Consider the following 57,671-nt stretch of genomic DNA (forward strand, 5'->3'; position numbering starts at 1 on the left):
ATAGCGGAGGGGAAACGCCCGGTCCCATTCCGAACCCGGAAGCTAAGCCCTCCAGCGCCGATGGTACTGCACTCGACAGGGTGTGGGAGAGTAGGACACCGCCGAACACCCGTTGTAAGAAGGGGACCCACTTGGTGGGTCCCCTTTTTGCGTTTGTATCGAAATTCCGAAAGGACGCCCGTGTCGGAAGACAACAACGATCGTCGACCCTCCCGAGGGGACGGCGGCAACCGCCCGAGCGAGTCCCGAGACCGCAACCCCCGCGCTCAGGACCGCCGCGGAGACCCGCGTCGTTCCGACGGTCCTCCCCGCAGACGTGGCGGTGAAGGTGGGTTCTCCGGAGACCGGCGCGGAAACAGTGCATCGTCCGACCGTCGACCGCCGCGTCCCGATGAGCCGGATCTGCCCGACGAGGTCGAAGCCGGACAGCTCGAACCAGCGGTGCGTCGAGACCTGTTGAGCTTGGACAAGAACAACGCAACCGCCGTTGCCCGTCACCTCGTGATGACCAGCAAGCTGCTCGACGACGATCCGCAGTTGGCGCTGCTGCATGCGCGCGCTGCTCGTCAGCGAGCCGGCCGCATCGCCGTAGTGCGTGAGACCGCAGGCATCGCGGCGTACCACGCCGGTGAGTGGGCAGAAGCATTGTCCGAGCTTCGCGCCGCCCGACGCATGGCAGGCGGGCCGGGTCTGATCGCGGTGATGGCCGACTGCGAGCGCGGACTCGGACGTCCCGAGCGCGCCATCGAACTCGGTCGTAGCGACGAGGCTCGTGAGTTGACCGGCGAGGAAGCGTCGGAGCTTCGGATCGTCGTGGCAGGTGCCCGGATGGATCTGAACCAGTACGACCAGGCCGTCGTCACGCTGCAGACCCCGGATCTCGACGCATCGCGATCCGGAACCGCTGCCGCTCGCCTGTTCTACGTCTACGCCGATGCGTTGGTTGCGGCAGGTCGCGTCGACGAAGGTGTGAAGTGGTTCCTGAATGCTGCGGCGGCAGATGTCGAGGGTGAGACCGACGCAGAAGAGCGGGTCGAGGAGTTGTCCGGAGGCAGTCAGTGACGCTGCTGCGCGACGCCCACGACGTACTGCTGCTCGACCTCGACGGCACCGTCTATGCAGGCAAGGACCCCATTCCCGGTGCAGTCGAAGCACTGTCGGGTGGTTCGGAGAAGCAGTACTTCGTCACGAACAATGCCAGTCGCGCCCCCGAGGACGTTGCCGAGCATCTGCGCAGTCTCGGCTTCGATACCTCTGCAGAGTTCGTCGTCACCAGTTCCGAGGCCGGTGCCCGTGTGCTCGCGGGCAGGCTGGACCCGGGTTCCCGGGTGCTCGTCGTCGGCACCGACGCATTGGCGAACGAGATCACCAAGGTCGGTCTGGTGCCGGTCAGGTCTGCCGACGACGATCCGGTCGCGGTAGTGCAGGGTCACTCGGTCGATACAGGCTGGAAGATGCTTGCCGAGGCCGTCCTCGCCATCCGTGCGGGTGCGCTGTGGGTGGCAACGAACATCGATGCCACCTTGCCGACGGAGCGAGGACTCGTTCTGGGTAACGGCTCGATGGTCGCCGCGGTTCGCAACGCCACCGAGATCGAGCCGATCGTGGCCGGCAAGCCGGCCGCCCCGATCATGCACGACGCCATCGAGCGCAGCGGGGCACGTTCGGCACTGGTCGTCGGAGACCGGCTCGACACCGACATCGCTGGGGCGAACGAAATCGAGCTGCCGTCGCTGTTGGTGTTGACCGGCGTCAGTACCGCTGCCGAGCTGTTGCGTGCTCCTCGGCATCTGCGGCCCACGCACATCGGCCCCGATCTCGGAGTCCTGAACAGGGACGAGATCGCGTCGAGCGTCGGTAGCAAGACCGGTTGGACGGTCGGCATCGAGAACGAGGTGCTGTCGGTGCGGTACAGCGGGGACGGTACGCCGGATGCGTTCGAGGGTGCGCTCGCCACACTGCACGTCGCCTGGTCCGGTTCGGCCTTCTCGGACGTCCGCTTCGAGGGGGATCGACTCGGCGATCTGCGTTCGTTGCTCGGGTGCTGACACAGCATTCGACAGCAGCGTTCGGAGGGCGGCGGCGATCGGGCGTTCGTCGGACCCATCCGATAGCGTGAGAGGCGATGAGCGCGTCTATTCCACTACCAGGACAGCACCGGCCGAGCGGTGCCGGCGATGAGTCGTCGGCAGATCCGGACACTGTTCGCGCCGAAGTTTCCTCGCTGCTGAATCAGCTCACCATCGAGTCGACGGACGACGACGGTTCCGATGCTGTGGACTCCGACGCCCTCGCGCGCGACGCGAGTTTGCTCGACCGCGCGCACGAGGTTCTTGTGCGCGCCCTGACCACAGTCGACAAGACCTGACGTGGCTCGTCGCGCACGTGTCGACGCCGAGCTGGTGCGTCGTGGACTCGCTCGATCACGGGAGCACGCTTCGGAGTTGATCGAAGCAGGCCGGGTGAAGATTGCCGGGACCGTTGCTACGAAGCCCGCGACCGCGGTGGAGCCGGGCACCCCGCTGCTGGTGGCAGAAGAAGACAACGAGGTCTCGTGGGCATCCCGCGGCGCCCACAAGTTGCTCGGCGCTCTCGACGCTTTCGAGCCGCTCGGCTTGACCGTCGAGCACGCTCGTTGCCTGGACGCCGGTGCGTCCACCGGTGGGTTCACCGACGTTCTTCTCAGTCGCGGCGTACGTGAGGTGGTTGCCGTGGACGTGGGGTACGGGCAGCTGGTGTGGCGCCTGCAATCCGACGACCGCGTCCACGTAGTCGACCGCACCAACGTTCGGTCGATCGACGCCGAGACGATCGGTGGACCGGTGGACGTGATCGTCGCAGATCTGTCGTTCATCTCGTTGAAGCTCGTTCTTTCCGCATTCGTTGCCTGCTCGAAGCCGGGCACCAACATGGTGTTGATGGTCAAGCCACAGTTCGAGGTCGGCAAGGATCGCGTGGGTGCCGGTGGTGTGGTGCGGGATCCTGCGCTGCGAGCCGAGGCCGTCGAAGATGTGGCCAACGCGGCCGTCAGCTTGAATCTCACTGTCCAGGCCGTTGCAGCAAGCCCACTGCCGGGGCCGTCGGGCAATGTCGAGTACTTTTTGTGGCTGAGGGCAGGTGCAGGCGAGGACTCGCCGAGCGCCGACATCACGGAACTCGTCCGGCTCGCGATCGAGGAAGGACCACAGTGACTCCGTCCCACGCAGCACCGGAACGGGAGTCGACTCGAGAGATTCTTCTCGTCGCCCATCCTGGTCGACCGGACATCGCCGAAACTGCGCGTCGTGTGGGCAAGGTGTTCGACGAAGCGGGCATCTGCCTTCGCGTGCTCGTGGACGAGGTCGAGCCATCGAAGATCGAGGCGTCCGAAACAGAGGAACACGACCACGTGTTCGTCGCCGACATGAAGCTCAACGTCGTCGAGTTCGGACCGGACGCGGCCGCAGGCTGCGAGATGGTTCTCGTTCTCGGCGGTGACGGGACCTTCCTGCGCGCAGCCGAACTCGCGCAAGCAGCGTCCATACCGGTGCTCGGCATCAACCTCGGCCACGTCGGCTTCCTGGCGGAGGCCGAAGCCGACCATCTCGAAGATGCCCTCGCCCGCGTCATCGCCGGGGATTACCGCATCGAGCAACGCATGACGTTGGACATCGCGATTCGCGTCGGCGACCAGGTGGTCGATCGTGGATGGGCACTGAACGAAGCCAGCATCGAGAACGGGTCCCGGCTCGGAGTACTCGAGGTGGTCCTCGAAGTCGACGGTCGACCGGTGTCGGCATTCGGGTGCGACGGCGTGCTGGTCTCCACACCGACGGGTTCGACGGCATACGCGTTCTCGGCCGGCGGGCCGGTGGTGTGGCCGGAACTCGAAGCGATACTGGTGATTCCGAGCAACGCACATGCTCTGTTCGCGCGGCCGCTCGTCACCAGTCCCGAGTCGATCGTCGCGGTCGAGATCGATGCAGGCGGACACGCGGGATTCGTATTCTGCGATGGCAGGCGCACCTTGAGCCTGCCGGCCGGCGCTCGCGTCGAGGTGGTTCGGGGAGCGTCACCGATCAAATGGGTACGACTCGATTCGGCACCGTTCGCCGATCGCATGGTCAAGAAATTCGAACTGCCCGTGACCGGGTGGCGGGGGAGAGCGAGGTAGGGATGCTCGAAGAGATTCGGATCGACAGCCTCGGAGTCATTTCCGGTGCCAGCGCACAGTTTCACGAGGGGCTGACCGTACTCACCGGCGAGACCGGTGCCGGTAAGACCATGGTGGTCACCAGTCTGCACCTGTTGTCGGGTGCCCGCGCGGACGCAGGCCGGGTTCGACTCGGCGCGCAGCGTGCTGTGGTCGAGGGGCGATTCAGTACCGACACCGCGTCGGAGCAGGTGATCGACGACGTCGACAAGGTACTCGAGTCCTCGGGAGGCCAACGCGACGAGGACAATTCGATCATCGCCGTGCGTACCGTCAACTCGGACGGCCGCTCTCGTGCGCACCTCGGTGGGCGCAGCGTGCCCGCGTCGGTGCTGTCGAACTTCACCGACTCGTTGCTGACGGTGCACGGTCAGAACGACCAGTTGCGTCTGCTGCGTCCCGATCAGCAACTCGCCGCCCTGGACAGATTCGCCGGGGATGCGGTGGCGTCCCTGGTCTCGAAGTACCGCACCGCGCGCAAGACGTGGCTCGATGCTCGCAACGAGTTGATCGACCGCACCGAACGCAGCCGCGAACTGGCGCAGGAGGCCGACCGGCTGCAGTTCGGCCTACAGGAGATCGACTCCCTGGCACCGGAGCCGGGCGAGGATCGCTCGGTGGCCGAGGACGTGCGTCGGCTGGGGGACCTCGATTCGCTGCGTGAGACCGCGGAAGGTGCCTCGGCGGCACTCGTCGGGAGTACCGAGGAGGCGTCGGACACGACGTCCGCGCTGTATCTGCTGGGCGAGGCTCGCTCTCGCCTCGAACATGCCGAGGACGCGGCTCTGACCGAGCTGCTGCCGCGACTGAACGACGCGATGGCGATCGTGGGGGACATCGGCGCAGACCTCACCTCGTATCTGGCGGACCTGCCGTCCGATCCGGGTGCGCTCGACGCGATCCTGAATCGGCAGGCCGAGCTGAAGTCGTTGACGCGCAAGTACGCCGCCGATGTCGACGGCGTCATCGCGTGGGCGGAGGACGCCCGTGAGCGGCTCTCGCACATCGACACCTCGGCCGATGCGCTCGCCGAGCTGAGCGCCAAGGTCGACGCGGCTGCGGTCGACGTCGCGGCAGCTGCGTCGAAGCTCAGTGCGGCTCGTGCGAAGGCTGCTGTAAAGCTCTCGAAGGCGGTGAGCGTCGAGTTGGCGGGCTTGGCGATGGGAAAAGCCAAGCTGCAGATCGATGTTCGGGCACTTGCTGCCGGGCCGTCCGACACGGCTCCGATCGTTGTCGACGGGGCCGAGCTGCATGCGGGCAGCAATGGCGTCGACGAGGTCGAGTTTCGTCTGTCCGCGCACGACGGTGCCCAGGCTCTTCCGATCAGCAAGAGTGCGTCGGGCGGTGAGCTCTCGCGGGTGATGTTGGCACTCGAAGTGGTGCTGGCGGGCTCGGACAAGGGCGCGACGATGGTCTTCGACGAGGTCGACGCCGGAGTGGGTGGCCGTGCGGCCGTGGAGGTCGGGCGTCGGCTCGGCCGGTTGGCTCGCACGCACCAGGTCATCGTGGTCACCCACTTACCGCAGGTCGCAGCGTTTGCCGATACGCACCTGGTGGTCGACAAGACCGATGCGAAAAAGGGTGCGGCGAACAGTGGGGTTCGGACACTGTCGTCGTCGGAGCGCGTCGTCGAGCTGGCGAGAATGCTCGCGGGTCTGGACGACACGGAGACCGGTCGCGCGCATGCCGAGGAGCTGCTGGCCACCGCAAACGCCGATCGAGCCGCGCTGTAACTTTTGGTGCTGATGTGATCAGTGTGGTAGTTGTTTCGGCGCGCCTCCATCGCCGGGCGTGTCGATCGGGTCATCATGGATCTCATGAAGATGCCGGCTCTGCTGTCACGTAGTCAGGATTCGCTGCCCGGAATCACCGGTATCGCGCGAGTCGATCGCAACACGGCCAAGCTCCTCAAACGGGTCGGCCCCGGTGACATCGTCGTGCTCGACGAGCTCGACCTGGACCGCCTGACCGCCGATGCACTCGTCGAGGCTGGGGTGCTCGCGGTCGTCAACGCGTCGCCCTCGATCTCCGGGCGCTACCCGAATCTGGGTCCCGAGGCGATCGTTGCCAACGGGATCACCTTGATCGACTCGGCCGGCACCGAGATCTTCAAGAAGATCAAGGACGGCACCAAGATTCGTCTCAACGACGGCGGTGTCTACACCGGCGACCGGCGCCTCGCCAAGGGCGACGAGCAGAGCGAAGCAGAGATCTCGGACAAGATGATCGAGGCCAAGACGGGTCTGGTCGACCATCTCGAAGCGTTCTCGGGCAACACGATCGAGTTCATCCGAACCGAGAGCCCGTTGCTCATCGACGGCGTCGGTGTGCCGGACATCGACATCGACCTCCAGGGTCGCCATGTGGTGATCGTGGCCGACGGTCCCGGTCACGCCGAGGATTTGAAGAACCTCAAGCCGTTCATCAAGGAATACTCGCCCGTCATCATCGGCGTCGGCGCGGGTGCCGACACTGCGATGAAGGCCGGTCATCGCCCCGACCTGATCGTCGGCGATCCCGAGGACGTCACTGCGCAGACGCTCAAATGCGGTGCAGAGGTGGTCCTTCCGGCGGATTCCGACGGACATGCGCAGGGTCTCGAACGCATTCAGGATCTCGGCATCGGTGCCATGACGTTCCCGGCCACCGGCGCCGCTGCTGATCTCGCGCTGTTGTTGGCCGATCATCACGGGGCCTCACTGATCGTGTCGGTCGGTAGCCCGGCCAGCCTGGACGAGTTCTTCGATCGCGGTCGGCGAAACACCAACCCGGCCGCATTCATGACGCGCCTGAAGGTCGGTGCCAAGCTGGTCGACGCCAAAGCTGTTGCGACGCTGTATCGCAGCCGCGTGTCCGGCGGTGCGATCGCTCTGTTGATTCTGGCTGCGCTTGTTGCTGTGATCGTGGCGTTGGCTGTGTCCAACATCGGCGGTGAAGCGTTGGATTGGGCAATCGATCTGTGGAACCGGTTCGCTCTGTGGTTCCAGGGGTTGCTTTCGTGATTTCGCTTCGCCAACATGCCATTTCGCTGGCAGCGGTCTTCGTGGCACTGGCCATCGGCATCGTGCTCGGTTCGGGTCTGCTCTCGAGCGGACTGGTATCGGGTCTTCGAGACGACAAGACCGGTCTCGAAACTCAGGTGGACGATCTGCAGGCGACCAACAATCAGCTCGGTGAGCAGCTCAACTCGGCCGACGGCTTCGACGCTGCGGTATCGGGCCGGGTATTGCGTGACGCGTTGATCGATCGCAGCGTCGTGGTGATCACCACCCCGGATGCCGATCCCGGTGACGTGGACGGAGTCACGCGGTCTATCGGAGCGTCGGGTGCCACCGTCACCGGCCGGGTGTCGCTGACCGATTCGTTCGTCTCCGCCGCGAACGGTGACGATCTTCGTACGCGTCTGACCAACGTCATTCCGGCCGGCGTGCAGTTGCGCACCGGCGCGGTGGACCAGGGCAGCCTCGCCGGAGATCTGCTGGGTTCGGTGCTGCTGCTCAATGCAGAGACAGCCCAGCCGCAGTCGACTCCCGAGGAGCTCTCGCTGGCGCTGGAGACGTTGCGCAGCGGCGGGTTCATCGCCTACGACAACGGTGCCGTCGCGCCCGCTCAACTGGCCGTGGTCGTCACCGGTTCCGGTACCTCGGACGTGGAGGACGGCAATCGCGGTGCCATCGTCGCGCGGTTCGCGGGCGCGCTCGACTCACGCGGTGCAGGCGCGGTACTGGCGGGCCGATCCGGCGCGGCAGAGGGCAACGGCTCGATCGCTGTCGTGCGAGCCGATTCGGCGCTGTCGTCCGCTCTCAGCACGGTCGACAACGTCGACCGTGAAGCAGGACGGATCACCACGGTTCTCGCCTTGGCGGAGCAGCTGGACGGGGCGTCGGGCCGGTACGGCACCGGAGCCAATGCGAACGCCGTGACCGTCGGAGCGCCGGCGAGCTGATCGTCGTCGGAACGAGCGTGTCGTTGGCGGTGAGGTAGGTACTGGTGTTACCGTGAAGTCCCGTGGGTAGCAGGCCCAATTTCCACGCTTCACCTCTCTTATCAGCCCCCTGATAGGAGCAAGCCCTGCAGACTCGTCACGGGAGCCTCATTGTCACGCCTTCAGTCGCGTTCCGACACCAAGCACATTTTCGTCAGTGGGGGCGTCGCGTCCTCGCTCGGAAAAGGCCTGACGGCATCCAGCCTCGGCCAGCTACTGACCGCACGCGGACTGCGCGTGACCATGCAGAAGCTCGATCCCTACCTCAATGTCGATCCCGGCACGATGAACCCGTTCCAGCACGGTGAGGTCTTCGTCACCGAGGACGGCTCCGAGACCGACCTCGACGTCGGACACTACGAGCGATTCCTCGACCGCGATCTGTCCGGTTTCGCCAATGTCACCACCGGCCAGGTGTACTCGACGGTCATCGCCAAGGAACGCCGCGGTGAGTACCTGGGCGACACCGTTCAGGTCATTCCGCACATCACCGACGAGATCAAGCGTCGCATTCTCGCGATGAACGGCCCGGACCTGCAGGGTCACCAGCCGGACGTCGTGATCACCGAAATCGGCGGCACCGTCGGCGATATCGAGTCGCAGCCGTTCCTCGAAGCTGCGCGTCAGGTGCGCCACGACGTCGGCCGCAACAACGTGTTCTTCCTGCACGTGTCGTTGGTTCCGTTCCTGGCTCCGTCCGGTGAACTCAAGACCAAGCCCACCCAGCACTCCGTCGCGGCACTGCGCAGCATCGGCATCCAGCCCGACGCGTTGATCCTGCGTTGCGATCGCGATGTGCCGCCGGGACTGAAGAACAAGATCGCGCTCATGTGCGACGTCGACGTCGACGGCTGCATCTCCACGCCCGACGCGCCGTCGATCTACGACATTCCCAAGGTGCTGCACAAGGAAGGCCTGGACGCGTATGTCGTCCGTCAGCTCGGTCTCCCGTTCCGCGATGTCGACTGGACCATCTGGGGTGGACTGCTCGAGCGCGTCCACCAGCCGCGTGAAACCGTGCGCGTCGGCCTGGTCGGCAAGTACGTGGACCTGCCCGACGCCTACCTCTCGGTCACCGAGGCGCTGCGTGCCGGTGGATTCGCTCACCGGGCCAAGGTCGAGATCAAGTGGGTTCCATCCGACGAGTGCGCGACGCCTGCGGGGGCGCAGGCCGCGTTGGGCGATGTCGATGCCGTGCTCATTCCCGGCGGCTTCGGTATCCGCGGTATCGAGGGCAAGCTCGGTGCCATCGAGTTCGCACGTACGCGCAAGATCCCGTTGCTGGGGCTGTGCCTCGGGTTGCAGTGTGTCGTCATCGAGGCGGCCCGATCGGTCGGTCTGACCGACGCCAATTCCGCCGAGTTCGACCCGGACACCAAGGATCCGGTGATCTCCACGATGGCCGATCAGGAAGACGCCGTCGCCGGTGACGCCGATCTCGGTGGCACGATGCGCCTCGGTGCCTACCCGGCGACCCTGCAGAAGGGTTCGGTTGTCGCAGCGTCGTACGGCACCGAAAGCGTCTCGGAGCGTCACCGTCATCGTTACGAGGTCAACAACGACTACCGGGATCGAATTGCCAAGAGCGGCTTGGTCTTCAGCGGTACTTCTCCGGACGGCCACCTGGTCGAGTTCGTCGAGCTGCCTGCGTCGGTGCACCCGTTCTTCGTGGCCACTCAGGCGCATCCAGAGCTCAAGAGCCGGCCCACCCGTCCGCATCCGCTGTTCGCGTCGCTGATCAATGCCGCGCTCAAGTACAAGGCCGCGGAGCGTCTGCCGGTCGACGTGCACGGAGATACGGTTCAGACGGAGGAATCGGACGCCGCCGAGACCGTCGGATGAGCGAGCCTCGGCACGAGTTCACCACCCTCGACTCGACGGCGGCGTACTCCGGCGCGATTCTTGCGCTCCGACTCGATCAGGTCGCGATGCCGAACGGTCGTCAGGCCGAGCGTGAGGTGATCGAGCATCACGGCGCGGTCGGGATTCTGGCCGTCGACGATCAGGATCGTGTGGTGATGATCGAGCAGTACCGTCATCCCGTCGGTCGTCGTCTGTGGGAGTTGCCTGCCGGTCTGTTGGACGAGCCGGGGGAGCAGCCGGTGCTGGCGGCTCAGCGTGAGCTCGCCGAGGAAACCGGGCTCGCCGCTCAGTCGTGGTCGGTTCTGGTCGATGTGCTCGCCTCGCCCGGGTTCACCGACGAGGCCGTGCGGATCTTCCTGGCTCGAGGCCTGACCGAGGTCGATCGGCCCGAGGCGCACGACGAGGAAGCCGACATCGAGCTCTCCTACGTGCCGATGGATGAGGCTGTCCGGCGCGCGCTGTCGGGCGAGATTGTCAACGCATCCGCCGTCGCGGGCGTTCTCGCGTTCGCCGCGGCGCGCGCTGCCGGTACCGAACTGCGCCCGGCGGATGCGCCGTGGACGGATCTGCCGACGGCATTCGAGAAGCGGAAGAGTTCACGAAAGTAGCGACCGTGATCGGCCAGCAGATTCAGACGTACCTCGACCATTTGGTGGTCGAGCGCGGGTCGGCACCGAACACGGTGTCGTCCTACCGTCGCGATCTGGTGCGGTACGAACGGTTCCTCAGCGGCTATGGCATCACCGATCTGGTGAAGGTCGCCGAGAACGACATCACCGAGTTCGTGCTCTACCTGCGGCGCGGGGATGACGAATTTCCGGCTCTCGCAGCGAGTTCGGCTGCCCGGACGTTGATTGCAGTGCGCGGTCTGCACAGGTTCGCGCTCGCGGAGGGAATGGTCGAGCGCAACGTCGCGAGCGAGGTCAAGCCGCCCCAGCCGGCGAAGCGTTTGCCGAAGTCGCTACCCGTCGATCAGGTGGTGGCATTGCTGGAATCGGCGTCTGTCGCGGGTCCCGATGCCCCGCGCGGACTGCGGGATCGGGCGCTGCTGGAACTGCTGTATTCCACCGGAGCTCGCATTTCCGAGGCAGTCGGGCTCGACGTCGACGACATCGATACCGAGGCCCGCTCGGTGCTGCTGCGGGGCAAAGGCGGCAAGCATCGCATCGTCCCGGTCGGGCGGCCCGCGATCGAGGCCGTCGACGCGTACCTGGTGCGCGGACGGCCGGGGCTGGTCTCGCGCTCGAATCCTGCGCTGTTCCTCAACGTCCGGGGCGGCAGGTTGTCTCGGCAGAGTGCGTGGCAGGTGTTGCAGGACTCCGCACAAAGGGCCGGGATCACCGCGGGAGTGTCACCGCACGTCCTTCGGCATTCGTTCGCTACTCATCTGCTCGACGGTGGTGCCGACGTCCGCGTCGTGCAGGAGCTGTTGGGGCATGCATCGGTGACGACGACGCAGATCTACACTCTCGTCACTGTCAACACGCTGCGTGAAGTGTGGGCGGGAGCGCATCCACGGGCTCGGTAGCACGAGGCCGGCGACCGTGTGTCAGCGTGTCCGATGACGTTGCACGAGCGTCAAGCGGTAGCGTTTGCGTGAACTACTCGAAGACGAACGGGACAGGGGAGCGCTGGAACGTGTCGACACCGCAGCCGCCAGCGGCGGAGTCAGGCTTGGATCATCCGCATCTCGAGGGCGCTCTGTTCCAGACGCGTCAACCGGAATCCAGTCGGGAGACACGCGACATCATTCCCGCGCCGAACGAGCTCGGGCCCACCGGTCGCAAGACCCGGGCCGTTCCCGATCCGCAGCCGTTGGCCAGTCACGGCCCGGCCAAGATCATCGCGATGTGCAACCAGAAGGGTGGCGTCGGCAAGACGACGTCGACCATCAACCTCGGGGCCTCGTTGGCCGGCTACGGCCGTCGGGTGCTGCTCGTGGATCTCGACCCGCAGGGCGCACTGTCCGCGGGATTGGGCGTCGCACATCACGAGCTCGATCTGACGGTCTACAACCTCCTCGTCGAAGCGAAGGTCTCTGCCGACGACATCATCATGCGCACTCGCGTCGAGAACCTCGATCTGATGCCCAGTAACATCGATCTCTCCGCAGCCGAGATTCAGCTGGTCACCGAGGTCGGCCGGGAGCAGACACTCGGGCGAGTGTTGCACCCGATTCTGGATCGCTACGACTACGTTCTCATCGATTGCCAGCCGTCTCTCGGTCTGTTGACGGTCAACGCGCTCACGTGTGCCGACGAAGTGCTGATCCCGATGGAGTGCGAGTACTTCAGCCTCCGCGGACTGGCATTGCTCAACGACACCGTCGAGAAGGTGCGCGATCGACTCAACCCGCGGCTGAAGTTGGCCGGCATCGTGGTGACGATGTTCGACGCGCGCACTCTGCATTCGCGTGAGGTGATGACGCGAGTGGTCGAGGTGTTCGGCGATGTCGTCTACGACACGGTGATCACCCGTACCGTCCGATTCCCGGAAACCAGTGTGGCCGGTGAGCCGATCACCACGTGGGCTCCGAAATCCGGCGGCGCACAGGCGTACCGCGCCCTCGCGCGCGAGGTGATCTACCGGTCGGGTCCGTGACCGTCGACGCCGCAGACGAGGCCCCGATCGAGGTTCCGGCCGACGCGGATCCGTCGAAATTCCGGGTGCGGTTGCTCAACTTCGAGGGCCCGTTCGATCTGTTGCTGTCGCTGATCAGTCAGCACCGCATGGACGTCACCGAAGTGGCGTTGCACACCGTCACCGACGATTTCATCTCGTTCACCAAGTCGCTCGGTGCCGATGTCGGCCTCGATCAGACAACGGAGTTCCTCGTCGTTGCCGCGACATTGCTCGATCTCAAGGCAGCACGGTTGCTGCCCTCGGGTGATGTGGAGGACGCCGAGGATCTGGCGCTGCTCGAAGTTCGAGATCTACTGTTCGCCCGGCTACTCCAGTACCGCGCCTACAAGCAGGTCGCCCTGCTGTTCGGTGAGCTGGAAGCTGCTGCGCTACGGCGGTATCCGCGATCGGTATCGGTGGAGGACAGATACGCCGATCTGATTCCCGAGGTGCTGCTCGGCGTCGACCCGGCCACGTTCGCCGACATCGCCGCAGCGGCCTTCAGGCCCAAGCCGATTCCCCAGGTGGGGCTCGATCACATCCATCAGCACGCAGTGTCGATTCCCGAGCAGGCGGCGTGGCTGCTCGAGAATCTGCAGGGCCGAGGGCTGAACGAGTGGGCGTCGTTCTCGGAGTTGGTGCAGGACTGCGAGGTGCAGGTCGAAATAATCGCGCGATTCCTGGCGTTGCTGGAGCTGTTCCGGCAACAGGTGATCGCCTTCGAGCAGCCCGAGCCGCTCGGCGATCTTCGAGTGAGCTGGACCGGTAAGGACGAAGGACCCATCGTGGTCACGGAAGAGGACTACGCATGAGTGTCGACCCAGAACTCGAGCTCGAGGATGCCGAAAATTCCGAGGAGCTCGACGACGCGACCCTCGCCTCGGCTCTCGAAGCCGTGTTGCTGATCGTCGACACACCGGCCTCGGACGAGCAGCTCGCCTCGGCCGTGGGTGCGTCGGTGGCCCGCGTGCGCGCAGCATTGACGGCGATGGCCGCTGCACTGACCGAACGAACCAGCGGAATCGACCTCCGCTACGCCGGTGACGGATGGCGCTTCTACACCCGAACCGCCTATGCGCCGTACGTCGAACGGCTTCTTCTGGACGGCGCTCGGTCCAAGCTCACACGCGCGGCATTGGAAACCCTGGCCGTGATCGCATATCGTCAACCGTTGACCCGCGCGCGAGTCAGCGCCGTGCGAGGAGTCAATGTCGATGGAGTGATGCGTACGTTGCTCGCCCGTGGACTGATCTCCGAAGCAGGAACGGACCCGGAGACGAACGGCACGATGTACTGCACCACCGAGTTGTTCCTCGAACGGCTCGGGCTCGCATCGCTCGGTGATCTACCCGAACTGGCACCGCTGTTGCCGGGTGTGGACCTGATCGACGAGATCAGTGACAGCATGGACACCGACCCGAGAACGACCCGCTCCACCAAGAACCGCGGATCGAAACCCGATCCGGCAGCCGAGCTCGACTCGGACGACTGATAGGTAAGACAAGTGAACAAGCCCGCTCGCCGTGATGGCACACCGGACCGTAACAAGAGACAAGACCCACGCAGGAAGCCGACCGCAGGTAGGTCGGACACTCCGCGTGACGCGCGCCGCGGAGATCGCACCCGCGACGATGCGCCCCGTGACGGCGCTCCCCGCACCGGGGGACCTCGCACTGGAGCCCCGCGCACCGGGGGACCCCGCGCAGGCGCACCACGCACCGGAGCCCCTCGTACGGGAGCCCGACCTGCCCCGCGCCGTGGCGTCGAGCAGAACGAATCGACCGGCTACACGCCTGTCGAGACCGGTGTCAACGACCGTAGTAACGACGCCGTTCCTCGCAAGAAGCCGTCGCGTCCCAAGCCGCCGAAGCCGCAGAAGAAGCAGGTTCCGTCGACCACGATCAGCAACGCCAAGCCGGCGAAGCATCAGCACACCGATTCCTCACCGCGCAAGCATGTGCCCGTCGGTGAAGGCGTGCGGTTGCAGAAAGTGCTCGCACAGGCCGGCGTCGCATCGCGTCGCGCCGCCGAGGAACTGATCGCTGACGGCCGCGTCGAGGTCGACGGACGCATCGTCACCGAACAGGGCATCCGCATCGATCCGAACATCGCTGTGGTCCGGGTCGATGGCACTCGCGTGGTCGTGAAGGAAGAACTGGTTCATCTCGCGATGAACAAGCCGCGTGGATGGCAGTGCACCATGTCCGACGATCTGGGACGCCCGTGCGTCGGAGACATCGTCTCCGAGCGGGTCCAGGCGGGTCAGCGACTGTTCCACGTCGGCCGCCTCGATGCCGACACCGAGGGCCTGTTGCTCTTCACCAACGACGGTGATCTTGCTCACCGCTTGATGCACCCGTCGTTCGAGGTGTCGAAGACCTACCTCGCGACGTTGTCGGGCACCATTCCCCGCACGCTCGGCAAGCAGCTGCGTGAAGGCGTCACCCTCGACGACGGCCCGGTGAAGGTCGACGGCTTCCAGCTGCTCGACATCTCGGACGGCAAGTCGCTCGTCAAGGTGACCCTGCACGAGGGCCGCAAGCACATCGTGCGCCGGTTGTTCGACAAGGTCGGCTTCCCGGTCGGACGCCTCGTGCGTACCGATGTCGGCAACATCGTGCTCGGCGATCAGCGTCCGGGAACATTGCGTGTTCTCGGTCGCGGCGAGATCGGCAAGCTCTACGAATCCGTGGGCCTGTGATGAGTGCGCTCGTCGTGGCGATGGACGGTCCCTCGGGCACCGGTAAGTCGTCGGTATCGCGCAGGCTCGCGTCGGCACTGGAAGCGAGCTACCTCGACACCGGTGCGATGTACCGCGTCGCGACGGTGTGGGTGCTGCGCTCGGGCGTCGAGCCCACCGATGCAGACGCTGTTGCGAAAGCTGTTGCGGCGCTTCCCCTCGAGATCGGCAAGGACCCACTGGCCGAGACCGTTCTGCTCGACGGTGAAGACGTCAGCGGCGAAATCCGCGGCGACGCAGTCACCAAGGCCGTCTCGGCCGTGTCCGCAGTGCCTGCGGTGCGCGAGCTGTTGGTGCAGATGCAGCGCGACCTCGCGAGCTCGTCGACGCGAATCGTGGTGGAGGGCCGCGACATCGGCACCGTCGTCCTTCCCGACGCCGACGTGAAGGTGTTCCTGACTGCCTCACCGGAAGCGCGGGCAGAGCGTCGCAACAAGCAGAACATCGAACAGGGTCGCGTAGACGACTACGAATCCGTGCTCGCGGACGTGCAACGACGCGATCACGCAGATTCGACAAGAGCAGTGTCACCGCTTCGTCCCGCCGAGGATTCGGTGATCGTCGATACCAGCGAGCTGGATCTCGACGGCGTGATCGAGCGTTTGCTGCTCGTGGTGAACGACAGAAGTGGAGCAGTGCAGTGAGTGAAGAATTCTTCTCCGGCGCAGCGGAAACCGCGGGCGACGGAACATGGAGCGACGAGGGCGAGTGGGAGTACGTCGACCTCAACGAGGGCGAAGACGGCGAAGATGCCGTAGCCGTGCCGACTCTCGCCGTGGTGGGCCGACCGAACGTCGGCAAGTCGACGCTCGTCAACCGCATCATCGGACGACGCGAAGCAGTGGTCGAGGACGTTCCCGGCGTCACGCGCGACCGGGTGTCGTACGAGGCGAACTGGAGTGGTCGACGCTTCTTGGTGCAGGACACCGGCGGTTGGGAACCCGACGCCAAGGGTCTGCAGGCATCCGTTGCGCGCCAGGCCGAATTGGCCATGCACACCGCCGACGCGATCCTGTTGGTCGTCGACGCGCGTGTCGGTTCGACGACGACGGACGAGGCAGTGGCGCGAGTGCTGCGCCGGTCGAAGACTCCGGTTCTGTTGGTGGCCAACAAGGTCGACGACGGACGCACCGAGTCCGAGGTCGCCGCACTGTGGTCGCTGGGTCTGGGGGAGCCGTTGTCGGTTTCCGCGACTCACGGCCGCGGTACCGGTGATTTGCTGGACCGTGTGCTCGAGGCCTTGCCCGAGACCCCGCGTGAGGGCATCCCCGGTGGGGGACCCAGGCGTGTCGCTCTGGTCGGCAAGCCGAACGTGGGCAAGTCGTCGCTGATCAACAAGCTCTCGGGTGACGAGCGCTCGGTGGTGCACGATGTTGCCGGAACCACCGTCGACCCGGTCGACTCGTTGGTCGAATTGGGCGGCAAGACATGGCGATTCGTCGATACCGCCGGACTGCGCAAGCGCGTCAGCCATGCCAGTGGTGCCGAGTTCTACGCGTCACTGCGGACGAAGTCTGCTATCGAGGCCGCCGAGGTCGCGATTCTGCTTCTCGATGCCTCCGAGGTGATCTCGGAGCAGGACATGCGCGTGCTCAGCATGGTCGCCGATGCCGGTCGAGCGTTGGTGTTGGCGTTCAACAAGTGGGATCTGGTGGACGACGATCGTCGTCAGCAGCTCGAGAAGGAGATCGATCGTGATCTCGCTCGGGTGCCGTGGGCGCAACGCGTGAACATCTCGGCGCAGACGGGCCGCGCGGTGCAGAAGCTCGTGCCTGCGCTCGAGACGGCTCTGGAGTCGTGGGACAAGCGTGTGCCGACCGGACGCCTCAACACGTGGCTCAAAGAGGTCGTGGCGGCCACTCCGCCGCCGATGCGTGGTGGACGTCTTCCGCGCATCATGTTCGCGACGCAGGCCAGCACGCGGCCGCCGACGTTCGTGCTGTTCACCACCGGCTTCCTCGAGGCCGGCTACCGCCGATTCATCGAGCGGCGTCTGCGTGAGGAGTTCAACTTCGACGGCAGCCCCGTGCGCGTCTCGGTGCGTATCCGCGAGAAGCGGGAACGGCCGGGCAAGGGCAACAACCGCTGATACAGTCCGACCCCGCCCCTGAGCAGGCGATTTCCTCTCAGGGGTAGGGCTGGGGTAATCTCAGCAAGCGCCTTTCGAGGCGCGGCGGGCTGTGGCGCAGCTTGGTAGCGCACTTGACTGGGGGTCAAGTGGTCGCAGGTTCAAATCCTGTCAGCCCGACACATTGCAGTTCAAAGGCGGTTCCGAAGAATTCGGAGCCGCTTTTTTGTTTGTGCGCTGCGAGCACGCCACAACCCCATCCTGCTGCGTCGAAATCGCTGGATTAGTGGGTCCGGCGAGGTCCGGACGCGGCCAACTGCTGCCACGAGTTGGCACGGCACCGCCCATCGAACCGAGGGACTGGTGAGGTCCAACTCTGGCCTTCCAAGGTGCCTGCGGGAGCGAAAGCAGCGGTGCCGAACTCGAAGTTGTGGACGGATATCGTCTGAATACCGTCCACAACTTCGAGTTCGGCGTCGGTTCGCGTGCGTCTCGCGACTTCGTTTCTCACACCGCGGAAATGTCCGACGGATGCTGGGCCAGTGGGCTCACGTCGATACTCATGTACGGGAACAGCGGCAGATTCCACAGAATCTCGTGCAGTCGCTCGTTGTCCCGCACATCGAAGATACTGAGGTTCGAGTACTGACCTACGAGTCGCCAGATGCTCACCCACTCGCCGTCGCGCTGCAGCTGCTGCGAGTACGCCTTCTCTCGGGCGAGAGTGTCGGTTCGTACATCCGCATCGAGATCCTGCGGCAGCGCGACGTCCATCTTCACAGCAAACAGCATGTGTCTCAGTCCTTGTCGAGTACGAAGTCGTACGTCACTTCTTGGCCACCGTCGACGTCCTGCGGGTCCAGGATCAGTTCCGGCTTGACGGCGTTGGCGACATCGTCGTCGTTGTGCGCGTCACCGGGGAAGTAGAGCTGAGTGGTGATCTGCTGGTAGCCGTCGGCAGCGACCTTGAGGTGCAGGTGTGCCGGACGCCACGGGTGCCATCCTGCGGCAGAGATGAGATTGCCGCATGCCCCGTCGGTCGGGATCTGGTACGGCGCAGGCTTCATGGTGTGAATCCAGAACTGGCCCTGATCGTCGGTGGTCACGGTGCCGCGCAGATTCCATTCGGGGATTCCCGGTGCGAACTGCGAGTAGAAGCCGTCTGCATCGGCGTGCCAGATTTCGATGACGGCATGCGGCAGCGGCGTTCCGTCCACGGCTTTGACCTGGCCTTGGAACAGCAACGGGGTGCCCTTCTCGCCGTCGCGGGTGGGCAGGATTGCGGCCGAACCCAACTCGGGTGCGTCCGGAACGTAGTACGGGCCCTCGATGGTGCCCTTGCTGCCCTCGCGGGATTCACCGGCCACTTCTTCGACCACGTGCTCGACCCAGACGTCGAGGAACAGCGGCCATTCACCGGTCTGACCGACGTTGATGAGCCATGCCTTGAGTGCGTTGTACTCGTCGTAGGTCACCTTGTGCTCGCGGACCGTGTCGTGGACGGCCGAGAGCACCTGGCGGGCAAGCAGGCTGACGCGCTCGGGCGGGGTGTTCGCGGCTGCCTGCTTGTCGGAGGTGAAACGCTCGGTGGCGTTCGCGCCGGACGCGGCCGCAGTCGCCACCTCGCCGGTCAGGTTGTTCGTTTCTGCGTGATCGACACTCATGTCTACTCCTTGTGTAAATGTGTTGTTCGGGGGCTGAAGATCAGTGGTCGGTTCGGTATTTCGCGAGTTTGTCCGGGTCGATGCGCACACCGATTCCCGAGCCCGGCAGGACACTGAGAGTGCCGTCCCGAATCTCGAGGCTCTCGGTGAGCAGGTCGTCGCTCATGTCGAGGAAGTTGGACAGCTCGCCTGCTCGACGCGACGTCAGGTCGAAAGCGGCACCGAAGGCAACGGTGCAGGCCGTGCCGAGTTGGCCGTCGATCTGGTTGCCCATCACCACGTCGATGCCGAGGCCCTCACACAGGTGGTGGGTCCGCTGTGACGTGGTGAAGCCGGTACGAGCGGTCTTGATGCTCACCGCGGTCGCGGATCCACCGAGAATTTCCCTGGTGACCTCGGCCGGGGTGGTCGCCGATTCGTCGGCCACGAAGGGGACATCGAGTTGTTGGACGAGCCATCGTCGGCCGAGGACGTCGTCGGCCGGGCACAGTTCCTCGGCGAGGGTCAGTCCGAGGTCGGACATCTCTTTCATGGCGCGCGCAGATTCAGCGGCGGTCCAGCCACGATTGCCGTCGACATACAGTTCGGTGTCGGGACCGAGGCCCTCGCGGAGTGCGCGGACGACTGCGATGTCGAGGCCTATCGGTCGGCGGCCGACTTTTACCTTGAAGACGTCGATTCCGTACGTCTCTCGCATCCTGTTGGCTTCGTCGACCATTGCTGCGGGCGAATCGAATCCGAGCATGTGGCTCACCCTCATGCGGTCGGTGTAGCCGCCGAGAAGTTCGGTGACCGGTAGGTCCAGAGTCTGCCCGAGGGCATCCCAGATTGCCATGTCCACGGCGGACTTGGCAACCGGATTACCAACTGTACGAGCAAGTTTCGCGTTGACCATCTCACGGTCCGTGAGCGGAAGGCCGATGACGGCCGGCGCGAACAGGGTCTCGATCACCGCAGTCACACCGCGCTGGGTCTCGCCGTAGGTGAACGGCCTGGGCGGAGCGTCTGCGATACCGACAACGCCGTCGTCGGTGTGCACCCGAACCAACACGTGATCGGCCGCAGCGACCTCACCGCTGGCGAACTTCAGCGGTTTTCGGTACGGGATCGAATACGGGATCGCGTCGACGGCGACGATCTTCATGACATGTCCTTCGGCTTGGACGAAACGGATGATTCGAGGCGCGGCAGAACGCCCGCGTCCTCGAGGGCACCGACGAGCGCATCGACGAGTGCAGAAGGCCGGTCGCGGCGCCAGGCCAACGCCAGATCGATGGTGCTCGCGCCGGCGATGTCGCGGAACACGACGCCGTTCAACTGCAGGGCGCGAACGGATTCCGGAACCAACGCAACACCCAATCCCGCAGCGACGAGTGCCAGCAGGACCGAAGTATCCGGGGCCTCGTGTTCACGGCGGGGGTTGAAACCTGCTGCGCGACAACTTGTCACCACTGCTTCGTTGACGACCGAATGAGTGTCGGAGTACATGACGAAGTCCTCGTAGGCCAGATCGGCGACGTCGAGCGCCGGTTCGGTGGAGAACCGATGATCGACGGGCAGCGCGAGCACCAACGATTCCGTGGTGATGGTGCGCAACACCAGATCGTCGCCCGCAACAGGTGGTCGCAGCACAGCGACGTCGAGATGTTCCGCACGCAGACCGTCGACCTGCGCTGAGGTGAGCAGGTCGCCGTGAATTTCCAAGGCAATGCCAGGCAGTCTCTGTTTGATCGCTCGCGCAATCGGCGGTAGCTGGTCGAAGGCGGCGGTACCGGTGAAGCCGATGCGTACCAACCCATATCGGCCATCGGCGATCCTTCGCACTCCTCGCGCGCTCTGCTCGAGACTGTCGAGGTTGCGGAGCGTTTCGCGGTAGAAGAATTCTCCCGCCGGAGTCAGGCTGACCTGGCGGGTTGTCCTGGCCAACAGCGTCACACCCAACTCGGCTTCCAATTGGCGAACCGATTGCGACAGTGCGGGCTGAGCCAGGTGTAACCGGGTGGCGGCCTGCCCGAAGTGCCGAGTCTCGGCGACGGCCACGAAGTGGTATAGGTGCCGAAGTTCCATGACCGTGCCTCTCTGTGCGTGGTGGGTGACCCTGACCACAGTAGGGGGCCGATCCATCGTTGACAAAGACCTATTTTCGTCCGATTGATAAGCAGAAACGATGAATAGGTTCCCAGGTTGGGCCTAGGTAAAGCCCTGGTGTGACGGCAACCACTCCCTGACACAGTCGCTTGTAGTCGAACTCGAAGCGCCTGGAGGAACCGATATGACCGAAATGCTGGATCACGTACAGAACACGATCGACGGAGCGGTGATCGACGATGTAGCGGCGGGCATCTACCGCGCCAACCGCAGTATTTTCACCGACGAAGAGGTCTTCGAGCTCGAGATGAAGCACATCTTCGAGGGCAACTGGATCTACCTCGCCCACGAAAGTCAGCTCCCGAACAACGGGGACTATTTCACCGTGCACATGGGTCGTCAGCCCGTCGTGATCACCCGTGGCAAGGACGGTGAACTCCATTGCCTCATCAACGCCTGCGCACATCGTGGCGCGATGTTGTGCCGACGAAAGACGGACAACCGCACCACGCTCACCTGCCCCTTCCATGGCTGGACGTTCCGGAACGACGGCACGTTGCTCAAGGTCAAGGATCCCGACGGTGCCGGCTACCCGGACACGTTCGATGTCGACGGATCGCACAACCTCACCAAGGTCCCCCGATTCGAGAGCTACCGCGGTTTCCTCTTCGCGAGCCTGAACGACGACGTCTCGACCCTGGCCGAGCATCTCGGTGACACGACGAAAGTCATCGACATGCTCGTCGACCAGTCACCGGAAGGACTCGAAGTACTCCGCGGATCCTCGTCGTACACCTTCGACGGGAACTGGAAAGTACAGGCGGAGAACGGGGCCGACGGGTATCACGTCAGTGCCGTGCACTGGAATTACGCCGCGACCACCTCGCGCCGCAACAACGGCGAATCCAAGAACACCACCAAGGCGCTCGACGCCGGCGGCTGGGGTAAGTCCGGCGGAGGCTACTGGTCCTACCCCAACGGCCATCTCTGCCTGTGGACCTGGGCGGCCAACCCCCAGGACCGCCCGCTGTGGGACCAGATGGACGCGCTGAAGGAGAAGTTCGGCGACGCCAAGGGCGAATTCATGGTGAAGGGTTCACGCAACCTGTGCCTGTACCCGAACGTCTACCTGATGGATCAGTTCAGCACGCAGATCCGGCACTTCCGGCCGATCGCGCCCAACAAGACCGAGGTCACCATCTACTGCATCGCACCCAAGGGCGAGAGCAAAGAGGCTCGCGCACATCGGATCCGGCAGTACGAGGACTTCTTCAACGCCTCCGGCATGGCGACACCCGACGACCTGGAAGAGTTTCGCTCCTGTCAGCTGACGTTCCAGGCGACCAATGCGCCGTGGAACGACATGAGCCGCGGCGCGGAGCACTGGCTCACCGGACCCGATCCGGTGGCCGAGGCACTGGACATGCCCGGTGTCATTTCGGCGGGAGTCAAGAACGAAGACGAGGGCTTGTTCCCCGTTCAGCACGGCTACTGGCGCAAGACCCTACTTGCCGCCCTCGACAAGCAGCGCGCAGCCGACTCCGCAACCGCTGCAGCACAGGAGGTCTGACATGACTGCCACTGTCGACAACACCGATATTCAGCAGGCCGCATCGTCGCGCCTGATCACCCAGTCATCCATCGAGCAGTTCCTCTACCGCGAAGCGCGCTACCTCGACGATCGCGAGTTCGAGAAATGGCTCACGTGCTATGCGGACGACGTCGAGTACTGGATGCCCTGCTGGGACGACAACGATCTCCTCACCGAGGATCCCCAGACCGACATCTCGCTGATCTACTACGAGAACAAAGGTGGGCTGGAGGATCGGGTGTTCCGCATCAGGACCGAACGGTCCAGTGCCACGTCGATACCCGAACCACGGACCAGTCACAACATCAGCAACGTCGAGGTCATCGAACGTCGAGGAGATATCGTCGACGTCCGATTCAACTGGCACACCATGTATTTCCGCTACAAGACCATCGATCCGTACTACGGAACATCGTTCTACACGATCGACTTCTCCGGCGACTCGCCGCTCATCCGGCGCAAGACCGTGGTGCTGAAGAACGACTACATCCACCACGTCGTCGACATCTACCACTTCTGATTCATCTGTCGTAACCCCGAGGAGTTCCATCGTGAGCCATTCCGTCGCACTGTCCTTCGAGGACGGCGTCACCCGCTTCATCACCTGCGAGGACGACCAGACCGTCGCCGACGCCGCTTACCGGGCACGCATCAACATCCCTCTCGACTGCCGGGACGGAGCGTGCGGAACGTGCAAGGCCCTGTGCGAATCGGGTGAGTACGACGGCGGTACCTACCTCGACGACGCGCTCTCGCAGTCCGAATCGGACGACGGTTACTGCCTTCCCTGCAGTATGAAGCCCACGTCCGATCTGGTGCTTCAGATCGCCAGCACCTCGGCGGTGGCGAAAACCCAAGCTGCGACGCATGAGACGGTGGTGACCGCCGTGGAGAAACTCTCTCCCACGACGGTCAGGCTCGCTGTCGAGGCACCGGCAGGTGGAACACTCGCCTTCCTCCCCGGTCAGTACGTCAACATCACCGTCCCCGGGTCCGAGGAGACCAGGTCCTACTCGTTCAGTTGCGTGTCGGGATCGGACGAACTCGAGTTCCTGGTCAAGCTCACAGCGGGTGGCCTGATGTCGACCTATCTGAGCGACACTGCGGCCGCGGGCGACAAGATCTCGTTCACCGGACCACACGGGAGCTTTTTTCTGCGCGAAGCACAGCGACCTGCGCTGCTGTTGGCCGGCGGTACCGGGCTGGCCCCGATCCTGTCGATTCTGCGTACGATGGCGGCCGAAGCGAGCACTCGTCCAGTGCATCTCGTATACGGAGCCAGCACCGACGACGACGTCGTCCAGCTGGACGAGCTCGAACTCCTGGCCTCGGCATTGGACGCATTCACGTGGGATCACTGTGTTTCGGACCCCTCGAGCACCGCTGCGAACAAGGGATACGTCACTGCACTGTTGACCGACGCGCACCTCAACGGCGGTGATGTCGCGGTCTACCTGTGCGGCCCGCCTCCCATGGTCGAGGCAGTACGAACACACTTTGCCGAGGCCGGCATCGAACCGACCGGCTTCTACTACGAGAAGTTCGCGCCGTCGTCGGCAGCTGCGAAGGAGAGTCTCGACGACGAAAGGAATTCGCTCACAGAGGATCTGGTGAACGACCACCGGACAACGGTGAACGAACCGGTGGAACCACAGGTCGACGCGCAAGTCGTTACGACGGAACTGGCTGCAGACTGCGCTTCCGGGACGCCTGCCTCGGACGGCAGGAGCATCTTCGGTCGAGCAGTGTTCGGCAGTCGCGTAGCAGAACCGCTACGCCACAGTGGTGGGCTCTCGGCATCCGAGGAAGCGAACACCATGCGCGCGATCGCGGGGCAGCGCGTCGCCGTATCCGGGTCGACGGCCGACCGGGTCGGGTTGGACGAAAGTCCAGATCTACTCCTGACGCCCGAAGCGCACTCCGTTGCAGCACAACATATCTGGACCTCGAGTGACGTCGAGCCACTTGTCCGGCGCACTCGGGTACCGGCGTCCGTTTCGGGCTCGGAGTACGAGATCGGCGAAGAGCATCCCTCGGTGCACGAGTCGGATGCAGTGTTCGAGGCCAGGCGCGCTCTCGAACTCGGTGCCCTGGAACTGGTGATCGGTCGGCTGTCTTCACAGCAGATCTCCGGCTACCGATTGCTGGCCGAGACCACCACTCGCTACGTCGACGGTGATCGGTTCGTCGACGCCGCCGCCTACACCGAGACCAACGCTGCCTTCCACGATTACCTCTTCACCCAGACGGGCAACGAGCACCTGCTGCAGGCCTATCGAGCCCTCGGGGTGAAAGCGGCGATGGAGGACGTGCTGCGGAACGCGACCTGGTGCGATCCGCTCTGCGCCCAGGACCACTTGGACATCGTCGACGCGTTCGAGGCCGGGGACCGGGGTCGCGCACGGACACTGATCGCCGATCACGCCGACCGCTCGAAGGCCACGATGAAGCGCGCCATGCACGAATCCCGGACGAACAAACGTCCCAAGTTCGTCAGCCCCGGCCGATTCACAGGCAAGATCGTGCTGATCACCGGCGCCGCCCAAGGCATCGGCGAATGCGTCGCCCGACGGATCGGTGCCGAAGGAGGAGCACTGATCCTGGCCGACCGGTCCGAGTTGGTCGAACAGCTCACCGAGGAACTCCGACGAGACGGCGTCGAGGCCACCCCCGTGATCGCCGACCTCGAAACCTGGCAGGGCGCTTCGGCGGTGGTGGACGCCGCACTCGCAACACACGGACGTGTCGACGTGTCGGTTCACGTCGTCGGCGGCACCATCTGGGCCAAACCGTTCGCCGAGTACCCGCCCGAGCAGATCGAGAAGGAAATCTCCCGCTCGCTCTTTCCGACGCTGTGGTCCTGCCGAGCCGTGATCCCACACATGATCGAACGTGGTTCCGGCACCATCGTCAACGTCTCCTCGGTCGCCACCCGCGGCATCCACCGGGTCCCCTACGCAGCAGCGAAGGGCGGCGTCAACGCCATCACTGCGACTCTGGCACTCGAGGCGGCACCGCACGGTGTTCGTGTGGTGGCCACCGCTCCAGGCGGAACCGACGCACCGGCACGGCGCGTCGCCCGCGGGCCCGCGCCCTCTACCGAGCAAGAAAAGGACTGGTACCAGGCCATCGTCGACCAAACAGTGGAGTCCTCGCTGCTCAAACGCTACGGAACACTCGACGAGCAGGCCGCGGCGATCTGCTTCCTCGCCTCCGACGAGGCGTCGTACATCACCGGCACCGTACTCCCGGTGGCCGGCGGCGATCCGGGCTGAGTCATGGCGGTGTTGGTTCGATCGCCGGACGCACTCCGGCTCCGCGGATACGGTGACGTCATGTCACCTTCACCGTTGATCGGCCGCGGTGAACTGTTGGACGTCCTGCTCCGGGCAGTCGATGCGTCCGCGACTGCGTCGACTTTCGCGGTGCTGACCGGACCGCCCGGCATCGGCGTGTCGTCGATTCTGCGGCAGCTCGAGCGGACGGTCGGTACCGAGGTGCAGCGCACGGTGGTGCGCCGCATCGGTGCGGTGCCGTGGGAAACGCAGGTGCCGTTCGCCCTCGTCAGGCAGTTCGTCCCAGCTATCGACATGGAGGGGGCCGAGCCGGTCGATTGGGGAAACCGAATTGCCGACGCGTTGCCGCCGGACTGTGTGACAGTTCTGCTGATCGATGATGCACTCGACTGCGATGCGGACTCGCTCCGCGCACTCGCATCCGCCGTTCGGCATCATCGGTCTGCGAAGTTGGCGGTGGTGTGTGCTCGAAAGCCGTTGCCCGAAGGCAGTATCGAATCCCATGAGGTTCTCGACCGCGCCGCAGACCTGTCGCTGGCGGTACCGCCACTGACAGTGTCGGCCGTGACCGAGATCGCGGCGCTGCAGGGGGTCATTCTGTCGCCGTCCTCGGCTGCGCATTTGACGCGACACACCGGCGGACGCCCTCGGTATGCAGTGGCGCTGCTGGACGAGGTGCCTGGCGAGACCTGGAAGGGCGTTCGCCCCGAGCTGCCGGCGCCTGCCTTCGTGGCGGCGGGGGTTCGGACGACGCTCGGGCTGTGTACCGACGAGGCCCGACGCCTGATCACGGCTGTCGCAGTTCTCGAATGCGGCCGACCGTTGACGACGGTATGCCAGGTCGCCGGCATCGACGACCCCTGGCCTGCTGTCGATCTCGCGGAGCAGTTCGCACTGGTGACCGTCCGACGTAGCTCTGCAGCAACCATCCTCGAGGCTCCCGATCCGACGGTTCGCGCCGCGGTGCTCTCGACAATGAGCCGAGTCGAGCGTGCGCACCTGCACCGAGCCGCTGCAGCAGCCGAGGCCGACCCGGCCGACCAGCTGACGCATCTGGTTCACGCGTCGCCACTGCCCGATCCACTGGTGTCGGACCGATTGGACACGCTCGCTGCGTTTCGGGCCGGGAAGGGCGAATGGGCAACGGCAGCGAAGCTTTACCTTCTGTCCAGTCGGTCGACACAGGAGCCGGCCGCGCGAGAGGATCGCTTGGTTCGCGCGGTGGACGCCCTCATCGGTGCGGGGGACATGCGCACGGCCTCGGATTACATTGCCGAGATCGAAAGCCTTCGCGAGACACCAGCTCGCAATGCCGTTCTCGGATACCTGGCCATCCTGCGCGGCCGCCCCAACGAAGCCGAAGCTCGACTCACCCGGGCGTGGCAGCTGGTCCGGACGCGGCACGCCCCCGAGGTCGCCGCTGTGATCTGTCATCGGCAGGTATTGCACAATCTGGCGCGCTGCGACGGTGCCAACCTCGTATTGTGGGCCGATCGCGCAGTCGAACTCGTCGGAGCCGACCACGCAACTGCGGTGGAGGCGCAGTCCATTCGAGGGCTCGGTCTGGCGGGTACGGGCCGTGTCGCAGAAGCACTGAGCAGCTATCGAGACCTGTGGGGTCACGCCAGTACCGGGGCCGTCGGGCAACGGGTGCAGATGGGTGCCGGTTGGCTGCACTTCGCAACGGACCACATCGATCTCGCGCGCTCGGAGCTCGAAGCCGCAGCACCGACCGACTTTCTCGGCGGTTCGACGCGAATCTCGTTGTGGGCTCATGGTTGGCTGGCGCGCACCTATTTCGTCACCGGCGAGTGGGATGCGGCGCTTCGGTTGGTCGGAGCTGGTTCCGACCTGGCCGACCGCTCCGGCGCCGCGTTGATCGTTCCTCTGCTCCAGTGGACCGCAACGCAGATCCACGCGCTCCGCGGAGATTGGGAGGCCGCTGGAAACAGTGCACACCGAGGCAATTCCGGCGCGCGCGACTACGCGATCATGCGGGTGCCTACGGCTCTCGGACGTGCTGCCATCGCGGAGGCGCAGGCCGACTATGCCGGCGTCCTACGCGCTCTTGCACCGTTGACCGAGCAGTGGGCTCACGCAGACGTGTCCGAACCAGGGTTCTGGGCGTGGCCCGATGTGTACGCCAACGCGTTGATAGTCGAGGGCAGACTCGACGAGGCCGACGAGTTTCTGACTCCGCACGAGGCCAGAGTGCGCGATCGCGGTCATCGCTCCGCACACGCACGTCTTGCCTGTGCGCGGGGACGCCTGCACGGTGCGATCGGTGACCTCGATTCTGCGCGAGCATCATTCGAGGATGCGCTGGCATCGCTCGCACCGCTACCCCTGACGTACGATCGTGCCCGAGTCAACTATGCCTACGGTCAGACCCTGCGAAGGGCAGGTAAGCGGCGCGAGGCCGACGCCGTCGTGAGCGCCGCTCGCGAGGGCTATCTCGCGCTGGGTGCCACAACGTACGTTCGACGGTGCGACCGTGAGCTGAAAGCGGGTGGCGTGCACGCCGTTCTGAAGAATCGGGCCCACGACGCGTTGACCCCGCAGGAAGATGCAGTCTCGAGCCTGGTCGCCACGGGAATGACCAATCGCGAGGTCGCCGCCGAATTGTTCTTGTCGGTCAAGACTGTTCAGTTTCATCTGACCAGGGTGTACGCCAAGATGGGCATCCGTTCGAGAGCCGAATTGGCCGCCGCCCGAGCGACCGATGAAACCTCGGCAACATGATTGGAAGACAACAACTTTGGTAATGTCGAGGTAGGCGCTAGGCAAAGCTCTGGTGTGACTCAACGCACAGTCTGGAACAGTAAAGCTACCCGCTCGGCCGTCAGTGCCGATGCAGTCGCGAAGCGGTACTCCCTGACCGAAAAGGATCCCCGATGAATGCCCCGGACTCCACCGCCAACACCAGTTGGGCCAGTGACCGACACCGCCGAAGTGTTCTGTGGATCGTTGCACTGTCCACGGCAGCAATTGTTTTCGACGGCTACGACCTCGTCGTCTACGGTACCGTGCTGCCGACTCTGCTCGCCGATTCCGCTCAGCTGGGTGCCTTGGATCCGGAAACCGCTGGCGCACTCGGTTCCTACGCCCTGGTCGGTGCCTTGACGGCCGGTGCTTTCGGTGATCGGATCGGTCGTCGTAGAACGATGTTGACGTGCATCGTCTGGTTCTCGGTGGGGATGGGGGCAACTGCACTCGCACAGAACATCACGATGTTCGGCCTACTTCGGTTCCTGACCGGTATCGGAGTCGGTGGCCTCGTCGCCACCGTCGGTGCCATGATCGCCGAATTCGCACCGCCCGGACGACGAAACCTGTTCAACGCCATCGTCTACAGCGGCATCCCGGCAGGCGGTGTGCTGGCATCGCTGGCCGCGATCACCCTGCAGGATTCGATCGGGTGGCGCGGATTGTTCTGGATCGGAGCACTCCCGCTGTTCGTGCTGTTGCCGCTGGCTCTGCTTCGGATGCCGGAGTCGCCGCGATGGCTGTTGGCACACGGACGCGTCGCCGACGCCCAGCAGATCTGTGACCGAACCGGTATTCCGATGCCCGAGGTCGAGCCCGCCATCGCCGGGGATCGCGTCGGGTTTGCCGCTCTGGCTCGCAAACCCCTTCTGCGCCCGACAGCCCTTCTGGGTCTGATGAGCTTCTCCGGCCTACTGCTGACCTACGGCCTCAACACCTGGCTTCCACAGATCATGTCCGAGGCGGGATACAACGCGAAGGGCTCACTGTCATTCCTGTTGGTGCTCAACGGCGGTGCCATCATCGGCGGGCTGATTGCATCTCGTGTCGCCGATCGCACCGGACCGCAACGCGTCATCGCAGTCACCTTCTGCCTCGCCGCACTGTCGTTGGTTCTGCTGACGCTGAACTTCCCGCTCGGTGTCCTACTGGTCGCCGTTGCCGGCGCCGGCATCGGTGCCATCGGCACCCAGGTCCTGATCTACGGATTCGTCTCGAACTACTATCCCACCACCGCCCGCGCAGCAGGTGTTGCGTGGTGCGCCGGATTCGGTCGGCTCGGCGGCATACTCGGACCGCTACTCGGCGGCATCTTGCTCGGGGCCGGCATCGCGTCGTCCACGGCGTTCTACATCTTCGCTGTCGTGGCGCTGCTCGGAGCGCTCGTCACGACCGCTGTCCCCGCGGTTCGGGCACTGCGTCGGTCCGATCTAGCGGCCGGCCAACCGGTGAAAGTGGCTGAATGACAGAAATGTTCGAGAGAACGGCCTCCAGCGAACTGCCGGAGCGTCGCCCGCCGAGTCTGCGTGTCCTGCACGTCGACTTCGGCGGGCAGTACGTCGGTGCGGGGGCAACCGGCGTGCTGTTCAGCGCGACCGGCCCCGTTGCGGTCATCATGGGCGCTGCAGCCGCCGGCTCGCTCACCGCAGCGCAGACCGCGTCGTGGGTCTTCGGAGTGTTTGTGCTCAACGGCATTCTCACCGTGGTGGCGAGCTGGGTGTACCGGATGCCGCTGAGTTTCTTCTGGACCATTCCCGGCACCGTGCTGGTCGGTCAGTCGCTGGCGTCGCTGACCTGGCCGGAAGTCGTCGGGGCGTACCTCGCCACCGGGGTCCTCATCGTCGTGCTGGGAGTCACCGGCGTGGTCTCGAAACTGATGGCCTTTCTGCCGCACAGGGTGGTGATGGCGATGGTTGCCGGAGCATTTCTGTCGTTCGGAACCGGACTCGTGCAGTCGGTTTCGTCCGACGTACTCGTCGCCGGCTGCATGGTCGTGGCGTGGTTGGCTCTGACCCGCTCCGATACGTGGTCCAAACGGGTGCCTCCTGTCCTCGCCGCATTGGTTGCCGGGCTCGTGGCTCTCGCAGCATCCGGCGGGTACACCCGAGTGAGCGGCCCCGCGGCCGAGCTGCCCCTCGTCGGTCTGCCCGAACTCGTTGCGCCGTCGTTCAGTGGGGCGGCAATGGCCCAGTTGGTGATACCGCTTGCCATCACCGTGATCGCGGTACAGAACGGTCAGGGTGCTGCGGTACTGAACTCTGCGGGCCACCGACCGCCGATGACCGTTGTCACCATCGCCTGCGGCGTTTGGTCGCTTCTGGTTGCGTCGCTGGGCGCGGTGTCGACGTGTCTGGCCGGTCCGACCAATGCCTTGCTCGTTGCTGTGGGTGAACGGTCGCGGCAGTACACCGCCGGAATGACCTGCGGCGCATTGGCCATCGTGGTGGGTCTACTTGCGCCGCTGCTGGTGCGAGGGCTGTCCGTGGTACCCGCTACATTCATCGCCGCTCTCGCAGGATTGGCCATGCTCGAGGCGCTGCGCGGTGCATTCACTGCCGCGTTCTCCGATTCGACCGGCCGGCCGGTGCTCGCGCCGCTGATCACGTTGCTGGTCACCATCTCCGGCACCGATGTCGGAGGACTCGGCGCACCGTTCTGGGGACTGGTCGCAGGTGTTGCGGTGACTTACCTGCTCGATCGCCGACAGTAGGGGATTGCGCTGCGTTCGCCGTCGTTCGATCGCTCCGAACTCCACAGCACGACAGACCGTACGGGGCGGTGGACACCTTGCCGAGACGCCGGGACTGTCGAGCGCGAGAATCCTTTGCTGTCGGTGCCCTGTGCGACTCTGCACGGCATGGCGATGTGCATGGCGTGCGATCTGGAAATGCTCGATTCGGTGGGTTGTACTTGGCGGCCCAGTCGAATACGAAACGGGAGGAGCAAGTGTCACGACTGCCGCACCCCACCGGGAGCGCTTCATCACCCAGGGTGTGACGGCGAGCGGTGCCGGTGTGGGCAGATGCTCTCGTGCGGCAGTGGGTGCGCAGTGGATGAGTGCGAGCGTGAAGACGGCCACGACTACGTCGACGCGAGCTGCAGGTGGTGCAACGAACCGTTCGAACAGCTCCGCGTGGTGGACGGCCGATGACACTGCGACCGAGAAGCTACGAGTATCAGCGAATGTCACCACTCCGGGGCAGCAAGAGGCACATCGTATTGCTTATGGGCTTTCGCGATTCAAGGTGCGACTCGCGGGTGTAGAACTGAAGCATGACCGAGCGGATGCTCCACTGCGAGGTCTGTCATGCGGACCGTCCGCTACGCGTCGGCCATGCGCGTTGTAGAGCGCGGGCACGACACCTGCGACTCGAAGGAACACCATGTCCGAACTGGCACAAACCCGCCCAGGAATCGACGTACCCGCGCCGCCCGTTTTCGAGTCGGTCGACGACGAACGGCAGCACCGAAAGCAACGACTGGCGGCCGCTTTCCGGCTCTTCAGTCAGTGCGGCTTCGACGAAGGGGTGGCGGGGCATATCACCGCTCGTGACCCAGAGAAGACCGACCACTTCTGGGTCAACCCCTTCGGTATGCATTTCAGCATGATCAAATCGAGCGATCTGATCCTGGTCGATCACGAGGGTCAGATCGTCGAAGGCAATCGTCCGGTGAACCGTGCGGCGTTCGTCATCCACTCCCAGGTGCACGCGGCTCGACCGGACGTGGTTGCGGCCGCTCACGCACATTCGTTGTACGGGAAAGCGCTGTCGAGTTTGCGGATGGGGCTGGCACCTCTGACCCAGGACGCCTGCGCGTTCTACGACGACCATGCCGTGTTCGACGACTACACGGGTGTCGTTGCCGAGTTGGAGGAGGGCAGGAGAATTGGTGCGGCGCTCGGTCAGCGCAAGGCGATCGTTCTGTCGAACCACGGTCTACTCACGGTCGGTCGGACCGTGGACTCCGCGGCATGGTGGTTCATCACAATGGAGCGATCCAGTCAGGCACAGCTCATCGCCATGGCGGCGGGTGAACCGAAACCGTTGGATGACGTGACGGCGAAGCTGACGTACAACCAGGTGGGTCTCGAGTACGCGGGGTGGTTCCAGTTCCAGCCGATGTACGACCGAATCGTTGCGCAGCACCCGGAGCTGATGGACTGAACGACATCAGCGACGCGGTCTCCGTCCGAACAGCCGAAACCCCGCTCAGCGAGCGGCTTCCCGGCATCGGAAATGGTTCGACTTCGATCGGCGGTTGTCTGTCTACGCTTTGCCATCGGGTGCCGAAGACACCGCCGAACATCGCCTGTCGGGTCGCAACGCGAGTTCGGTTCGCAGCGCTGCAATTTGGGAGGTCAGCTCCGCAGCCTGTTGCTGCGTCGCCGCCTGGTTCGCGTCGTCCTGTTCGGCCACCTTTTGGACGAGCCAGGACGCCAAGGTGGCTGTGACGACACCGAGCAAGGCGATGCCTGCCACCATGAGTCCGACGGCGATGAAGCGGCCCGTCGCTGTGGTGGGCGAGTAGTCCCCGTAGCCGACAGTCGTGACCGTCGCGGTTGCCCACCACAAGGCGTCGGGGAACGTCTTGATGCTCCCGGCCGGTGCTGCGCGTTCGGCGTCGAACATCGCGAGTGACGCAACAAAAACCAGCACTGCGGTTCCGGCGACGGCATAAGTCACTACCCGCCCACGGAGCGCGCCGCCGATGGAGCGTTGCAGCAAACTGACCAAGGTGAGAAGCCGAAGCAGTCTCAGTGGTCGCAGCATCGGCAGTGCCACAATTGCGAGTTCGTGCAGATGCCGAACGAACCAGCGCGCGCGTTGATCGGCAAGGGCCAGTCGTACCAGGTAGTCGATCCCGAACAAGGCCCAGATCGCGAGGATTGCGTACTCGGCGATGCGTGCGCCCGTGCCAGTCGGTTGACTCAGCACGGTCCAGGTGTAGATCGCCAGGAACGTCAGAGCCGATCCGGCGAGCGGCCATTCGGTTGCTCGCTCCCATTGCCGATAGTTCATGGGCCGGGACTGTACGGCGTGTCGATCAGATCGCCCGACTCCGAGATTTACATACTGAAGGCGCCCCCGAAGTCGAGTGGTGCTGCTTCGAGGTGCCGGCCGCGGGGAGTGGCATCCACGAGTTCGCCTTCGTGGACGACGACCTCACCTCCGACGAGAACCGTGACAGGTTTTCCTCGAAGCTGGTGTCCCTCGTAGGGGCTGTAGTCGGTGGCCATGTGCAGAGTCTCGGTGGTCACCGTCCATTCCAGTTCTGGATCCCAGATCGCGATGTCGGCGTCGGATCCCGGCATCAGAGATCCCTTACGTGGATACAGGCCGTTGGTGCGGGCAGGGTTGGTCGAGGTCAGCTCGACGAATCTGCTTGCAGTGAGACCCATTCCGTCGACGTAGTGTGAGTAGATGACCGGGAGACGCGTCTCGACTCCGGGAAGCCCGTTGGGCATATGCCGCACGTCATGGCTGTGCACCTGCTTCTGCGCAGTGTCGTAGCAGCAATGGTCGGAACCGATAGTGGTGATGTGTCCGGTGAACAGGTGACGTCCGAGTTCCTCGACCGCCTCGGCCGAGCGCAGCGGTGGGCAGCAGACGAATCTTTCCGGTTGCTCACCCGCGTAGGCCGAGTCGTCGAGGATCAGATGGTGGGCGACCGATTCGGTGAAGGCAACGAGTCCTCGCTTGCGGGCATCCGCGACCAGTTCGACGGCAGCCGGAGTGGACTGATGCACGAAATAGACCGGCGCATTCTGTGATTCGGCGATCGCGAGAATGGCTGCGACCGAGGCAGTCTCGGCGAGTTCCGGCCGCGTTTGCGACATGTGTGCTGCATCGACACCGTCGGATGCCGCCGCGAGGTTCTGCGCGTCGGTGACGATCGCGTCGGATTCGCAGTGGATGATGACCATTCCGCCGAGATCGCGAGTGGCCTGCATCGTGTTGAGGATGGTGTGTTCGTTGGCCATCGTCTCACCGGCGTAGGTGGTGAACATCTTGACCGTCCGAATGCCGGCGTCCGCCATGGTCTTCAGTTGGGCAGCGGTGGTGTCGTCCCACTCGACGACGCAGGCGTGCAGAGCCGAATCACACAGTCCGCTCGCCGCTTTCGCGCGCTGTACCTCGGCGGCGTCGAGCGGCCGCTGACCGGGGCGCGGAATGGCGAAGTCGATGATCGTGGTGGTACCGCCGAACACGGCGGCCGTCGTGCACTCGAGATACGAGTCGAGCGAGGTGAATTCGCCGGACGTGAATCCGACGTGGCAGTGTGGATCGACGCCTCCCGGCATGACCATTTTCCCGGTTGCGTCGATGACCTCTGCTGACGCGTCGACTTCGCTCCCTGGGGTTAGCACCGCAACGACTTTGCCGTTTTCGATGAGCAGGTCTGCCGGAGCGGCCCAGTGGGATTCGACGACCGTTCCGCCGCGCACGACCTTCATCGGGTGCTCGCGAGGTAGGTCAGCCATCCGCCACGGTCACTGATGTCGGTGACGCCCGTGGCGGTCAGGTAGCTCTCGCGCATTCGCATCGACAGCGAGCCCGAGCCATCCGCCAATTCGATGACCCCGAGCTCGAGTTCCTTCGGTTCCCTGGGGAGGAGTTCGTCGCGCAATACGTCGTACTCGACCTCGTACAGTTCGCCCGGTACTACGAATCCATCGGTTGTGACCGGGTGCAAACCGGGAAATTCATCGCGCACGGAGAAGAAGCGGTATGTCGGTGCAGTATCGACTTTCCCCACGAATCGCGCCTTGTGCAGCGCGTCGTTCAGGGTGCCGCCGGACATCGCCTGTCCGTTGACGAACATCGTGACCAGTGCCATGCGAAGCCTTCTTTCAGTGAGTCCGGAGCCGGACGAGACGGTTCGGAGAGAATGCCGATACATCGACCTCGGGTTCGGTGCCGCGCACCAGAGCCGAGAGAACCCGCCCCCACAACGGGGCGAAAGTGAACGAGTAGGTGCCGCCTGCCACGAAAAGGCCTGGAGCTTCCGCGAGTTCGCCGATGACCGGCATCTCGTCGGGTGTGGTGAGCACGGGCCCGGTCCAGGTATCGACCAGCGGATTCTGGCCGAGCGCCGGCAGAAGCCGTCGAACCTGCTCCAGATTCCCTGTGGTGCTGTCGGGTCTGCTCGGGGCCGTCTCGCTGTCGTGAAACGCACCTGCAGGCCAACCGCCCCCAAGTACGAGGCGTCCCGTTCTGTCCTGTTTGATCGACATTCCCTCCCCGACGTGCTGCACCAGCACCTCGAGTGTCCGAGGAGCGGCTTTCAGCGCGTGCATCTGCAAGGAGGTCGGAACGAGATCGAGCGATATCCCTGCCATAGCCGCGATCGGAGCCATCCACGGACCCGCAACGTCTACCACCGCGGGTGCAATCCACGTTCCACCATTGGTGCCTACTGTCCAGACGTCACTTTCGCGGGTCAGTCCGATCACCGGTGTCGACGGGTGTACCGACGCTCCCTCGGCCGCGGCCTGCCGCAGCAGGGTGGGTCCGGCGAGGTCGGGTTCGGCGAATCCGTCCCACGGACACCAGGTTGCGGCCCGAATGCTCGGGCCGAGCAGGGGTAGCGCCTGCCGCGCCTCGTCGCCGCTCAGTACCTCCGTCGGGATCCCCGCAGCGCGTTCCCATCGGTGCTTGGTGATGAGGGCGTGGACCTGCTCTTCGGTTTCTGCCACCATGAGGCCGCCGCACCGGTTCAGCCCGAGACCGGGCACCGTCTCGTCCAGTGTGTTCCACAGAGTGCTCGCCGACTTCTGCAGCGGAAGCAGCTGTTCGACGTCGACGGCTGTGCCCTGCCCGGGCCTGCGCGTATGAATGGTCTGGATGTGCAGGTTGCCCGCAGTAGTGCCCGAGCCGGCGGTGTTGGGCAGGGTGCGATCGAGCACAGCAACGCGGGATCCTGCGCGGGTGAGGGCGAGAGCCGTTGCAGCACCGACGATTCCGGCTCCGATGACTACGACGTCGACATCAGATCGCACGGACAGCTCCTGCGGTCGCGTAGGCATCGGCGATACCCGATTCGACGACGACGGATTGCAGCGCGGCAAGCGTGTCGGTGTCGGTGACCGGAAGCAAGGGTTCGCGCACGGTGCCACCCGGTTGGCCGAGGAGGTTCATGACGGCTTTCAACTGGGGGATGGGGGAGGCATAGACACCGCTGTAATCCGAGGCGATGAGCCGGCCGGAGAACGCGCGATAGCGATCCACCCAGATGCGCGCCGTGTCGGCGTCACGTGCAGCGACGGCCTCGTAGAACGGCACCGCGAAGGGCGCGCCCACTCCACCGCCGTCGATGTTCCCGTCCCCGCCCAGCTCGAGCAGTGTGGCAAGGCCGCGTCGATGCAGAAAGCTGCCGAATACGCGGACGCGGTCGGACACGGCCTCGACAGTGTCGAGCATGGCGAGCCAATCGCCGGTGCTGTCCTTGATCGCGACGACGTTCTCCAGGTCGGCCAGCCGCGAGAACAAGCCGGGCAAGTCACCCATGTCGACGGCGACGCCGCGTGGCCAGTTGTAGACCATGAACGGCAATGATGTTGCGGTGCTGACACTTCGGTAGTACTGGAGTGTCTCTTCCGCCGAGGTGTGCACATACGGCGGAGGCGTTGCCAGTATGCCGTCCGCGCCGACGGAAGCAGCGTGCTTCGCCAGCGCGGAGGACTGCACAGCTGTGTACGCGCTGACACCGATCACGACAGGGAAGCGGCCTGCGACTGCCTCGATCGATGCCTCCGCGACGGTCTTTCGTTCGTTGTCGCTCTGGCTGAACCATTCGCCGGTGCTGCCGTTCACGAGAACGCCGTGAACACCCGCCTGCGCGTAGAGGTTCATCAGGTCGGAAATTGCCTCGGTGTCGACTTCACCCGACTGCGTGAACGGTGTGGGAGCAGCGGGCCAGTAACCGGACCACGCGACATCATCGCGATTCATGGGAGTGCCTTTCGGGCTCGGGACGATCGTCGCCGCGTCGTACCCGCATTTATGGGATCGATTGCATAGACTGCCTTCGAGGTGGTCGAGTCGTCAAGCCGGAAACGTACTTGTAACGCGACCGCGGTCGAATATGTCTGTCCGAGGCGTGAAGCAAGAGAACGGAGAACCGATGGCGGTCACCTTGATCGACGTTGCGAGCGCTGCGGGGGTGTCGCGCAGCACGGCCTCACGTGCGTTGAGTGGATCGTCACTGATCTCCGCAGAGACCCGGGCGGCGGTCGAGGATGCGGCTCGGGTGCTCGGATACCGGCCGAACAGGGCTGCGAGTGCGCTGCGCTCCAACCGATCGCACCTGGTCGGCCTGGTCATGAACAACCTGATCAATGCGACCTTCCACACCGTCGCCGAGGTCGTGCAGAAGAGGGCGTCCGCCAGCGGATTCCAGGTCCTGCTCTGTATCACCGACGCCGATCCGGCGCGTGAGAACGACGTACTGGCCATGCTCGGCGAACACGGCGTGGACGGCACGATCGTGATCGGCAGTGGACGAAGTGCGTCGGCCTCGAACGCGCTACTGGCGCAGGGGCGCGCGGTGGTCAATCTGATCCGGTCGGTGAAGGGTAGTTCGGCGTCGACGGTGCTGGCGGACGACGTCACGGGTGCTCGCGACGCGACAGCGCACCTGATCGAGCTGGGGCACTCCCGTATCGGCTACATCGGTGGAAGCGAGGATGCGACGTCCGGACGTGAGCGCTACGAGGGCTATCGACTGGCACTGGCCGGTGCCGGCATCGCGGTCGACGAGACGATAGTCCGCAAAGGTCCTTTCACCACCGAGTTCGGTGCCGATGCGATCAATTCGCTGCTCGACGCACCTCAGGCGATGACCGCGCTGTATGCGGCCAACCACGAGGCGGTCTTCGGCATCCTGCCCACACTCGTCGGCAGGGGTGTGTCCGTGCCGGACGAGCTGTCGCTGATCTGCCACGAGGACATGCCGTGGCTCGCGATGTGGCAGCCCCCGATCACCGTCGTCGACAACGGCGCGGCCCAACTGGCCAATGTGGCGATGGACCTGTTGTTCCAGCAGATCAAGGACTCGGTCGAACCCGATGGGCGCACGTATCGAATCGGCGCTCGACTGGTGGAGCGGTCGTCGTGTGCCCAGTTGTGACCGGAGTCGTGAGATTCAGGCTCCCGTGAGCTCGACTACGTGCGAACGGTTAACAGTTGATGTACCGCGTGTCAGCAATGTTAACCGCGTTGACGCCTCCGAATTCGTCTGCGACGCTTGATGCAATCGATCCCAACGGATCGTTCCTCTCCGAATCATTCCGTCACAATCGCTGCCGCCCCGTTGTCGAACACGATGCGCTGCAGTCGATATCGAAAGGCTCGCTCAATGCGTAAGTTAATGGGAATCGCCGCCGTCGCCGTCGTGACCGCCGGCCTCACCGCCTGTAGTTCCACGGACGAGACCGATGCCGCGCCGACGGACTGCACACCCACTCTCGGAGCTTCGGACCTCGCCGAAGAAGGCGTACTGACCATGGCCACCAATGCAACGCTTCCGCCCATGCAGTATGTCGATCCGAACGGCGATGTGATCGGCATGCGCGTCGACCTCGGCAAAGAGATCGCCAAGCGCCTGTGTCTGACACCGAAGTTCGTCAACATCGAATTCGAGGCGCAGATCCCCGGTGTGCAAGCCGGCCGGTGGGACATGATCGACACCGGAATGTTCTATACGCCGGCACGGGCCGAGACGATCGATCTGGTTCCGTACGAGGTTCAAGCGGTCTCGATCTCTGTGCCTTCGGGTAATCCGGAATCGATCTCCTCGGTGGACGATCTGGCGGGCAAGACCATCGGAGTCGAAGCGCCCGGATACGAATTCGACACGTTGACCGCAATGGCCGAGCAATTTGCGGCCGAAGGCAAGCCGGCGCTGACAGTGCAGACCTTCAAGACCAATGCCGATGCCTACCAGGCACTTTCGGCAGGCCAGCTCGACGGGACTTCCATCGTCGAGTCGGTCACCTCGTTCTACCAGGAAGACGGACGCTTCGAGACAGCCGTCGGTGGAATCAACGAGGCACCCCTGGCAATGGGATTCGCCAAGGGAAGTAAATCCTCTGCAGAAGTTGCGCGTGTGCTGTCGGAGATGAGGAGCGACGGCTATCTGCCCGAACTGTTCGAGCAGTACGACGTCACGGGATACAACGGCGATATTGCAGTCAGTACCGGTCCTCTCGACAGCTGATCCGAACAACGCACGTCGAAAGGCAGCCCCATGTGGTCCTGGGACGCATTCTTCTCCATCCTGACGAGCACCCAATTGCTCGAAGGCGCGTGGGTCACCATCTGGCTCACCGTAGTCAGCATGATCCTCGGACTCGCGCTCGCGGTGGTGGTGGCCTCGGCACGATCGTCCAAGTTCGTACCCCTGCGGATAGTCGCTGGGTTCTACGTGTGGCTGATGCGCGGCACGCCTCTACTCGTCCAACTGGTGATCATTTACACCGGACTGCCTCAGGTCGGCATCAAACTCGGTGTGATCGAGGCGGCCCTCGTCGGCCTGGTTCTCAACGAAGCTGCCTACCTGTCGGAGATAGTCCGTTCCGGATTGCTGTCGGTTCCGACCGGACAGACCGAAGCAGCTCGTGCACTCGGCATGTCACCTACGAAGGTCTTCCGCGTGGTCGTTCTCCCGCAGGCACTGCGGGTCATGATCCCTCCACTCGGCAACAGCTTCAACGGGTTGCTCAAGACCACAACGCTGGTGTCGGTCATCTCTGTGCAGGAACTGCTGCGACGGACCCAGTTCTTGGTGCAGGTGAATTTCCGAGTCCTGGAGGGGCTTTGTGCGGCCGCGTTGTACTTCCTGGTGCTGACGACTCTGTGGGGTTTGATTCAGAAGATGATCGAAGTACGAGTCGGGCGTGGATACGACCGCAACTACCGCCGTAAGGGTGGCCCGTCCACCCCGAAGCTCGACGACAGCGCGATGAAAGCCGAGGCTGTGAACCGATGACCAGTGCGACTTTTCCGACCACAAAGGCTACGACGATGGTCGAGGTCAGGAATATGACCAAGGCCTACAACGATCTCGTCGTCCTCGACGACATCGATTTCACGGTGGACAAAGGGGAAGTGGTCCTACTCCTCGGTCCGTCGGGAAGTGGAAAGAGCACCTTGCTGCGCACGCTCAACTGTCTCGAAACGATCGAGTCCGGAACCGTCCGGGTATGCGGGGAGATGATGGGCTTCTCTGAAGGGCCCAAGCGGACGCCGCTGTCGGAGGCGCAGATCGCAAAGCAGCGGCATCACACAGGAATGGTGTTCCAGAGTTTCAATCTGTTTCCCATGATGACGGCTCTGGACAACGTCGCATCGGGTCCACGGCATGTCCTCGGCACTCAGAAGGACAAGGCGCGCAGACAAGCTCAGGAATTGCTCGACCTCGTCGGCCTGGCGGACAAGGGGGAGAACTACCCGTCGCAACTGTCCGGTGGACAGCAGCAACGCGTGGCGATCGCCCGGGCATTGGCGATGAAGCCGGAGGTGATGCTGTTCGACGAGCCCACATCGGCGCTCGATCCCGAGATGGTCAACGAAGTTCTCGACGTCATGCTTCGACTGCGAGACGAGGGCATGACGATGGTGGTGGTCAGCCACGAAATGGGCTTCGCGAAAGCGGCCGCAGACCGAGTCGTCTTCATGAGCGACGGGAAGATCGTGGAAGAGGCACCTCCCGGCCAGTTCTTCGATAGCCCCAAAAATCCTCGCACACAACAATTTTTGAGTCGCATACTCTGACAGGCAAGAGCGCTGCGAACTTTCCGCGAGGTAGATCGATTGAATGAATGTCGAGCGAGGACGACTCACATTGCCACGCGGTGCATAGGGTGAGCAGTCGGAGTCCGATTTGTCCGACAGGAGCGTGTCAGCGTGAGTTCACCCATTCTCGTCAAGGGCCAGAACATTTCTCTGCCGGACGACGTGACCGAACTGGATGTCATCGTGTCGTGGGTAGACCCGGAGCGAGATCTCGATGCGTCTGCATTGCTGGTGAATTCGAGCGGTCACGTTCGGTCCGATGCAGACTTCGTCTTCTACAACCAGCCGGAGTCCGCGGACGCGACCGTACGCTACCGCGGGAGCAGTAGCACCGACGAAGGCAAACAGGAACGAGTGTCGATCCATCTCGATTCTCTCGCAGCAGAAGTCGACAAGGTGGTCATCGCGGGTAGCTCCGATGATGTTCCGTTGGGTGACTTCGGGAAACTGTCGATGCAGGTGCGGGATCAAACCGGTTCGGTGCTCGGGGAGTTCCTCACCGCCGATGCGTCGTCGGAACGAGCATTGGTGTTCGGGGAGGTGTACCGACGGAACGGCGCGTGGAAATTACGCGCGGTCGGGCAGGGCTGGGAATCCGGGTTGGGTGGTTTGGCGCAGGACTTCGGCGTCGACGTCGACGACACCGAGCCGGAAGCGTCGGCGAACGATGTTGTCTTTGTCGAGGTCGCTGACTCGCATGTGCAGGCAGTCGACACGACCGGTGAGATCGTCGACGTCTCGGTTGTCGACGCCGAACCGCCGAAACGCGGGGTTCGCACCAAGAAGCCGGTTGCCAAGAAGGTCACGCCGCCGCAGTTCACCTTGGCAGGGGGAGAAGGCTGGCAGACGGCTCGCCTGTTCTCCGTTGCCGGTGTCGGATCCGGTGAGGAGCAGGAGAAGAGGGCCACCTCGGCACTGATCGCGACGATGCAGGCGGTTCGTCCGTTCGCTCGCGCAATCTGCGCACATGCCGGCGCGCCGTCCGGTCCCTTCGAGGGCTACCTCGAAGTGCAGTTCGCCAAGGGCGAGGGCAAGGTCATCCCCGACGGTGTGTTTCGGGTATCGCGCGCGGGGCAAGTGTGGACCGCGTTGCTGGAAGTGAAGACCGGCACCGGCAAACTCCAGAAAGAGCAGCTCGAGAACTACCTCGATGTTGCGAAACGTCACAGGTACGAGACCGTGCTGAGTTTGTCCAACGACATACCGGCCTCCGCCGGTGAGCTCCCGATCCAGGTGAACAAGACCAAGCTGAACAAGGTATCGCTGCGGCATATCTCGTGGTCCGAGGTCATTCACGAAGCCCGAATGTTGTTGTCGCACGGCGACCTTGCAGATTCATTGCAGGTGTGGATTCTGAGCGAATTCGTCAGGTATCTGACGCACCCGAAGTCCGGCGCGACGGAGTTCGTCGATATGGGTCGCCACTGGGTTGCTGTTCGCGACTCCGTCACCGCCGGAACCCTCCGCTCCAGTGACGTCAAAGCCTTGTCGGTGGCGAACACATGGGCGTCGCTGTCCAGGCACCTGGCGTTGCGGATGACTGCCGATCTCGGCGTTCCGGTGAAGCATCACCTCCCCAGGAAGTTCAGCGGAGATCCCCAGGCGCGCAACGAGTACATCGTCGAGCAGCTCGTTGCCTCCGGGTGCCTCTCGGCCACGTTGCGCATTCCTGATGCCGCCGGAGATGTCACTGTCGAAGCGGACATGCGTACCAACAAGATTCAGTGCAGTACCGCTATCGACGCGCCGACCGACGGGACCGCGCTTCGACGAGCGGCATGGCTGCTCAAGCAATTGAAGAACGCTCCCGCCGACATCCTGGTCGAAGCCGTGTTCTCAGACCCAGGCGAAATATCCTGCGAGAACTTGGCGACCGTGCGAGCGGATACCAAATCGTTGACCGCAGGCCGGATCAGCGAACTGCAGTACTTCACGCTGACGTCACCGACCAAGATGGGTAGCAAGCGCTCCGGATCTGCGGCCAGCTTCATCGGTAGCGTGACCGACGGTCTCGACGCCTTCTACCGCGACGTCGTGCAACCGCTGAAGCCATGGGTCCCGTCGGCCCCGGAATCGTCGTCCACTGACATTGCGGACGGCTGAGAGCCCGACTGCACGAGTAGCCCACGACGTCTCCATGAATCCGGGTCAGCAGTGAAACTCAGTCGAGGATTGCCGTCGCCTCGACCTCCACGAGAACGTCCGGCTCGAAGAGGTAGTCGACTCCGATGAGCGAGGCGGGTGGCATGGGAGTCGGAAGTCCGATCTCGACGGCCACCTGTTCGACACCTGCCATGAACTCGGCGATCTTCTCCGGTGCCCAATGGGTGACATAGAACGTCAACCGCACTACGTCGCTGAAAGTCGCGCCCGCACCCGCCAATCCGATGGCGGTGTTTCTCAGCGCCTGTACAACCTGACCCGCAAGGTCGCCAGGGGCCACCGGGGCACCGTCGACTAGGCGTGCGATCTGACCGCTGACGTGTACGTGGCGCGATCCGGTACCTACGGCGACATGGTGGTACGGCACGTGCTGAGTCATGCCTTCCGGACTGGAATAGATGACGGACATCGACTTCTCCTCGGTGGTTGCGGCTAGGTATAACATTGATACCTGGTACACGAAAGTCACTTCAAGGAGACGTGGTTTCATGACCGATACCTCGGCCGCGCAGGACGAACTCACCATCAGCGCACCCCACCGCGAGCTTCTCGATCAGGTACTCGACAAATGGTCGCTGGCCGTACTCGACGAACTCTGCGAACAACCCTCCCGCTTCAACGAACTGCGTCGCGCGATCCCGAACGTGACACAGAAATCGCTCACCGCGACATTGCGCAAGCTCGAACGAAACGGAATTGTCGAACGGGTCCTGCTCAGTTCGCGTCCCGTCGCCGTCGAGTACCGAATCACGCGACTGGGGAAGACACTTCGGACGCCGATCGACGTGATCTTGCAATGGGCTACCGACCATATGCCGGAGATCGAACGAGCTCGCGCGGACTTCGACCTTCTGTGACAACGGTCCGAGTCAGCACCTCGAGACTCGGGATGACCCGAACAGCAGATGACCGACGAGCGACGATGCGGTTGAAGGTGCCGAACTCTGGGCACAGAGAAGGTATGACAGATAACGCAAAGCTGACAGTGGAACGCACCATCGAGGCACCCGTCGACGCTGTTTTCGACGTCCTGTCCAATCCCGAGCGGCATCAGGCGCTCGATGGATCGGGCTTCGTACGCAGCGTGGACCACGCCGACCGGATTCAGAAGGTCGGCGAGAAGTTCACGATGAACATGCAGGGCGATCACATGGGTGGCGAGTACCAGACCGACAACCACGTGACCGGCTACATCAAGGACAAGCTGGTCGCATGGAAGACGGCCCCCGCAGGTAACGAGCCTCCCGGATGGGAGTGGCTGTGGGAGCTCGAATCTCAGGGCCCCAACGAGACGCTGGTCCGCCACACCTACGACTGGTCCAAGGTCACGGACAAGAAGTTGCTCCAGCAGATCAAGTTCCCGCTGGTGACCGAAGATCAGCTGAACGACACACTCGCTCGACTGGCAGTCGAAGCGACGTCCTGATTTCAGGCCGCAGGTCTCAGGTCAGCCGAAGAACGCTGTGCTGTCGAGACTTTCGATCGACATCCAGCGTCGAGGAAAGTCCGCCGGCCCAGATGTAGCCGACAGATCGACTCCACGGACGGCCAACGCCGACGTCGGCATCTGATCGACGATCAGACCGACGGCATAGGTAGCGGCCGTCACGTGGAGGCACGGATCGATTCTTCCGGAGCAGGTGCAGGACGCTTCGGTGGCGTCGGGGACCGGCGACAGTTTTCTCGCTATCAGTTCGGCGTGGACCTCGTCGGGGAGGTCACCGCTGGTAGCACCCCCGCGCGTGTGGCGGGCAAGAATGCGCAGCACCGACTTTCGTTCCGTCGCCGAATATCGGGGGAGTGAGAGCACAGCCGTCTCGCTCTTCTTGCCCGCGGACACGACGCATCGAAACTCACCGACCTTGTTGTGATCTACGGCAACTGCATCGTTGCGGACCAGGCTGCGTGCCCGCGGGAGCATCGGGTTCGGCCGGGTGACGGCGATGGGTTCCACTCGCCGGATCCAGTCTTTCCCCCACGGCGTCGACCCGAATGCCGCGGGCTGCGGTGTGGTGGCCATCAGCGCGACACCGCCCTCAGCGACAGCGTATCGCGCAACGTCGAGTCGTCGAGCGCCGCCAGAGCCAGCTCGTTGTTGCTCTCGGTCAAACCAGCGATCGCCTTCTTGCGGGTATGGAGTGATGCGATGTGCTCCTCCAGTGTTCCCTCCGTCGTGAGTGCCATGACCGTCACCTGTGACTTCTGTCCGATTCGGTGCACCCGGTCGGTAGCTTGCGCCTCGACCGCGGGGTTCCACCATCGGTCGTAGTGAATCACCGTGCTGGCGCGGGTGAGATTGAGGCCGTACCCCGCCGCCCTCAGACTGAGAACCATGACGGGTGATCGGTCGTTGTTCTGGAATCGGTCGACCATCTTGTCGCGCTTGTCCACGTCGAGCCCGCCGTGAAAGAACGAAATCGGGGCCCCGGTGAGGCCTTCGAGATGCTCCGCCAGGATTTCCCCGGTCCGGCGGTACTGAGTGAACACGAGCGCAGCTCGCGAGGATTCGGCGAGTTCCTCGACGATGTCGGTGAGCCTGTCGAGTTTCCCGGACCGATCAGCAAGTCGAGCCAAGTCTCCGTTGACGAGGCCTGGGTGATTGCAGATCAGTTTTAGCTGGGTGAGTAGCGCCAGCACTGCTGTCCCTCGTCCTCGGTCGGTGCCGAAGCCGGTATCGAATGCTTCCTCGACGGCCGAGTTGTACAGCAGTGCTTGCTCATTCGAGATCGGACACAGAACATCGATGTGGTGCTTCGGCGGCAGATCTGTCGCAACCTCGGCCTTCGTCCGGCGAAGAACGACCGGCGCGATCGCGCTCGACAGTTGTACGAGTGCGGCCGCTGAGCCTCCCTGCTCGATGGGTGCCGAGAATCGTCGGGCGAACCGAGCTCGGGTTCCGAGCAAACCGGGATTGGTGAGATCGATCAAGGCCCAGAGTTCATCCATGCGGTTCTCGACGGGGGTGCCGGTCAGGGCGATGCGCGTGGTCGAATTCAGCCGACGCGCTGCTCGAGCTATTTTGGTCCGGGAGTTCTTCATGACGTGCGCCTCATCGAAGAACACTGTGCTCCAAGAAATTTCGCGCAATCGGTCCGTGTCGGTGCGCAGGGTGGGGTACCCGGTGACTGTCACCGAGCCTGTGTCGGCGCATAACTCGAGGGTGCGAGACGGTCCGCGGTACACGTTGACGACCAATTCGCCGTCGGAGAAGTTCTCGATTTCTCGTCGCCAGTTGCTGATCAACGACGTCGGGCACACGACAAGGTAGTTGCCCTCGCCTCGCCGTGCTCCGACGATCATGTGCGCAATGGCCTGGAGCGTTTTGCCCAGCCCCATCTCGTCGGCGAGGATTCCGCCGCCTCCGACCTCGTGAACGGTCGGCATCCAGGCGGCACCGTGCACTTGATAGGGCCTGGGCGTGAAGGCCGAGGCACGTTGGAGCAGATGGTTCTGCAGGAGCAGGCTGGCGCGGAGTGCGTCAGCGGCACCGTGTGCCGTCGACACGCTCGACCCGCCTGCGTTGGGAACCGCGTGCGCCGCAGGCGGGAGTGCATCGACGAGCGCTGAGGGAACTCCGCTCACGTCGGGGTTCTGCTCGACGTGGTTCAAAATCGCCAACCATCCGCGTGCCGATGGACCTTCCGTAGAGCCGGTTGCGGTTCGGAGCTCGCCGAGGTTCGCTCCCACGAGTTGCGCGCCCACGGTGCGCACGGCGACCGTTCCGTCCGCGCCGGGGACCGCAAGCTCGACGGGAGTGGACTCTCCGGCAGGCGTCGCCCCCGGTGTGCTGTGCCAGACGGCGAAACAGTGACGGTGCGGCAGGTAGGTGACGTGCGGAGCTGAGTCTGTGTCGGCGGTCGAAATCATGCACTCTCCGGCGAAGTTCGCTGCCTCGGCCAGGTCCGAGGCTGCCAACACCGTACGCCGTCCGGTTGGTTTTCGCTGCATCCGATCGCGTTTGACAATTCCCAAAAATGCTGTCCTACAGCGCTATCGAGCATCATCCCGCGCGATGGATCGGATCAGGATTGCTCGCGAGAACACCACCACGTCGTACGGCCGCCCACCGTTCCGCGAGCCATCGGCGCACCACATCGGGGGCACGCCGCATCCGTTTTCCGGAACGGAATGATCTCCCCGGTGTGTACCCCACCCTTCTTTATCGCTGATCGGATCGCGCGGCGCAGAACAACGCGCAGTTCGTCGAGCTCCTCCGTCGTGAGCGACTTGGCTCGCCTGGACGGGGATTGCTCGCTCTGCCAGAGCACCTCGTCGGCCAGTAGGTTGCCGACTCCCGCTATCGCGGCTTGGTCGAGCAGTCGTGCCTTGAGAGGTGCACCGCTGGAACCGATTCGGTGCCGGAAGTCGTCGCGACCGATCTCCGCGGCGTCCGGACCGAGAGCGTCGATGTCGGGTTCGAGTCGAACCCGGCCGAGGCGGCGCTTGTCGAACAGTCGGAGCTGCCCCCCGTCGTCGAACGTTATGGAGAAGCGGGTCCACTCCGGCTTGTCGGTCGGGCGCTCACCGACATGAGGATCGCCACCTCCGTACTGCGAGGTGCGCTCACCGTCGGGAGCGGTGACGATGACGCGTCCACCCATGCCGAGGTGAATGCCCAACGTCGGGCCGCTCGAGCCGTCGGCCGTGACGGTTTCGCACCACATCGCCTTGCCGCGTCGACGCGCCTCGGTGAGCTTCCCGCCCGTCAGAGCACGGGCAATATCGCCTGGCATGTGCGGTCGGCACTCGAACGTGTCGGTGTCGTCGATGTCGACGATGACGCGACCTAGAGCCTTTTCGACGACCTGTCGGGCGTTCTCCACTTCGGGTAGTTCCGGCATTCATCCGGTGTACCCGATTCGTGGGCACTATGCGCGGGTGCCGTCAATGGTCGTTCGACGCGTTCATGTCACCTTCAGGCATCAGTGGGCCCAGTTCGGCGTCGAGCACCTTCTGCACGACGCGCATCGCCGCCAGCGCAGCAGGCGCACCGCAGTACCCCGCTGTATGGACGACGGTTTCGGTGATCTCGGTTCGGGTGAGGCCGTTGCGGAGAGCTCCACGCACATGTCCTGCGAGTTCCTCGTGGGCGCGCAACGCGATGAGGATTCCGAGGTTGAGCAGGCTCCGGCTGCGGTGATCGAGACCGGGACGCGTCCACACTCCGCCCCACACGGTGTCGGTGACGAAGTCTTGCAGTGCAGCGGAGTCGGTGCTGGAGGCATTGGCGAACGCTTTGTCGACGAACTCTTCGCCCATCACGTTCCGACGGACCTCGAGTCCGTCCACGAAGCGCGGTCCCCTGTTCCGATTGGCCGCTTCGTCGTCGATCATGGTGTTCCCTCTCCGTCGTCTGCGTTGTCGACAGATCATGGCAGGGGGCAGTGGAACAGAAGGCGGAGGGGAGCTCGGCTAGGGTTCGATCTGTTCGGTGTTCGTGCGTGGATCACCGTGATCGGGTGGGGCGATCCCACTTTCGCGCGGCGCGCCCATGTAGGCCGATCCTCCGACAGCACTGTCGATTCCGTGGAAGCGACCGCGCCGCATGCGCGAGCGAAGTACACGTGCGATGACAACGAAGACACCCAGAACGACGGCAAAGCCTGCGACTACGGCAACCAGCGCCAACGATGTGTCCATAGCAGTCTCCGATCCTCACTGTCGTAAACCCGACCGGTCGCTATCGATTATCGGGCATGTGAGCGACTCCGGGGGACGAAACCAGGACACACGGTGTCGGTCGATCTGCTCAGCGCGGAGAAACCGGCCCACCGTCACGGTCGTCGCGCGAAGGCTGTGTGTCGTCGGAGGCTTGTTCTGCGCGCGTTGCTTCGAGGAACAGCTGAAGAAAGGGAGAATGCGCGCCTCGTTCTTGCGCCGTACTTCCCTCTCGGGGGTCTTCCGATGTCCTCGACATAGCGATTCGCTCTCCTCCCGTGTCCGCGAACAACAGTCTCAGATTCTGAATAGTTAAGCAACTGAGACAGTAAGTACAATCGGTGGCACGAAAAAAGGGAGGTGGCGTCGAGCAACTTTCAGCGGTGTCCGTGGGCGGCGAGGGTGCCCAGAAGCTGCAGCGCAAAAAAAGAGCTTCGTTGTCGAGATGGGGGTCCGGTCGCGGTGCAACTCGTGCTCGTCGGCATCGAGAGTGGCCGGAGCGTGCGTGGCCGCCCGTGCCCTCGAATGAAGGTTACGTCCCAGCGGCGGTAGGTGGCTCGATCAACATTCTCTTGATCACCTTGCCGGTCGCGGTTCGGGGCAGTTCGTCGAGGAATGTGATGTCGCGAGGAACGCAGAAGCGGCTCAACCGATTTCGGATGTAGGCGCGCACCATGTCCGCATCGAGGCCTGCCGATCCGCGGCCGACGACGAAGGCGGCCAAACGCTGCCCGTATTCAGGGTCGGGCACACCGACGACTGCGACCTCGCCGACCTGAGGAAGATTGGCGATGGCATCCTCGACGGGGCCGGGAAAGACGTTCTCGCCTCCGGAGATGATCATCTCGTCGTCCCTGCCACAGACGAACAGCCGTCCGTTGCAGTCGATGTACCCGAGATCGCCGGTGTCCATCAGCGCAGCTCCGCGGGCGGACGCCGTCGACGGCGGTTCGGCGTTGGTGTAGCCGTCGAACAACATGTCGTTGCCGACGAATATTCTGCCGAGGGTTCCGACCGGAACGGCAGTACCGTTCGCGTCGAGCACGGCGACCGTCGTACCCAGGGGAGGGCGGCCGGCGGTGGCGGGGGCTGCGCGCAGGTCTGCGGGGGTCGCGATCGTGGCCCACGAGACCTCGGTGGAACCGTAGAAGTTGTAGAGGACGTCACCGAAGACATCCATGAAACGGCTGACGGTCGATCCGGTCAATGCCGACCCACTGCACGCGACGACCCGCAGGCTCGAGGTGTCGTACCGTGCTCGAACCTCGTCCGGCAGGTCGAGTATCCGCTGCAGCATGATCGGAACCGCGATCAACGAGGTACATCTGTGCGCCTCGATCGCACGCAGACAGTCCTCTGGATCGAATCGATCCTGGAGAACCACCGTGGCGCGCAACGGAGTGCTGATCTGCAGTGCCGCCAGCCCCCAGCTGTGGAACATCGGTGCCGCGATCAACATCCTCTCGTTCATCCGAAGGGGCATGCGCGACAGCATGGCTGCCACTGTTCCGAAGCCCTTCGGCGTGGGACGAACCGCACCTTTGGGTGACCCGCTGGTTCCGGAGGTCAGCACGACCACTGACCCGGGGCGATCCGGCCTCGCGAATGTGGCGGACGGTGCTGCGACGAAGTGTTCGAGGGTGCGTCGACGCGGAACGGCGGTATGGGACGACAGGCTCACACGGGTGACGTTCTCGGGCAGGTAGCGCACCATCGAGTCGAACTCGTCGTCGACGAACAGCATTCGGAGCTGGTGGCGGGCGGCGATCGTCTCGATCTGGCGGGCAGCGAGACCGGTGTTGAGAAGGACTACCTCGACTCCGAGCATGCCGCACGCGACGGTGCACTCGATCATCGCCGAGTGGTTGCGAGCCAGAATTCCGACGGTGCTTCCTGGACTGATTCCGGACGCGTCGAGACCTGCCGCGATACGGTGCGATCGGTGGTGGATCTCTGCGAAGGTCCGGGTCCCTCGGTCGTCGATCAAGGCAATCTCGTTCGGGGACTTCGCTGCAGCGGCTGCGAAACCACCGCCCAGAGTGAAGCCCCACTTCGCCAGTGAGTTCAGCTGCCTGTACGCACGGTCGGGACGTGCAGCACGAATGACGCCGGTTCCCACCATCGTCTTCATGATCGCCAGCGGTAGCGACCGCGAATCCCCGGTGTTGGTCACGATCGACGTCGAGGTGCCGGACAGGGAGTTCTCCAGTCGGCGCAGACCGCCCATGACCCAATCGACGACGGCGCGGTTGTGCTCGGGTTGGGGTGAGTAGGACCCGCCGAGCCCCGCTCTGAACACGGTGACATCGATCTTCGTCTCGCCGGCCGAGCGCGCAGTGAGGGTGAATCTGACGAATCCGCCGGACTCGACATGCTCGATGGTGATGATCGGCCGGTTTCGTCTGTTCACCACCAGGTCGAGGGCATGCTCGACACCGTTGACTCCGCACAGGTAGCCGGCCGTGGATTCACGGAGCATGCAGTGGTCGAGCCCGGGGAAGTAGCGTGGGAACAACTCGACCGCGCTCAAGACTCCGCACACCTGCTCGATGTCGTGTGCGAAGACCGTGCTGCAGTCGATGACGTCCGAGACCATGCCCCACCCCCCCGTACCTTGCCGAGTCGACAGCAACGCCGACACAGCACCGACCAGGGGATGGCGGCGCGCACCTGGAACGGGTCATCCGCCTGGATGAAGTCGTCATCGTAAACCCGGGGCACGGTTGTGTGCACGAAATCGGCCGAAGTCGGTCTCGAATTGCCGATTTCTCCTGTGATGAGCGTCAGAACTGAATGCCGAGCGACCACGCGAAGACGGTGTACGCGGCGATGGTGATCAGTGAGATCGCGATCAGATTGAGCCAGAAGCCGCCTCGCATCATCTGGCCGATCGTGATGTAGCCACTGGCGTAGGACACCGCGTTCGGCGGAGTCGCCACGGGCAACATGAACGCGCAGGTGGCCGCGAGCGCTACGGGGACGGTCAGGACCAGAATGTCGATGTTCATGCCCATCGCGACTCCACCTGCGACCGGTAGGAACGTCGCGGCCGTCGCGGTATTGCTGGTGATTTCGGTCAGGAAGATGATCGCGGCCGTGGCGACGACGACCAACATGACCACCGGAATGGTGTCGAGGCCACCTGCAACGCTCCCGATCCACTCCGTCAGGCCACTGGACTCGAACTGGGCCGACAGGGCGAGCCCACCGCCGAACAGCAGCAACACGCCCCAGGGCAGCTTGACGGCGGTCTCCCAGTCGATCAGGCGGACGCCCTTCTTGCTTCCGCTGGGCAGCAGGAACAGCAGCAGTGCTGCTGTCATGGCGATCCCGGTGTCGGAGATCGGGGCATCGTCGAAGATCAGCGGAACACCCACCCACGACACGGCCGCCAGGCAGAAGATGATCGCGACCCGGATCTCACCCTGCGACATCCTGCCCAGGGCGTCGAGTTCACCTCTGATCAGCTGTTTGCCACCGGGGATGTCGTCGATCTCCGGCTTGAACATCACGTGGGTCAACAGGAACCAGGCGATCACGAGCAGGATCACGGCGAGCGGAACGCCGGCGATCATCCACTGGAGGAACCCGATCGTGATTCCCTGCCCCTCCAGGTAACCCACCAGCAGGGTGTTGGGTGGAGTGCCGATGATGGTTCCGAGCGAGCCGATCGACGCCGCATAGGCGATGCCGAGCATCAGCGCGGTGCCGAAGTTGCTTTTGATGATGGCCTGAGTGATGTTCTCGGCGTCTGCGGTCGTTTCACCGTCGGAGCCGGGAACAGCTCCGGCCTTCTTGCCGATGTCGAGTACCAGGACGAGCACCGAGACTCCGATGGGAATCATCATCACGGCGGTGGCGGTGTTCGAAACCCACATCGACAGAAAGCCTGTCGCAATCATGAACCCGGCGATCACCATCGTGGGCTTCGTGCCCATGGCGTTGACCGTCAGCAGCGCGATGCGGCGATGCAGATTCCACCGTTGCATGGCCAGTGCCAACAGGAATCCGCCCATGAACAGAAAGATGATGTTGTTGCCGTACGAAGCACCGACATCGTTGACGGCGACGCCGGAATCGAAGACCGGAAAGATGACGAGGGGCAGCAGCGCGGTCGCTGGGATGGGCACCGCCTCCGTCATCCACCAGATGCCCATCAATACCGCGGTGCCTGCGGTCAACCGTGCCGGATGCGCTACGTCGTCGGGGAGAACCAGGTACACGAGAATTGCCAACAGGATTCCTGCGCCGAGCCCGACCCATTGACGTTTGCGGCGACCGGGTTGAACTTCCTCTTCGCGTTCTCCGGCCGATCTCTGATCCACTTCGTCGAAGTCGTGGCCTTCGGACGAGCGCCCGGCCTTCTCCTCGTCGCCGACCTGCGTCATGGAACCTCCTCGGTGTGGACGTTTTCATCACCCTAACGCGTGAATTGTCCAGAAGGTCCGAATCGAACAGCGTCGACGCCTGCCTCGCCTACCGGGCGATGTCGGGCTTGTTCGCGGCCGAATCGTTGTCCAGCACCGGATCCCACACGTCGCCGGGTAGGTCGCCCGGCAGATAGCTGTTGCCGCGTCCGACGAATTTGTCGTCGCGACCTTCGCGCCGCATGGCCTCGAAGTCCGCCAGCGCGCCGAAGGCCCATTTGCCCAACAGCGCAATGGCTACCAGGTTCACGGTTGCCATCGCAGCCATGGCGACGTCCGCCAGCGCCCACACCGTCGTCAGCGCGGACAAGGAGCCGAAGCCGATGGCCGCAAGGACGATGGTGCGCAACAGGTTCAGCAATTTGCCCTCGACTCCGAGGAAGTTGAGGTTGATCTCGGCGTACGAATAGTTGCCGAGGATCGAAGAGAACGCGAACGTGAAGATCAACAGTGTCATCGGAATCGCCGTCCACGTCCCCAACTGAGCGGAGATCGAGTCCTGAGTGAGAACCGCGCCCGCCACCCCGCTCGGGTTGCTGATGTCGTACACACCCGATACCAGGATGATGAACGCTGTCGCACTGCAAATGACGATGGTGTCGAAGAAGACTCCGAGCGACTGGATCAGACCCTGCTTCACCGGATGGGACACCGTTGCGGTCGCAGCGGCGTTGGGTGCGCTGCCCATACCTGCCTCGTTGGAGAACAGGCCACGCTTGACGCCGTTGAGCATGGCGGCCAAGATTCCGCCCGTCGTCCCGCCGATCGCCTCGTTCAGGCCGAATGCGCTCGAGACGATCTGACCGAAGACCGTCGGGATCTCGCCGATGTTCATCGCCACGATCACCAGCGCGAGCAGCACATACACCAGCGCCATGACGGGGAGGAGGTATTCGGCCACCCGCGCGATTCGCCGGACGCCACCGAAGAGGATCGGAGCAGACAGCACCACCAGGAAGACCGCGATCCAGCCCGCATCGATGTTCATCGTGGACGAGAACGATTCGGTGATGGTGTTCGCCTGAACCATGTTGAACGCGAAGCCGAAAGCAAAGATCAGCAGGCACGCGAAGACGATTCCCCATCGACGCGAACCCAGACCCAATTGGATGTAGTAGGCGGGACCGCCCCGGAAGCTGCCGTCGGGATTGCGCACCTTGTACATCTGCGCCAGAGTCGCCTCGATGAACGCCGTCGCCATGCCGACCACTGCGACCAGCCACATCCAGAAGATTGCGCCCGGTCCGCCGAGAGTGATCGCGATGGCGACGCCGGCGATGTTTCCCGTACCCACTCGGGACGCCAGGCCGACACAGAAGGCCTGGAACGCCGAGATGCCGCCCTCGGCGTTCGACCGAGATCCGCCGATTGCCTTGAACATCGACGGAAGAAGTCGAACTTGAACGAATTTGGTGCGGACGGTGAAGTACAGTCCGACGCCGATCAACAAGTAGATGAGGAAGACGCTGTAAAGTCGATCTGCCAAGAAGTCGATTATCGAACTGACGGTATCCACGGTGCCATCCTGGAGTGCTCGGTGTGTGGGTGCGTCGACAGCACATTACTCGCAGATGGCCGAAAGTTTGCACCGAACAAAGACGCACGGGTGCAGTTCCGTGCATGCTGTCAGTGCTCGGCAGGACCCCAGATGTCGCCGAACGGTATCGAACGCCCCAGAATGCGTTCTGCTGCACGGTGTCCCGATTTCAAGGCTGCGGTGACCGTTGCCGGGTCATCGGTCCAGGTCGCTTCACCGGCGAGGTGAAGTACATCGCCGATCGGAGTGGCCAGGTCGTCGTGATCTCGCGTACGTGAACCCACCGTCATGTACGAGTACGAACCGTAGGAGAACGGATCGTCCTGCCAGCGAGTGACATACACACGGTCCGGTGTAACGACACGGTCGCCGTACAGGCCACGCAGTGCTTCGAGAACCGAGTCCGCGATGCGCTCGTCCGACCAGTGCCGAGTCTGCTGCGCGCATGCGCCCGCTGCGAAGGTCAGAAGCGTCGGACGTCCCAGCGGCATGCTCACGTCATACCAGGAGTGCCACCAGTGCCCGGCTTCGCCCTGCTGCCTTACGGCATAGACGTTCTCGTCCCAGAACTTGGTGGGGAACCTGAGGAACACCTTCTCGAACGCGTTCATCTCCAGTCGTTTCAGTGCGCCCGAAACAGGTTCCGGCAGTGGGGGTTCCACAGTGAATGCCGGCGACTTCAGTACTCCGATCGGCACCGTCACCACAGCGCGCTCTGCCGAGAACGTCCCGGCCCCGGTATCGACCAGCACTCCGTCTCGACCCCAACGGACCTGCGTCACCGCGTGTTCGAGCCGGATGTCGAGTCCCTCGGCCAGCCGAACTGCCAATTCGTCGTAACCGTCCGGGAACACGACTTCGTCGCCCTCGATGGCGTCGTCGTCCAAACCGTGCGCGTCGAGGAGATCCTTTCCTACCCCCAACTGTTCCTCGGCCCGATGTCCGAGGAACTCGCGAACTCGCTCGAGTCGGTCCTCGTTCCAATCCAATTGCGTCAGAGTAGCTTCCATCGCGTCACCGAACGAGGTTCCCGGGGACGACTTCGCGATCGTCGTGGCGAACAGTTCGTCGAAGTGGTGAACGTCGGCACCGAACTGTGCGGCCGCCTGCTCGCTCAACCTGGTCCCGGTGGGGGAGTAGTACGCGATGGGCCTGCCGTCCGGCTGGTAGCTACCGACGGTGAATTCGACGGTCCGCATTCCGAAAGCGTGCACGGCATCGGCGAGAGGGTTGTCGTCTGTTCCATGAATCCAGGACGCACCGACGTCGAGGGTGCTGTCGTCGGTGCGCATCGTCCAGACCCGACCGCCCACGCGATCTCTGGCCTCGAGAACGACGACGCGCTGACCGGCGCGATGTAGAAGTGTCGCAACGACCAAGCCGGAAATACCTGCGCCCACCACGAGGGTATCGACGTGTGTCACCGTCACTCCTTTCCGTCGACGGCCGTGGGGTCAGTTCCCTCGGCCGGAATTGCCGTTGCCACTGTTGCCGTTGCCGTTGCTGTTTCCGTTTCCCGAGTTGCCGTTGCCGGAGTTTCCGTTTCCGTTCCCCGAATTGCCGTTGCTGTTACCCGGCGGTAGCGGGGCCGGCGCAGCGGGCTCGATCGGAACCGGATTCGCCGTAGGTACGGGAGCAGGTTCGGGCGGGTTCGAGAAGACCGGAATCGAACTCGCAGGTGCAGGTGCAGGCGCAGGGGTCGTGGGTGCCACTGTGGTCGACTCCACGAGTGTCGGAGTCGGTGTCGACGGCGACATGGGCTCGGGCTCCTCGCCCGTGCCGATTGCGATCCAGACGATCGCCGCTCCCAGCGAAACGAACAGAGTCGCTGCCGCCGGGATGATCCATGCTCGGCGCGCAGATTTCGCTTCGGTGGACGCTGGAACTGCCTGGCGCGCAACCATGTTCGTGGGCTCGGCGGGCATAACGGCGGTGCGGGGAAGAGGAGTCGCCCTGTGCGAGATCCCGCGCAATCGGTGGGCGACCGCAGCGGCGGTCGGTCGATCCTCCGGGCGTCTGGATGTCATCTCCGTCAACAGAGCGTGCCAGTCCGATCCGAGCCCCTCGGGGACGCCGGGATCGCGGTGCAGTCGCGCCACCGCTGCTGCCACGGCGCTTCCCTCGAATGCCATTGTGCCGGTGAGGCACTCGATGAGAACGAGCCCCAGTGTGTAGATGTCCGTCGGTGGGCCTGCCGAAGTACCCGTCGCCTGC

At 63.9% G+C, this 57,671-nt stretch carries 51 protein-coding genes, 1 tRNA gene and 1 rRNA gene (1 of these 53 running past the window's edge); 33 read left to right on the plus strand and 20 right to left on the minus strand.

Features of this window, described 5'->3' with window-relative positions; translation table 11 throughout:
- From rrf to AB0366_RS22665, 19 genes are all read left to right on the plus strand, one after another.
- Positions 1-107: ribosomal RNA gene (rrf, locus tag AB0366_RS22575) — 5S ribosomal RNA — on the plus strand; the annotation flags it as partial.
- Positions 108-180: 73 nt separating this feature from the next.
- Positions 181-1,062: a hypothetical protein gene (locus AB0366_RS22580; RefSeq protein ID WP_366245902.1), complete on the plus strand. Its 882-nt coding sequence runs from the start codon at positions 181-183 to the stop codon at positions 1,060-1,062.
- Positions 1,059-2,048: an HAD-IIA family hydrolase gene (locus AB0366_RS22585; protein WP_366245903.1), complete on the plus strand. Its 990-nt coding sequence runs from the start codon at positions 1,059-1,061 to the stop codon at positions 2,046-2,048. Before AB0366_RS22580 ends, AB0366_RS22585 begins: the two co-directional genes overlap by 4 nt.
- A gap of 77 nt (positions 2,049-2,125) precedes the next feature.
- Entirely contained in the window at positions 2,126-2,368 is a 243-nt protein-coding gene (locus AB0366_RS22590; RefSeq protein WP_366245905.1) for a hypothetical protein, read from the plus strand.
- 1 nt (position 2,369) lies between these two features.
- Positions 2,370-3,191: a TlyA family RNA methyltransferase gene (locus tag AB0366_RS22595; RefSeq protein ID WP_366245906.1), complete on the plus strand. Its 822-nt coding sequence runs from the start codon at positions 2,370-2,372 to the stop codon at positions 3,189-3,191.
- Complete coding sequence (locus AB0366_RS22600) at positions 3,188-4,153, plus strand: NAD kinase (RefSeq protein WP_128646347.1); 966 nt, start codon at positions 3,188-3,190, stop codon at positions 4,151-4,153. Before AB0366_RS22595 ends, AB0366_RS22600 begins: the two co-directional genes overlap by 4 nt.
- A 2-nt stretch (positions 4,154-4,155) precedes the next feature.
- Entirely contained in the window at positions 4,156-5,925 is a 1,770-nt protein-coding gene (gene recN / locus AB0366_RS22605; protein WP_183130138.1) for a DNA repair protein RecN, read from the plus strand.
- A gap of 84 nt (positions 5,926-6,009) precedes the next feature.
- Positions 6,010-7,194: a putative cytokinetic ring protein SteA gene (gene steA / locus AB0366_RS22610; RefSeq protein WP_314142984.1), complete on the plus strand. Its 1,185-nt coding sequence runs from the start codon at positions 6,010-6,012 to the stop codon at positions 7,192-7,194.
- Positions 7,191-8,138: a copper transporter gene (locus tag AB0366_RS22615; RefSeq protein WP_121872379.1), complete on the plus strand. Its 948-nt coding sequence runs from the start codon at positions 7,191-7,193 to the stop codon at positions 8,136-8,138. The genes steA and AB0366_RS22615 overlap by 4 nt, the downstream gene beginning before the upstream one ends.
- A gap of 150 nt (positions 8,139-8,288) precedes the next feature.
- On the plus strand, positions 8,289-10,019 hold the full coding sequence (locus AB0366_RS22620) for a CTP synthase (RefSeq protein ID WP_366245907.1): 1,731 nt from the start codon (positions 8,289-8,291) through the stop codon (positions 10,017-10,019).
- Complete coding sequence (locus AB0366_RS22625; RefSeq protein ID WP_366245909.1) at positions 10,016-10,648, plus strand: NUDIX hydrolase; 633 nt, start codon at positions 10,016-10,018, stop codon at positions 10,646-10,648. Before AB0366_RS22620 ends, AB0366_RS22625 begins: the two co-directional genes overlap by 4 nt.
- Positions 10,649-10,653: 5 nt before the next feature.
- Positions 10,654-11,568, plus strand: a complete 915-nt coding sequence (gene xerD, locus AB0366_RS22630; protein WP_366246031.1) for a site-specific tyrosine recombinase XerD — start codon at positions 10,654-10,656, stop codon at positions 11,566-11,568.
- Between the two features lie 110 nt (positions 11,569-11,678).
- Positions 11,679-12,641: a ParA family protein gene (locus AB0366_RS22635; protein ID WP_366245910.1), complete on the plus strand. Its 963-nt coding sequence runs from the start codon at positions 11,679-11,681 to the stop codon at positions 12,639-12,641.
- Positions 12,642-12,667: 26 nt separating this feature from the next.
- Positions 12,668-13,474, plus strand: a complete 807-nt coding sequence (locus tag AB0366_RS22640) for a segregation/condensation protein A (RefSeq protein WP_230596232.1) — start codon at positions 12,668-12,670, stop codon at positions 13,472-13,474.
- Positions 13,471-14,154 carry an SMC-Scp complex subunit ScpB gene (gene scpB, locus AB0366_RS22645; RefSeq protein ID WP_366245911.1) on the plus strand — a complete coding sequence of 228 codons (684 nt, stop codon included), beginning with the start codon at positions 13,471-13,473 and terminating at the stop codon, positions 14,152-14,154. The genes AB0366_RS22640 and scpB overlap by 4 nt, the downstream gene beginning before the upstream one ends.
- Before the next feature lie 12 nt (positions 14,155-14,166).
- Positions 14,167-15,363 carry a pseudouridine synthase gene (locus AB0366_RS22650; RefSeq protein ID WP_366245912.1) on the plus strand — a complete coding sequence of 399 codons (1,197 nt, stop codon included), beginning with the start codon at positions 14,167-14,169 and terminating at the stop codon, positions 15,361-15,363.
- The gene (gene cmk, locus AB0366_RS22655) at positions 15,363-16,046 is read left to right on the plus strand and encodes a (d)CMP kinase (protein WP_314142993.1); all 684 of its coding nucleotides are present in this window, start codon (positions 15,363-15,365) and stop codon (positions 16,044-16,046) included. The genes AB0366_RS22650 and cmk overlap by 1 nt, the downstream gene beginning before the upstream one ends.
- Positions 16,043-17,491, plus strand: coding sequence for a ribosome biogenesis GTPase Der (gene der / locus AB0366_RS22660; RefSeq protein WP_243596100.1), 1,449 nt, complete (start codon positions 16,043-16,045; stop codon positions 17,489-17,491). Before cmk ends, der begins: the two co-directional genes overlap by 4 nt.
- An 85-nt stretch (positions 17,492-17,576) precedes the next feature.
- Positions 17,577-17,650: transfer RNA gene (locus tag AB0366_RS22665), tRNA-Pro, on the plus strand.
- 327 nt (positions 17,651-17,977) lie between these two features.
- Here AB0366_RS22665 and catC read toward each other — a convergent pair.
- Genes catC through AB0366_RS22685 form a run of 4 tightly spaced genes read right to left on the minus strand, consistent with a single transcriptional unit; the run spans position 17,978 to position 21,201 of the window.
- On the minus strand, positions 17,978-18,262 hold the full coding sequence (gene catC, locus AB0366_RS22670; protein ID WP_366245913.1) for a muconolactone Delta-isomerase: 285 nt from the start codon (positions 18,260-18,262) through the stop codon (positions 17,978-17,980).
- Between the two features lie 5 nt (positions 18,263-18,267).
- The gene (gene catA / locus AB0366_RS22675) at positions 18,268-19,134 is read right to left on the minus strand and encodes a catechol 1,2-dioxygenase (protein ID WP_366245914.1); all 867 of its coding nucleotides are present in this window, start codon (positions 19,132-19,134) and stop codon (positions 18,268-18,270) included.
- Between the two features lie 40 nt (positions 19,135-19,174).
- Positions 19,175-20,278, minus strand: a complete 1,104-nt coding sequence (locus tag AB0366_RS22680) for an enolase C-terminal domain-like protein (protein WP_366245915.1) — start codon at positions 20,276-20,278, stop codon at positions 19,175-19,177.
- The gene (locus tag AB0366_RS22685; protein ID WP_121872381.1) at positions 20,275-21,201 is read right to left on the minus strand and encodes a LysR family transcriptional regulator; all 927 of its coding nucleotides are present in this window, start codon (positions 21,199-21,201) and stop codon (positions 20,275-20,277) included. The genes AB0366_RS22680 and AB0366_RS22685 overlap by 4 nt, the downstream gene beginning before the upstream one ends.
- 205 nt (positions 21,202-21,406) lie before the next feature.
- On the opposite strand from AB0366_RS22685, the gene benA reads away from it, so the two are divergent.
- From benA to AB0366_RS22720, 7 genes are all read left to right on the plus strand, one after another.
- The gene (gene benA / locus AB0366_RS22690) at positions 21,407-22,792 is read left to right on the plus strand and encodes a benzoate 1,2-dioxygenase large subunit (RefSeq protein WP_121869753.1); all 1,386 of its coding nucleotides are present in this window, start codon (positions 21,407-21,409) and stop codon (positions 22,790-22,792) included.
- 1 nt (position 22,793) lies between these two features.
- Positions 22,794-23,333: a benzoate 1,2-dioxygenase small subunit gene (benB, locus tag AB0366_RS22695; RefSeq protein ID WP_121869754.1), complete on the plus strand. Its 540-nt coding sequence runs from the start codon at positions 22,794-22,796 to the stop codon at positions 23,331-23,333.
- A 31-nt stretch (positions 23,334-23,364) separates the two neighbouring features.
- Complete coding sequence (gene benC, locus AB0366_RS22700) at positions 23,365-26,088, plus strand: benzoate 1,2-dioxygenase electron transfer component BenC (RefSeq protein ID WP_366245917.1); 2,724 nt, start codon at positions 23,365-23,367, stop codon at positions 26,086-26,088.
- Positions 26,089-26,148: 60 nt separating this feature from the next.
- Positions 26,149-28,851 carry a LuxR C-terminal-related transcriptional regulator gene (locus AB0366_RS22705; RefSeq protein WP_366245919.1) on the plus strand — a complete coding sequence of 901 codons (2,703 nt, stop codon included), beginning with the start codon at positions 26,149-26,151 and terminating at the stop codon, positions 28,849-28,851.
- Between the two features lie 152 nt (positions 28,852-29,003).
- Positions 29,004-30,341 (plus strand): aromatic acid/H+ symport family MFS transporter, encoded by a 1,338-nt coding sequence (locus AB0366_RS22710; protein WP_366245921.1) that lies wholly within the window; start codon positions 29,004-29,006, stop codon positions 30,339-30,341.
- Entirely contained in the window at positions 30,338-31,585 is a 1,248-nt protein-coding gene (locus tag AB0366_RS22715; RefSeq protein WP_366245923.1) for a benzoate/H(+) symporter BenE family transporter, read from the plus strand. The genes AB0366_RS22710 and AB0366_RS22715 overlap by 4 nt, the downstream gene beginning before the upstream one ends.
- A 673-nt stretch (positions 31,586-32,258) precedes the next feature.
- Positions 32,259-33,041 carry a class II aldolase/adducin family protein gene (locus tag AB0366_RS22720; RefSeq protein WP_121869759.1) on the plus strand — a complete coding sequence of 261 codons (783 nt, stop codon included), beginning with the start codon at positions 32,259-32,261 and terminating at the stop codon, positions 33,039-33,041.
- A gap of 102 nt (positions 33,042-33,143) precedes the next feature.
- Here the strand turns inward: AB0366_RS22720 and AB0366_RS22725 are convergent, their stop codons facing one another.
- The 5 genes from AB0366_RS22725 to AB0366_RS22745 are packed head-to-tail and all read right to left on the minus strand — an operon-like array spanning position 33,144 to position 37,829.
- The gene (locus AB0366_RS22725) at positions 33,144-33,896 is read right to left on the minus strand and encodes a potassium channel family protein (protein ID WP_366245924.1); all 753 of its coding nucleotides are present in this window, start codon (positions 33,894-33,896) and stop codon (positions 33,144-33,146) included.
- A gap of 47 nt (positions 33,897-33,943) precedes the next feature.
- On the minus strand, positions 33,944-35,359 hold the full coding sequence (gene hydA / locus AB0366_RS22730) for a dihydropyrimidinase (protein ID WP_366245926.1): 1,416 nt from the start codon (positions 35,357-35,359) through the stop codon (positions 33,944-33,946).
- Complete coding sequence (locus AB0366_RS22735; protein ID WP_366245928.1) at positions 35,329-35,715, minus strand: gamma-glutamylcyclotransferase; 387 nt, start codon at positions 35,713-35,715, stop codon at positions 35,329-35,331. The genes hydA and AB0366_RS22735 overlap by 31 nt, the downstream gene beginning before the upstream one ends.
- 13 nt (positions 35,716-35,728) lie before the next feature.
- Positions 35,729-36,877: an FAD-binding oxidoreductase gene (locus tag AB0366_RS22740; protein ID WP_366245929.1), complete on the minus strand. Its 1,149-nt coding sequence runs from the start codon at positions 36,875-36,877 to the stop codon at positions 35,729-35,731.
- Positions 36,867-37,829, minus strand: coding sequence for a dihydrodipicolinate synthase family protein (locus tag AB0366_RS22745; protein WP_366245930.1), 963 nt, complete (start codon positions 37,827-37,829; stop codon positions 36,867-36,869). The genes AB0366_RS22740 and AB0366_RS22745 overlap by 11 nt, the downstream gene beginning before the upstream one ends.
- Positions 37,830-38,001: 172 nt before the next feature.
- Between AB0366_RS22745 and AB0366_RS22750 the strand changes: the two genes are divergently transcribed.
- The 5 genes from AB0366_RS22750 (at position 38,002) to AB0366_RS22770 (ending at position 43,775) form a co-directional block, all read left to right on the plus strand.
- Positions 38,002-39,006 carry a LacI family DNA-binding transcriptional regulator gene (locus tag AB0366_RS22750; RefSeq protein ID WP_366245932.1) on the plus strand — a complete coding sequence of 335 codons (1,005 nt, stop codon included), beginning with the start codon at positions 38,002-38,004 and terminating at the stop codon, positions 39,004-39,006.
- Positions 39,007-39,234: 228 nt separating this feature from the next.
- The gene (locus AB0366_RS22755) at positions 39,235-40,095 is read left to right on the plus strand and encodes an ABC transporter substrate-binding protein (protein ID WP_366245934.1); all 861 of its coding nucleotides are present in this window, start codon (positions 39,235-39,237) and stop codon (positions 40,093-40,095) included.
- A gap of 30 nt (positions 40,096-40,125) precedes the next feature.
- Positions 40,126-40,866 (plus strand): amino acid ABC transporter permease, encoded by a 741-nt coding sequence (locus tag AB0366_RS22760; protein WP_347872474.1) that lies wholly within the window; start codon positions 40,126-40,128, stop codon positions 40,864-40,866.
- A 35-nt stretch (positions 40,867-40,901) separates the two neighbouring features.
- Positions 40,902-41,651, plus strand: a complete 750-nt coding sequence (locus AB0366_RS22765; protein WP_347872475.1) for an amino acid ABC transporter ATP-binding protein — start codon at positions 40,902-40,904, stop codon at positions 41,649-41,651.
- A 132-nt stretch (positions 41,652-41,783) separates the two neighbouring features.
- On the plus strand, positions 41,784-43,775 hold the full coding sequence (locus AB0366_RS22770) for a TerD family protein (RefSeq protein ID WP_347872472.1): 1,992 nt from the start codon (positions 41,784-41,786) through the stop codon (positions 43,773-43,775).
- 58 nt (positions 43,776-43,833) lie between these two features.
- Here AB0366_RS22770 and AB0366_RS22775 read toward each other — a convergent pair whose 3' ends face one another.
- Positions 43,834-44,244, minus strand: a complete 411-nt coding sequence (locus AB0366_RS22775) for a Rid family hydrolase (RefSeq protein ID WP_366245936.1) — start codon at positions 44,242-44,244, stop codon at positions 43,834-43,836.
- A 79-nt stretch (positions 44,245-44,323) separates the two neighbouring features.
- On the opposite strand from AB0366_RS22775, the gene AB0366_RS22780 reads away from it, so the two are divergent.
- Both AB0366_RS22780 and AB0366_RS22785 read left to right on the plus strand, forming a co-directional pair.
- Positions 44,324-44,692: a helix-turn-helix domain-containing protein gene (locus AB0366_RS22780; protein WP_366245938.1), complete on the plus strand. Its 369-nt coding sequence runs from the start codon at positions 44,324-44,326 to the stop codon at positions 44,690-44,692.
- Between the two features lie 104 nt (positions 44,693-44,796).
- Entirely contained in the window at positions 44,797-45,261 is a 465-nt protein-coding gene (locus AB0366_RS22785) for an SRPBCC family protein (RefSeq protein ID WP_128644533.1), read from the plus strand.
- A gap of 21 nt (positions 45,262-45,282) precedes the next feature.
- Here the strand turns inward: AB0366_RS22785 and AB0366_RS22790 are convergent, their stop codons facing one another.
- From AB0366_RS22790 to AB0366_RS22835, 10 genes are all read right to left on the minus strand, one after another.
- Positions 45,283-45,855, minus strand: coding sequence for a hypothetical protein (locus tag AB0366_RS22790; RefSeq protein ID WP_366245939.1), 573 nt, complete (start codon positions 45,853-45,855; stop codon positions 45,283-45,285).
- Positions 45,855-47,783, minus strand: a complete 1,929-nt coding sequence (locus AB0366_RS22795) for a DEAD/DEAH box helicase (protein ID WP_366245940.1) — start codon at positions 47,781-47,783, stop codon at positions 45,855-45,857. Before AB0366_RS22795 ends, AB0366_RS22790 begins: the two co-directional genes overlap by 1 nt.
- A 74-nt stretch (positions 47,784-47,857) precedes the next feature.
- A complete protein-coding gene (locus tag AB0366_RS22800) occupies positions 47,858-48,676 on the minus strand; it encodes a DNA-formamidopyrimidine glycosylase family protein (RefSeq protein ID WP_366245942.1) in 819 nt (272 codons plus the stop codon).
- A gap of 43 nt (positions 48,677-48,719) precedes the next feature.
- Positions 48,720-49,169 (minus strand): carboxymuconolactone decarboxylase family protein, encoded by a 450-nt coding sequence (locus AB0366_RS22805; protein WP_366245944.1) that lies wholly within the window; start codon positions 49,167-49,169, stop codon positions 48,720-48,722.
- 78 nt (positions 49,170-49,247) lie between these two features.
- Positions 49,248-49,475: a hypothetical protein gene (locus AB0366_RS22810; protein WP_366245945.1), complete on the minus strand. Its 228-nt coding sequence runs from the start codon at positions 49,473-49,475 to the stop codon at positions 49,248-49,250.
- 550 nt (positions 49,476-50,025) lie between these two features.
- Complete coding sequence (locus AB0366_RS22815; RefSeq protein WP_121869774.1) at positions 50,026-52,089, minus strand: AMP-binding protein; 2,064 nt, start codon at positions 52,087-52,089, stop codon at positions 50,026-50,028.
- A gap of 187 nt (positions 52,090-52,276) precedes the next feature.
- Positions 52,277-53,881 carry a DASS family sodium-coupled anion symporter gene (locus AB0366_RS22820; RefSeq protein WP_366245947.1) on the minus strand — a complete coding sequence of 535 codons (1,605 nt, stop codon included), beginning with the start codon at positions 53,879-53,881 and terminating at the stop codon, positions 52,277-52,279.
- Between the two features lie 88 nt (positions 53,882-53,969).
- Positions 53,970-55,406: an alanine/glycine:cation symporter family protein gene (locus AB0366_RS22825; protein WP_259467912.1), complete on the minus strand. Its 1,437-nt coding sequence runs from the start codon at positions 55,404-55,406 to the stop codon at positions 53,970-53,972.
- A gap of 140 nt (positions 55,407-55,546) precedes the next feature.
- Positions 55,547-56,881 carry an NAD(P)/FAD-dependent oxidoreductase gene (locus AB0366_RS22830; RefSeq protein ID WP_366245949.1) on the minus strand — a complete coding sequence of 445 codons (1,335 nt, stop codon included), beginning with the start codon at positions 56,879-56,881 and terminating at the stop codon, positions 55,547-55,549.
- Positions 56,882-56,911: 30 nt separating this feature from the next.
- Positions 56,912-57,671 carry the 3' portion of a serine/threonine-protein kinase gene (locus AB0366_RS22835; protein ID WP_366245951.1) on the minus strand. 590 nt of this gene lie beyond the right edge of the window, so 760 of the gene's 1,350 nt are visible here — the last part of the coding sequence; its start codon lies off the right edge, out of view — the gene reads right to left on this strand; its stop codon occupies positions 56,912-56,914.

Source organism: Rhodococcus sp. NPDC076796, assembly GCF_040702765.1.
Classification (GTDB): Bacteria; Actinomycetota; Actinomycetes; order Mycobacteriales; family Mycobacteriaceae; genus Rhodococcoides.

What these genes read in the sequence shown, in the direction of transcription:
- AB0366_RS22590 (WP_366245905.1), top strand. Translation starts at nt 2,126, where the DNA reads ATGAGCGCGTCTATTCCACTACCAGGACAGCACCGGCCGAGCGGTGCC.
- recN (WP_183130138.1), top strand. Translation starts at nt 4,156, where the DNA reads ATGCTCGAAGAGATTCGGATCGACAGCCTCGGAGTCATTTCCGGTGCC.
- steA (WP_314142984.1), top strand. Translation starts at nt 6,010, where the DNA reads ATGAAGATGCCGGCTCTGCTGTCACGTAGTCAGGATTCGCTGCCCGGA.
- AB0366_RS22625 (WP_366245909.1), top strand. Translation starts at nt 10,016, where the DNA reads ATGAGCGAGCCTCGGCACGAGTTCACCACCCTCGACTCGACGGCGGCG.
- scpB (WP_366245911.1), top strand. Translation starts at nt 13,471, where the DNA reads ATGAGTGTCGACCCAGAACTCGAGCTCGAGGATGCCGAAAATTCCGAG.
- cmk (WP_314142993.1), top strand. Translation starts at nt 15,363, where the DNA reads ATGAGTGCGCTCGTCGTGGCGATGGACGGTCCCTCGGGCACCGGTAAG.
- catC (WP_366245913.1), bottom strand. Translation starts at nt 18,262, where the DNA reads ATGCTGTTTGCTGTGAAGATGGACGTCGCGCTGCCGCAGGATCTCGAT.
- catA (WP_366245914.1), bottom strand. Translation starts at nt 19,134, where the DNA reads ATGAGTGTCGATCACGCAGAAACGAACAACCTGACCGGCGAGGTGGCG.
- AB0366_RS22680 (WP_366245915.1), bottom strand. Translation starts at nt 20,278, where the DNA reads ATGAAGATCGTCGCCGTCGACGCGATCCCGTATTCGATCCCGTACCGA.
- AB0366_RS22685 (WP_121872381.1), bottom strand. Translation starts at nt 21,201, where the DNA reads ATGGAACTTCGGCACCTATACCACTTCGTGGCCGTCGCCGAGACTCGG.
- benA (WP_121869753.1), top strand. Translation starts at nt 21,407, where the DNA reads ATGACCGAAATGCTGGATCACGTACAGAACACGATCGACGGAGCGGTG.
- benB (WP_121869754.1), top strand. Translation starts at nt 22,794, where the DNA reads ATGACTGCCACTGTCGACAACACCGATATTCAGCAGGCCGCATCGTCG.
- AB0366_RS22705 (WP_366245919.1), top strand. Translation starts at nt 26,149, where the DNA reads ATGTCACCTTCACCGTTGATCGGCCGCGGTGAACTGTTGGACGTCCTG.
- AB0366_RS22710 (WP_366245921.1), top strand. Translation starts at nt 29,004, where the DNA reads ATGAATGCCCCGGACTCCACCGCCAACACCAGTTGGGCCAGTGACCGA.
- AB0366_RS22715 (WP_366245923.1), top strand. Translation starts at nt 30,338, where the DNA reads ATGACAGAAATGTTCGAGAGAACGGCCTCCAGCGAACTGCCGGAGCGT.
- AB0366_RS22720 (WP_121869759.1), top strand. Translation starts at nt 32,259, where the DNA reads ATGTCCGAACTGGCACAAACCCGCCCAGGAATCGACGTACCCGCGCCG.
- AB0366_RS22725 (WP_366245924.1), bottom strand. Translation starts at nt 33,896, where the DNA reads ATGAACTATCGGCAATGGGAGCGAGCAACCGAATGGCCGCTCGCCGGA.
- hydA (WP_366245926.1), bottom strand. Translation starts at nt 35,359, where the DNA reads ATGGCTGACCTACCTCGCGAGCACCCGATGAAGGTCGTGCGCGGCGGA.
- AB0366_RS22735 (WP_366245928.1), bottom strand. Translation starts at nt 35,715, where the DNA reads ATGGCACTGGTCACGATGTTCGTCAACGGACAGGCGATGTCCGGCGGC.
- AB0366_RS22745 (WP_366245930.1), bottom strand. Translation starts at nt 37,829, where the DNA reads ATGAATCGCGATGATGTCGCGTGGTCCGGTTACTGGCCCGCTGCTCCC.
- AB0366_RS22750 (WP_366245932.1), top strand. Translation starts at nt 38,002, where the DNA reads ATGGCGGTCACCTTGATCGACGTTGCGAGCGCTGCGGGGGTGTCGCGC.
- AB0366_RS22755 (WP_366245934.1), top strand. Translation starts at nt 39,235, where the DNA reads ATGCGTAAGTTAATGGGAATCGCCGCCGTCGCCGTCGTGACCGCCGGC.
- AB0366_RS22760 (WP_347872474.1), top strand. Translation starts at nt 40,126, where the DNA reads ATGTGGTCCTGGGACGCATTCTTCTCCATCCTGACGAGCACCCAATTG.
- AB0366_RS22765 (WP_347872475.1), top strand. Translation starts at nt 40,902, where the DNA reads ATGGTCGAGGTCAGGAATATGACCAAGGCCTACAACGATCTCGTCGTC.
- AB0366_RS22775 (WP_366245936.1), bottom strand. Translation starts at nt 44,244, where the DNA reads ATGTCCGTCATCTATTCCAGTCCGGAAGGCATGACTCAGCACGTGCCG.
- AB0366_RS22780 (WP_366245938.1), top strand. Translation starts at nt 44,324, where the DNA reads ATGACCGATACCTCGGCCGCGCAGGACGAACTCACCATCAGCGCACCC.
- AB0366_RS22785 (WP_128644533.1), top strand. Translation starts at nt 44,797, where the DNA reads ATGACAGATAACGCAAAGCTGACAGTGGAACGCACCATCGAGGCACCC.
- AB0366_RS22790 (WP_366245939.1), bottom strand. Translation starts at nt 45,855, where the DNA reads ATGGCCACCACACCGCAGCCCGCGGCATTCGGGTCGACGCCGTGGGGG.
- AB0366_RS22795 (WP_366245940.1), bottom strand. Translation starts at nt 47,783, where the DNA reads ATGCAGCGAAAACCAACCGGACGGCGTACGGTGTTGGCAGCCTCGGAC.
- AB0366_RS22800 (WP_366245942.1), bottom strand. Translation starts at nt 48,676, where the DNA reads ATGCCGGAACTACCCGAAGTGGAGAACGCCCGACAGGTCGTCGAAAAG.
- AB0366_RS22805 (WP_366245944.1), bottom strand. Translation starts at nt 49,169, where the DNA reads ATGATCGACGACGAAGCGGCCAATCGGAACAGGGGACCGCGCTTCGTG.
- AB0366_RS22810 (WP_366245945.1), bottom strand. Translation starts at nt 49,475, where the DNA reads ATGGACACATCGTTGGCGCTGGTTGCCGTAGTCGCAGGCTTTGCCGTC.
- AB0366_RS22815 (WP_121869774.1), bottom strand. Translation starts at nt 52,089, where the DNA reads ATGGTCTCGGACGTCATCGACTGCAGCACGGTCTTCGCACACGACATC.
- AB0366_RS22820 (WP_366245947.1), bottom strand. Translation starts at nt 53,881, where the DNA reads ATGACGCAGGTCGGCGACGAGGAGAAGGCCGGGCGCTCGTCCGAAGGC.